This is a genomic window from Candidatus Binatia bacterium, assembly GCA_029243485.1.
In the GTDB taxonomy this organism is placed as follows: domain Bacteria; phylum Desulfobacterota; class Binatia; order UBA12015; family UBA12015; genus VGTG01.
This window is the reverse complement of record JAQWRY010000001.1, coordinates 169,830-225,305: the sequence shown is the minus strand read 5'-3', so window position 1 is coordinate 225,305 and position 55,476 is coordinate 169,830. Positions and strand designations below refer to the sequence as shown.

Annotated in this window: 56 protein-coding genes and 2 pseudogenes (2 of these 58 running past the window's edge); 32 read left to right on the top strand and 26 right to left on the bottom strand. The window is 66.1% G+C overall.

Features of this window, described 5'->3' with window-relative positions:
- Window positions 1-956, top strand: the 3' portion of a protein-coding gene (locus P8R42_01090; GenBank protein MDG2303241.1) for a D-2-hydroxyacid dehydrogenase. The gene continues 112 nt to the left of window position 1, outside the view; only the last 956 of its 1,068 coding nucleotides appear in the window; its start codon lies off the left edge, out of view; its stop codon occupies window positions 954-956.
- A 17-nt stretch (window positions 957-973) separates the two neighbouring features.
- A complete protein-coding gene (locus P8R42_01085) occupies window positions 974-1,387 on the top strand; it encodes an SRPBCC family protein (protein ID MDG2303240.1) in 414 nt (137 codons plus the stop codon).
- A gap of 60 nt (window positions 1,388-1,447) precedes the next feature.
- On the opposite strand, the gene P8R42_01080 is transcribed toward P8R42_01085, so the two are convergent.
- Genes P8R42_01080 through P8R42_01070 form a run of 3 tightly spaced genes read right to left on the bottom strand, consistent with a single transcriptional unit; the run spans window position 1,448 to window position 3,656 of the window.
- Entirely contained in the window at window positions 1,448-2,161 is a 714-nt protein-coding gene (locus tag P8R42_01080) for an aquaporin family protein (GenBank protein ID MDG2303239.1), read from the bottom strand.
- Between the two features lie 3 nt (window positions 2,162-2,164).
- Window positions 2,165-3,163, bottom strand: a complete 999-nt coding sequence (locus P8R42_01075) for a glutathione S-transferase family protein (protein MDG2303238.1) — start codon at window positions 3,161-3,163, stop codon at window positions 2,165-2,167.
- Entirely contained in the window at window positions 3,072-3,656 is a 585-nt protein-coding gene (locus tag P8R42_01070; protein MDG2303237.1) for a DDE-type integrase/transposase/recombinase, read from the bottom strand. Before P8R42_01070 ends, P8R42_01075 begins: the two co-directional genes overlap by 92 nt.
- A 122-nt stretch (window positions 3,657-3,778) precedes the next feature.
- Between P8R42_01070 and P8R42_01065 the strand changes: the two genes are divergently transcribed.
- Both P8R42_01065 and P8R42_01060 read left to right on the top strand, forming a co-directional pair.
- Window positions 3,779-5,512, top strand: a complete 1,734-nt coding sequence (locus P8R42_01065) for a hypothetical protein (protein ID MDG2303236.1) — start codon at window positions 3,779-3,781, stop codon at window positions 5,510-5,512.
- Window positions 5,513-5,936: 424 nt separating this feature from the next.
- Window positions 5,937-7,001 carry a dihydrodipicolinate reductase gene (locus tag P8R42_01060; protein ID MDG2303235.1) on the top strand — a complete coding sequence of 355 codons (1,065 nt, stop codon included), beginning with the start codon at window positions 5,937-5,939 and terminating at the stop codon, window positions 6,999-7,001.
- A 310-nt stretch (window positions 7,002-7,311) separates the two neighbouring features.
- On the opposite strand, the pseudogene P8R42_01055 reads toward P8R42_01060, so the two are convergent.
- The 3 genes and pseudogenes from P8R42_01055 to P8R42_01045 form a co-directional block, all read right to left on the bottom strand.
- A pseudogene (locus P8R42_01055) lies at window positions 7,312-7,449 on the bottom strand (aldo/keto reductase).
- A 29-nt stretch (window positions 7,450-7,478) separates the two neighbouring features.
- Window positions 7,479-8,918, bottom strand: a complete 1,440-nt coding sequence (locus P8R42_01050; GenBank protein MDG2303234.1) for a divalent metal cation transporter — start codon at window positions 8,916-8,918, stop codon at window positions 7,479-7,481.
- 64 nt (window positions 8,919-8,982) lie between these two features.
- A complete protein-coding gene (locus P8R42_01045) occupies window positions 8,983-9,279 on the bottom strand; it encodes a hypothetical protein (GenBank protein ID MDG2303233.1) in 297 nt (98 codons plus the stop codon).
- On the opposite strand from P8R42_01045, the gene P8R42_01040 reads away from it, so the two are divergent.
- Window positions 9,265-9,567 carry a hypothetical protein gene (locus P8R42_01040; GenBank protein ID MDG2303232.1) on the top strand — a complete coding sequence of 101 codons (303 nt, stop codon included), beginning with the start codon at window positions 9,265-9,267 and terminating at the stop codon, window positions 9,565-9,567. The genes P8R42_01045 and P8R42_01040 overlap by 15 nt on opposite strands.
- A gap of 9 nt (window positions 9,568-9,576) precedes the next feature.
- On the top strand, window positions 9,577-10,419 hold the full coding sequence (locus P8R42_01035; GenBank protein ID MDG2303231.1) for an SDR family oxidoreductase: 843 nt from the start codon (window positions 9,577-9,579) through the stop codon (window positions 10,417-10,419).
- Here P8R42_01035 and P8R42_01030 read toward each other — a convergent pair.
- Window positions 10,416-11,879 (bottom strand): VCBS repeat-containing protein, encoded by a 1,464-nt coding sequence (locus P8R42_01030; protein MDG2303230.1) that lies wholly within the window; start codon window positions 11,877-11,879, stop codon window positions 10,416-10,418. The genes P8R42_01035 and P8R42_01030 overlap by 4 nt on opposite strands.
- A 70-nt stretch (window positions 11,880-11,949) precedes the next feature.
- On the opposite strand from P8R42_01030, the gene P8R42_01025 reads away from it, so the two are divergent.
- The 5 genes and pseudogenes from P8R42_01025 (at window position 11,950) to P8R42_01005 (ending at window position 15,316) form a co-directional block, all read left to right on the top strand.
- On the top strand, window positions 11,950-12,756 hold the full coding sequence (locus P8R42_01025; GenBank protein ID MDG2303229.1) for a fused MFS/spermidine synthase: 807 nt from the start codon (window positions 11,950-11,952) through the stop codon (window positions 12,754-12,756).
- A gap of 11 nt (window positions 12,757-12,767) precedes the next feature.
- A complete protein-coding gene (locus P8R42_01020; protein ID MDG2303228.1) occupies window positions 12,768-13,505 on the top strand; it encodes an EamA family transporter in 738 nt (245 codons plus the stop codon).
- A 296-nt stretch (window positions 13,506-13,801) separates the two neighbouring features.
- Window positions 13,802-14,866 (top strand): dihydrodipicolinate reductase, encoded by a 1,065-nt coding sequence (locus P8R42_01015; GenBank protein ID MDG2303227.1) that lies wholly within the window; start codon window positions 13,802-13,804, stop codon window positions 14,864-14,866.
- Window positions 14,867-14,929: 63 nt separating this feature from the next.
- Entirely contained in the window at window positions 14,930-15,133 is a 204-nt protein-coding gene (locus P8R42_01010) for a hypothetical protein (protein MDG2303226.1), read from the top strand.
- Window positions 15,134-15,151: 18 nt separating this feature from the next.
- Window positions 15,152-15,316, top strand: a pseudogene (locus P8R42_01005) (hypothetical protein).
- A gap of 9 nt (window positions 15,317-15,325) precedes the next feature.
- On the opposite strand, the gene htpX reads toward P8R42_01005, so the two are convergent.
- Window positions 15,326-16,204 carry a protease HtpX gene (gene htpX / locus P8R42_01000; GenBank protein MDG2303225.1) on the bottom strand — a complete coding sequence of 293 codons (879 nt, stop codon included), beginning with the start codon at window positions 16,202-16,204 and terminating at the stop codon, window positions 15,326-15,328.
- 137 nt (window positions 16,205-16,341) lie between these two features.
- Here htpX and P8R42_00995 point away from each other — a divergent pair, with 137 nt between their 5' ends.
- The 4 genes from P8R42_00995 to P8R42_00980 are packed head-to-tail and all read left to right on the top strand — an operon-like array spanning window position 16,342 to window position 21,103.
- Window positions 16,342-17,673, top strand: a complete 1,332-nt coding sequence (locus P8R42_00995; GenBank protein ID MDG2303224.1) for an alkaline phosphatase family protein — start codon at window positions 16,342-16,344, stop codon at window positions 17,671-17,673.
- A 48-nt stretch (window positions 17,674-17,721) separates the two neighbouring features.
- Complete coding sequence (locus P8R42_00990) at window positions 17,722-18,546, top strand: sensor domain-containing diguanylate cyclase (protein ID MDG2303223.1); 825 nt, start codon at window positions 17,722-17,724, stop codon at window positions 18,544-18,546.
- The gene (locus P8R42_00985) at window positions 18,543-19,733 is read left to right on the top strand and encodes an SGNH/GDSL hydrolase family protein (GenBank protein ID MDG2303222.1); all 1,191 of its coding nucleotides are present in this window, start codon (window positions 18,543-18,545) and stop codon (window positions 19,731-19,733) included. The genes P8R42_00990 and P8R42_00985 overlap by 4 nt, the downstream gene beginning before the upstream one ends.
- The gene (locus P8R42_00980; protein ID MDG2303221.1) at window positions 19,730-21,103 is read left to right on the top strand and encodes a sulfatase; all 1,374 of its coding nucleotides are present in this window, start codon (window positions 19,730-19,732) and stop codon (window positions 21,101-21,103) included. Before P8R42_00985 ends, P8R42_00980 begins: the two co-directional genes overlap by 4 nt.
- Before the next feature lie 549 nt (window positions 21,104-21,652).
- Here the strand turns inward: P8R42_00980 and P8R42_00975 are convergent.
- On the bottom strand, window positions 21,653-22,288 hold the full coding sequence (locus tag P8R42_00975) for a glutathione S-transferase N-terminal domain-containing protein (protein MDG2303220.1): 636 nt from the start codon (window positions 22,286-22,288) through the stop codon (window positions 21,653-21,655).
- 25 nt (window positions 22,289-22,313) lie between these two features.
- Window positions 22,314-22,436 (bottom strand): hypothetical protein, encoded by a 123-nt coding sequence (locus P8R42_00970; protein ID MDG2303219.1) that lies wholly within the window; start codon window positions 22,434-22,436, stop codon window positions 22,314-22,316.
- A 389-nt stretch (window positions 22,437-22,825) separates the two neighbouring features.
- Here P8R42_00970 and P8R42_00965 point away from each other — a divergent pair, with 389 nt between their 5' ends.
- Window positions 22,826-23,395 carry a DUF4136 domain-containing protein gene (locus P8R42_00965; protein ID MDG2303218.1) on the top strand — a complete coding sequence of 190 codons (570 nt, stop codon included), beginning with the start codon at window positions 22,826-22,828 and terminating at the stop codon, window positions 23,393-23,395.
- Here P8R42_00965 and P8R42_00960 read toward each other — a convergent pair.
- From P8R42_00960 to P8R42_00945, 4 genes are all read right to left on the bottom strand, one after another.
- Window positions 23,379-23,804: a hypothetical protein gene (locus P8R42_00960; protein ID MDG2303217.1), complete on the bottom strand. Its 426-nt coding sequence runs from the start codon at window positions 23,802-23,804 to the stop codon at window positions 23,379-23,381. The two genes, P8R42_00965 and P8R42_00960, sit on opposite strands and share 17 nt — an antisense overlap.
- Window positions 23,805-23,952: 148 nt before the next feature.
- Window positions 23,953-24,852, bottom strand: coding sequence for a TIGR03619 family F420-dependent LLM class oxidoreductase (locus P8R42_00955; protein MDG2303216.1), 900 nt, complete (start codon window positions 24,850-24,852; stop codon window positions 23,953-23,955).
- Between the two features lie 22 nt (window positions 24,853-24,874).
- Complete coding sequence (locus tag P8R42_00950) at window positions 24,875-25,534, bottom strand: nitroreductase family protein (GenBank protein MDG2303215.1); 660 nt, start codon at window positions 25,532-25,534, stop codon at window positions 24,875-24,877.
- 49 nt (window positions 25,535-25,583) lie between these two features.
- Window positions 25,584-26,204: a DUF502 domain-containing protein gene (locus tag P8R42_00945; protein MDG2303214.1), complete on the bottom strand. Its 621-nt coding sequence runs from the start codon at window positions 26,202-26,204 to the stop codon at window positions 25,584-25,586.
- A gap of 101 nt (window positions 26,205-26,305) precedes the next feature.
- On the opposite strand from P8R42_00945, the gene P8R42_00940 reads away from it, so the two are divergent.
- The 3 genes from P8R42_00940 to P8R42_00930 all read left to right on the top strand — a co-directional run bounded on the left by P8R42_00940 (window position 26,306) and on the right by P8R42_00930 (window position 29,297).
- Entirely contained in the window at window positions 26,306-26,869 is a 564-nt protein-coding gene (locus tag P8R42_00940; protein MDG2303213.1) for a hypothetical protein, read from the top strand.
- A gap of 80 nt (window positions 26,870-26,949) precedes the next feature.
- Entirely contained in the window at window positions 26,950-28,254 is a 1,305-nt protein-coding gene (locus P8R42_00935; GenBank protein MDG2303212.1) for an acyl-CoA dehydrogenase family protein, read from the top strand.
- Between the two features lie 53 nt (window positions 28,255-28,307).
- Complete coding sequence (locus P8R42_00930; protein ID MDG2303211.1) at window positions 28,308-29,297, top strand: phosphotransferase family protein; 990 nt, start codon at window positions 28,308-28,310, stop codon at window positions 29,295-29,297.
- On the opposite strand, the gene P8R42_00925 is transcribed toward P8R42_00930, so the two are convergent.
- A complete protein-coding gene (locus P8R42_00925) occupies window positions 29,294-30,046 on the bottom strand; it encodes a lysophospholipid acyltransferase family protein (protein MDG2303210.1) in 753 nt (250 codons plus the stop codon). The genes P8R42_00930 and P8R42_00925 overlap by 4 nt on opposite strands.
- An 84-nt stretch (window positions 30,047-30,130) precedes the next feature.
- Between P8R42_00925 and P8R42_00920 the strand changes: the two genes are divergently transcribed.
- Window positions 30,131-30,520, top strand: a complete 390-nt coding sequence (locus tag P8R42_00920) for a nuclear transport factor 2 family protein (protein MDG2303209.1) — start codon at window positions 30,131-30,133, stop codon at window positions 30,518-30,520.
- A gap of 4 nt (window positions 30,521-30,524) precedes the next feature.
- Here P8R42_00920 and P8R42_00915 read toward each other — a convergent pair whose 3' ends face one another.
- Both P8R42_00915 and P8R42_00910 read right to left on the bottom strand, forming a co-directional pair.
- Window positions 30,525-30,773, bottom strand: coding sequence for a hypothetical protein (locus P8R42_00915; GenBank protein ID MDG2303208.1), 249 nt, complete (start codon window positions 30,771-30,773; stop codon window positions 30,525-30,527).
- Between the two features lie 198 nt (window positions 30,774-30,971).
- Complete coding sequence (locus P8R42_00910; GenBank protein ID MDG2303207.1) at window positions 30,972-31,823, bottom strand: SDR family NAD(P)-dependent oxidoreductase; 852 nt, start codon at window positions 31,821-31,823, stop codon at window positions 30,972-30,974.
- 102 nt (window positions 31,824-31,925) lie between these two features.
- Here P8R42_00910 and P8R42_00905 point away from each other — a divergent pair, with 102 nt between their 5' ends.
- From P8R42_00905 to P8R42_00885, 5 genes are read left to right on the top strand one after another with little or no spacing between them, the layout of a single operon-like run.
- A complete protein-coding gene (locus tag P8R42_00905; protein ID MDG2303206.1) occupies window positions 31,926-32,777 on the top strand; it encodes a sugar phosphate isomerase/epimerase in 852 nt (283 codons plus the stop codon).
- Window positions 32,774-33,553, top strand: a complete 780-nt coding sequence (locus tag P8R42_00900; GenBank protein ID MDG2303205.1) for a glucose 1-dehydrogenase — start codon at window positions 32,774-32,776, stop codon at window positions 33,551-33,553. Before P8R42_00905 ends, P8R42_00900 begins: the two co-directional genes overlap by 4 nt.
- A 43-nt stretch (window positions 33,554-33,596) precedes the next feature.
- Window positions 33,597-34,751 (top strand): lipid-transfer protein, encoded by a 1,155-nt coding sequence (locus tag P8R42_00895; protein MDG2303204.1) that lies wholly within the window; start codon window positions 33,597-33,599, stop codon window positions 34,749-34,751.
- Entirely contained in the window at window positions 34,748-35,155 is a 408-nt protein-coding gene (locus P8R42_00890) for an OB-fold domain-containing protein (GenBank protein ID MDG2303203.1), read from the top strand. The genes P8R42_00895 and P8R42_00890 overlap by 4 nt, the downstream gene beginning before the upstream one ends.
- 8 nt (window positions 35,156-35,163) lie before the next feature.
- Window positions 35,164-35,784, top strand: coding sequence for a cysteine hydrolase (locus P8R42_00885; protein ID MDG2303202.1), 621 nt, complete (start codon window positions 35,164-35,166; stop codon window positions 35,782-35,784).
- Here P8R42_00885 and P8R42_00880 read toward each other — a convergent pair.
- The 3 genes from P8R42_00880 to P8R42_00870 all read right to left on the bottom strand — a co-directional run bounded on the left by P8R42_00880 (window position 35,725) and on the right by P8R42_00870 (window position 40,514).
- The gene (locus P8R42_00880; GenBank protein MDG2303201.1) at window positions 35,725-38,031 is read right to left on the bottom strand and encodes a DUF3604 domain-containing protein; all 2,307 of its coding nucleotides are present in this window, start codon (window positions 38,029-38,031) and stop codon (window positions 35,725-35,727) included. The two genes, P8R42_00885 and P8R42_00880, sit on opposite strands and share 60 nt — an antisense overlap.
- A 38-nt stretch (window positions 38,032-38,069) precedes the next feature.
- The gene (locus P8R42_00875) at window positions 38,070-39,557 is read right to left on the bottom strand and encodes a wax ester/triacylglycerol synthase family O-acyltransferase (GenBank protein ID MDG2303200.1); all 1,488 of its coding nucleotides are present in this window, start codon (window positions 39,555-39,557) and stop codon (window positions 38,070-38,072) included.
- A gap of 75 nt (window positions 39,558-39,632) precedes the next feature.
- The gene (locus tag P8R42_00870; protein ID MDG2303199.1) at window positions 39,633-40,514 is read right to left on the bottom strand and encodes a haloalkane dehalogenase; all 882 of its coding nucleotides are present in this window, start codon (window positions 40,512-40,514) and stop codon (window positions 39,633-39,635) included.
- A 107-nt stretch (window positions 40,515-40,621) separates the two neighbouring features.
- On the opposite strand from P8R42_00870, the gene P8R42_00865 reads away from it, so the two are divergent.
- Together P8R42_00865 and P8R42_00860 are read left to right on the top strand one after the other, a co-directional pair.
- Window positions 40,622-42,001 carry a sigma-54 dependent transcriptional regulator gene (locus P8R42_00865; protein MDG2303198.1) on the top strand — a complete coding sequence of 460 codons (1,380 nt, stop codon included), beginning with the start codon at window positions 40,622-40,624 and terminating at the stop codon, window positions 41,999-42,001.
- Window positions 42,002-42,052: 51 nt separating this feature from the next.
- Window positions 42,053-43,303 (top strand): glycosyltransferase family 39 protein, encoded by a 1,251-nt coding sequence (locus tag P8R42_00860; GenBank protein ID MDG2303197.1) that lies wholly within the window; start codon window positions 42,053-42,055, stop codon window positions 43,301-43,303.
- Between the two features lie 9 nt (window positions 43,304-43,312).
- Here P8R42_00860 and P8R42_00855 read toward each other — a convergent pair whose 3' ends face one another.
- Together P8R42_00855 and P8R42_00850 are read right to left on the bottom strand one after the other, a co-directional pair.
- Entirely contained in the window at window positions 43,313-43,969 is a 657-nt protein-coding gene (locus P8R42_00855; protein ID MDG2303196.1) for a CoA pyrophosphatase, read from the bottom strand.
- A gap of 69 nt (window positions 43,970-44,038) precedes the next feature.
- On the bottom strand, window positions 44,039-45,061 hold the full coding sequence (locus tag P8R42_00850) for a medium chain dehydrogenase/reductase family protein (protein ID MDG2303195.1): 1,023 nt from the start codon (window positions 45,059-45,061) through the stop codon (window positions 44,039-44,041).
- An 81-nt stretch (window positions 45,062-45,142) separates the two neighbouring features.
- Between P8R42_00850 and P8R42_00845 the strand changes: the two genes are divergently transcribed.
- Genes P8R42_00845 through P8R42_00830 form a run of 4 tightly spaced genes read left to right on the top strand, consistent with a single transcriptional unit; the run spans window position 45,143 to window position 51,241 of the window.
- On the top strand, window positions 45,143-46,408 hold the full coding sequence (locus tag P8R42_00845) for a CaiB/BaiF CoA-transferase family protein (GenBank protein MDG2303194.1): 1,266 nt from the start codon (window positions 45,143-45,145) through the stop codon (window positions 46,406-46,408).
- A 48-nt stretch (window positions 46,409-46,456) separates the two neighbouring features.
- A complete protein-coding gene (locus P8R42_00840; protein MDG2303193.1) occupies window positions 46,457-46,999 on the top strand; it encodes an O-acetyl-ADP-ribose deacetylase in 543 nt (180 codons plus the stop codon).
- Window positions 46,999-49,908, top strand: coding sequence for a PEP/pyruvate-binding domain-containing protein (locus P8R42_00835; GenBank protein ID MDG2303192.1), 2,910 nt, complete (start codon window positions 46,999-47,001; stop codon window positions 49,906-49,908). The genes P8R42_00840 and P8R42_00835 overlap by 1 nt, the downstream gene beginning before the upstream one ends.
- A gap of 37 nt (window positions 49,909-49,945) precedes the next feature.
- Complete coding sequence (locus tag P8R42_00830) at window positions 49,946-51,241, top strand: serine hydrolase (GenBank protein MDG2303191.1); 1,296 nt, start codon at window positions 49,946-49,948, stop codon at window positions 51,239-51,241.
- A gap of 302 nt (window positions 51,242-51,543) precedes the next feature.
- On the opposite strand, the gene P8R42_00825 is transcribed toward P8R42_00830, so the two are convergent.
- From P8R42_00825 to P8R42_00810, 4 genes are read right to left on the bottom strand one after another with little or no spacing between them, the layout of a single operon-like run.
- Window positions 51,544-52,491: a serine hydrolase gene (locus P8R42_00825; protein MDG2303190.1), complete on the bottom strand. Its 948-nt coding sequence runs from the start codon at window positions 52,489-52,491 to the stop codon at window positions 51,544-51,546.
- Complete coding sequence (locus P8R42_00820) at window positions 52,481-53,887, bottom strand: hypothetical protein (GenBank protein ID MDG2303189.1); 1,407 nt, start codon at window positions 53,885-53,887, stop codon at window positions 52,481-52,483. The genes P8R42_00825 and P8R42_00820 overlap by 11 nt, the downstream gene beginning before the upstream one ends.
- A complete protein-coding gene (locus P8R42_00815; protein MDG2303188.1) occupies window positions 53,884-54,126 on the bottom strand; it encodes a hypothetical protein in 243 nt (80 codons plus the stop codon). The genes P8R42_00820 and P8R42_00815 overlap by 4 nt, the downstream gene beginning before the upstream one ends.
- Complete coding sequence (locus P8R42_00810) at window positions 54,123-54,887, bottom strand: hypothetical protein (protein ID MDG2303187.1); 765 nt, start codon at window positions 54,885-54,887, stop codon at window positions 54,123-54,125. Before P8R42_00810 ends, P8R42_00815 begins: the two co-directional genes overlap by 4 nt.
- Window positions 54,888-55,161: 274 nt before the next feature.
- Between P8R42_00810 and P8R42_00805 the strand changes: the two genes are divergently transcribed.
- Window positions 55,162-55,476, top strand: partial view of an FdhF/YdeP family oxidoreductase gene (locus tag P8R42_00805; protein ID MDG2303186.1) — the start only. It continues 1,959 nt past the right edge of the window; the window shows 315 of its 2,274 coding nt (coding positions 1-315); it begins with the start codon at window positions 55,162-55,164; its stop codon lies off the right edge, out of view.

Below are 55,476 nucleotides of genomic sequence, written 5' to 3'. Positions count from 1 at the left end.
CGCTTCCGGTCGACCCTGCATCGGACTGGATCTCGCCGCCACCCGCCGAGCCGCACGACGAGCCCCCTGCGTGGGGCGCGACCGTCGCGGTCGAGAGGGCGGAAGCTCTCGCGCGAGCTGAGGTGCTGATCGGGCTGCACACGCCGAGCGATCTCATGCGCCGCGCGCCGCGACTGAAATGGATTCACTCGGTCGGTGCGGGTGTCGACGGGTGGGTCGCGGCGGGGGTTTCGGCCGATCGGGTCTTCGTCACGAACTCGTCCGGGCTCGGGGCGCGGTCGATCGCCGAGTTCGTTCTCGGTCGGCTGCTTCAAATCTGGAAGAACCTGCGGGGCCTGGAGGCCGCGCAGCGCGAGCACGAGTGGGTCGGCGCCCATGGTAGGACCTTCGGCGGTACGACAATGGGAATCGTCGGCCTCGGTGCGATCGGGGAGGAGGTGGCGATCCGTGCGCGTGCGTTCGGGGTCCGCGTGCTCGCGCTGAAGCGATCGTATCGACCCGGCATGACGTCACCTGTCGCCGACGAATTGTTCGGCCCGGGAGACCTGCACGCGATGGTCGCGCGCTGCGACACGGTCGTCGTCGCGGCACCGCACACGCCTGAGACCGAGGGCCTGATCGATGCGGAGGCACTCGCGGCGATGCCTCAGGGCTCCGTGCTCGTCAACGTCGCGCGAGGACCTCTGGTCGATTCGGCGGCGTTGCTGGAGGCGATGCGCAGCGGTCACCTGGGCGCCGCGGTTCTCGACGTCTTCGACGAGGAGCCGCTGCCCGCGTCGAGTCCATTCTGGGACCTTCCCAACACGTACGTCTCTCCGCACGGGGCGGTGGCGGTCGATCGGTACATGGAGGACCTTTTCGAGCTCTTTGCGGAGAATCTGCGGCGGTACGCGACCGGCGAGCCGATGAGGAACCGCGTGGACATGGATGCCCTCGGCTTCCGCCGGGGGGCATGAATCGCTAGGGAGTCCTCATGGCACAGACCACCGTCAAGGCAGAGATCGCGGTTTCGGCAGACAAGCTTTGGGCGCTCGTGCGCGACTTCGGCAACGTCCCCTGGATTCCGGGTGGGGACGAGGCGACCGTCGAAGGGGAGGGCGTCGGCATGGTGCGCGTCCTCATGGGCGGCGCGTTGCGAGAGCGTCTCGAGAGCATCGACGAAGGCGGGAAGCAGATCGGCTACACGATCGATGAGGGTCTGCCGGTTCCCGCGAAGGACTACCACGCCACGATGGTCGTCTCGGCCGCCGGAGCGGAGAGCGCCCAGCTGGTGTGGAGCTGCACCTACGAGCCCGATGGCGCGAGCGAAGCGGAAGTCGGCGCGCAGTTCGAGGGGCTCTACGACGCGATGATTGGCTGGATCAAAGAGAACCTCGGCGTGGCCTGAGCGGCGAGGTCGCTGGTCCTCGATGTCGCGCCGAGATCCGCGATCGAGCGGCGGGCGGGGCTAGCTCCCGTCGTCCATTGCGCGGCCGATCACTCGTGGGGCGACGGTTTCCAGGTCGGGCACGAGCCAGCGGAAGAGCAGTGTCGCTGCGACCGCGCCGAGGAGCTGCGCGCCGATGAAGGACGGCGTGTCGGTGAGGCGGATCCCGGCGAAGCTGTCCGAAAGAGAACGGGCGAGTGTGACGGCCGGGTTGGCGAACGACGTCGACGACGTGAACCAGAAAGCGGCGGTGATGTAGGCGCCGACGGCGAACGGTACCGCCGTCGACCGAAGTCGCGAACAGCCCCAGATGATCGACAGCAGACCGAAGGTCGCGACGAACTCACTCAGCAGCTGATGCGGCCCCGCACGGATCTTGCTCGCGAACGTCACGATCGGAAGCTCGAACATCGCGTTCGCGACGAGCACACCCAGCACGCCGCCCACGATCTGGACGAGCACGTACGCGCCCATCTCGCTCGCGGGCAGTCCGCCCTCGATCCCGGCGGCGAGCGTCACGGCCGGGTTTAGGTGCGCGCCGGAGATCGGGCCGAACGTGAGGATGAGGGTCACGAGCACGGCGCCCGTGGACACCGTGTTCGCCAGCAACGCCAGGGCTTCGTTCCCGCCCGCCAGTCGCTCGGCCATGATCCCAGAGCCGACGATCGCGCAGAGAAGGAAGCCGGTGCCGACGCCTTCGGCGACGAGGCGCCGTGAAAGATCGAAAGTGCGCATGCGTCAGGCGAGGGAGCCGAGGCAGCCGGAGCGCTCGAGGATCGCGCGCAGCTCGTCATCGCCGTTGACTTCCGCGTACTTCCGCCGCATCTCCTTGAGCGACTTCGCGTGGTACTTCTGCGGGCCGCCGACGGTCTGCGACCACTTCTTGCCGTCGAGATCGACCGTCATGTCGTCGGCGCCGGAGCCGATCGCCTCGGCGATCGCGGAGGCCCAGACGAGGAAGATCCGCACCTCTTGTTGCAGAATCGGTTCGAGCGTCGGAGCGAGAGTGTCCCAACTCTCGAAGTCCCCCTCGGCTTTCGGGTCGAGCATGCGATCGATCCAGGCGCGGACCGCCGGTTTTTGGTTCAGGATCTTGCCGCACGTCGGGTCTGTCCACGCATTGTAGACCTGGCCCCACAGTCCGAAGTCGGCGAAGGACGGTCGGCCGCCGAAGAGGTAGGGCCGACCCACGAGATGCTTCTCGAGCAGTTCGGCGCCGTTTGTGAAGGACGCTTCGATGATGGGCGCCGTGTGCTCGTTCGAGCCGACGACGCCCACGCGACCGACCATGCGCTCCTGAATCTGGCCGGCCATGGCGGCCCGGTCGGCTTCGGGCGCGTCGGGCATCATCGCGTCGACGAGGCGTGTCGCGGCCGACCGCTGGTCCGCTTCATCGGCCCAGCGGTAGTGGAACATCCACTTGTTGCCCCACTCGTCGCCGAATTCCTCGAGCAGCTCCGACAGGAACTTGAGGGCGGCCCCGGGCGGGTGCGTGGACGGTTCCGGGAACTTCGCCTCCATCGCCTCGAGAATCGGGGTCGAGTCTTGCAAGCCTTCGTCTTCGGGGGTCGCGACGGCGGGGATGATCGGCAGTCGCGCATACTTCTGGTACTCCGCCATCGTGTTCCCACTTCGGACGATCCACTCATGTGGGATGCCCTTGTAGCGGTAGTACGACCGGGTTTTGACGGAGTAGGGGGAGAGCTCTGCGCCGAAGATGCGGTACGTGTCTGCCATGTCGCGGGTTTCTCGCAGTTGGGAGTCCGACCGTCCAGCGGATGGGGCCGCGGGAATGCAGCCGTATCAGGCGCCCCACTGATTCCTCGGCGGTAGAGTAGGCTTGCGGCGGATGGTACCGCGCTCCTCGTGTGTGCTCCATCCCGTGGCGACCGAGGTAGGTCGCCAGCTCACCGGAGACGTAACAGGGGCTGTTGTCGCTCAGCAGTCGAAGTCGATGCACGACCGCCACTTCGTCGACGCCCCCCTTCGCTCGCGCCAGGTCCAGCCTTTGGATCACGTCCGATGCCTTCATCGTCGTGCCGATTGTCCACACCAGGAGGTAGCGCGAGTCCTCGTCGAGCACGATCGACAGGTAGTGCCAGCCCCAGCTCACGACGCGCAGGGATTGCCCACGCTGGTGTCGCCCGACGGGAGCCGACGCGATGACGTTGTCGCGGGGCTTGGTGCCGCCCGGGACGATCGCGACCTGAATCCGCTGAAGTAACCGCAAGATTCGAGCTGCGCCTGCGGCCTTCTCTGTCTTTCGCGGCGCGGCGCCACTGGGCGCTCCGAGCGTCTGTTCGGTTAATTTCCCAATGTGTCCCACGCGTCATCTGTGCTAAATCTTAGATGGTGAGGGCTCGCTTCTGGACCTACAATCTCTCGGTCGTTTCGCTCGCCGTCGTCGCCCTGATCGGCGCGGGGTGTGGCAGCAGTGGCTCGTCTTCCGACGGCCGGGGAGCCACGTCGACGCCGGTCGAGATGCCGCCGGATTCGGAACCCGAGCCGCCCGGCCCGACCGATCCCGAGCCGCCCGTCGACGGTTGCGACACGACGTTCACGGGTACGTTCGACGCGATTCAGCAGACCATCTTCGAGCCGCACGGTTGTACGGCCGAGGCGTGTCACGGGAGTGCTGCGTCGGGTGGTCTCGATCTCTCCGCGGACGTCTCATACGCGAATCTCCTCGAAGTTAGTTCGACCGGCAGCGCCTTCCCGCGCATCAGGCCCGGCGACAACGACCGGAGCTACCTCTGGCTGAAGCTCGCCGCGAAGACGACGCCCGAGGCCGTAGCGGTCGGTGGCTCAACGATGCCTATTGGGAGCACGGCTCTCTCCATGAACGAGTTGGAGTTGGTCCGTGTGTGGATCAAGGCCGGTGCTCCGGTGGACGGCACGGTCGACGAGACGCAGGATCTCGTCGACGGCTGCTTGCCCGACCCCGAGCCCATCATCATCCGGCCGCTCGATCCGCCGTCGGCCGAAGAGGGGCTACAGCTGGTCATGCCGCAGTATGAGCTCGGAGCCGGTACCGAGCGTGAGATCTGCTTGGCGCAGTACTACGACCTGACGGATGAGGTTCCCGCGGAGTTCCAGAACGCAGCCGGTAGCCACTTCCGCATCTCCGCGTCTGATCTTCGGCAGGACCCGCAGTCGCACCATTTGATCCTCTACGGGCTCGCAGCTGCCCACTCGAGCAGCTTCGGGGAGTTCTTCTGCGCCGGCGGCGAACGCCACGGAGAGCCCTGTGAGGCGACGGACATCGGCGGTTGCGGTGAAGGCGCGGCGTGCGCGAGCGCGCCGGTCAATACGGTTGCGTGCATCGGGGTCGGCGAGTTCGATGCCAGTCGGCGCGAGCAGTTGATGGTCGCCCAGCAATCCAACGAGGTTCAGGAGCTGGCCGATGGTGTCTTCGCCGAGATCCCGCTCAAGGGATATTGGCTGTGGAACTCGCACGCGTTCAACGTGACGACCCAGTCTACGATGATGCATGCCCGCCTGAACTACACGTACGCGACCGAGCAGCGTGTCCCGATCAGCCGCCTATTCGCCGCACAAAACATCTTCGGGCAGAGCACGCCGCCGTACGGCACCGAGACGTTGTGCCAGACGATCACGCTCCCGGAAGGGGCGCGGTTGTTCAATTTGATCTCGCACACCCACAAGCGCGGGAAGCGATTCTGGGTAGAGATGGCCGACGGGACTCAGATCTACGAGAACTTCGTCTACAACGATCCGACCAACCAGTACTACAAACCGGCCCTCGCATTCGACTCTCCGGATGCGGCGGACCGGGAGATCACGTTCTGCGCGTACTATGAGAACGGTCTCGACGCGGACGGCGAGATGGATCCGATCGGCGTGAAGCGCCGCTCGAATACGCCGGCAAACGCGGCAGGCATCTGCCAGCCGGTGGCGTGTACGGCGGGTGACGTCGGTGCCAGTTGCTCCGGCTCGGCCGACGGTGCCTCGTGCGACAGCTCTCCGGGCGCGGGCGACGGCGTTTGTGACGCCTGTGTCCTGGGCGGTGGCGTGAGTACCGAGGATGAGATGTTGCTGCTGATGGGAGCGTACTACGTCGAGTAGCCGGGTCGTTCTCTGAGGGGCCCGGCTCGCTCGAGAGCGAACTCCCTGTAGCTCGGCCGGCCCGACGCCGAGGCGTGGGCTGATGTGCACGATCGGGGACGGGAGCACCGGCCCAAGAAAGATACGATGCGGAGGCCCCTGGCCCAGACCCGCGCCCGGCCGAGATCAGGGGAAGCTCCCGTGTCCCCCCTGCAAACGCCGCGATGCATCTTCCCCTAACCGCAAGAGTCACCTGGCAACCGAACCCTCCGAAGATGGGGCCGGGGACCGTCGGGCCCGAGAGCGGAAGCATCGCCCACAACAGCATGCACCGGACCTCGGTCTGCACTACATCCTCTGCGTCTGTGGGAGCTATCCGTCGCGCAACGGAGGATGACGCGGCTCGGCATCGACGCCGTTGGCCTCCTGCGGTAGACGGGTTCCTGTGACGTTCAAGGTAATCCAGTGGGCGACCGGCGGCGTAGGCTGCGCCGGAATTCAGGGTATCCTCTCACATCCCGAGCTCGATCTGGTCGGGGCCTGGGTGCATAGCGACGCGAAGGTCGGTCGGGACGCGGGAGAACTCGCGGGCGAGGCTCCGGTCGGCGTGGCCGCCACGAACGACATCGACGCCTTGCTCGCGACGGATGCGGACTGCGTTTTCTACTCGCCGATCATGGGCGAGAAGAAGACGGTTCTGCGCATCCTCGAGTCCGGCAAGAACATCGTGACGCCGCTGAACTGGTTCTACCGCGGCGAGCGCGATTGGTCGGACGTCGAGTCCGCCTGTCAGAAGGGCGGCGTCACGCTTCACGGCACGGGGATTCACCCCGGCGGCATCACGGAGCGCTTTCCGCTCATGGTCTCCGCGTTGTCGCGCGCGATCACTCACGTGCGCGCCGAGGAGTGGTCGGACCTGCGGTCGTACGGTGCTCCGTTCGTCGTGGGCGAGATCATGCTTTTCGGCAAGACGCCGGAAGAAGCCCGTAAGAGCTCGATGCCGGCAATGCTCGCAGACGGCTTCATTCAATCGATGGACATGGTCGCCGACGCGCTGGGTTTCGATCTCGATGCAGAGAAGACGACGTCCCACGAGATCGGTATCGCGACGAAGCCGCTCGATTCGCCGATCGGCGTGATCGAGCCGGGGCTCGTCGCCGCGCAGCGCTTCACGTGGCAGGCGTCCGTTCGCGGGGAGCCGGTGATCACGGTGCGCACGAACTGGTTCATGGGCGAGGAGGGCTTCGATACCGGCTGGACGTTCGGTCCCGAGGGTGAGCGGTTCGAGGTCGAGGTCACGGGCGACCCCTCGGGCAAGGCGACGTTCCACGGCTGGCATCCCGAAACCCCCGAGGAGGGGCTCGAGCGCAACCCGGGCATCGTCGCGACGGCGACGCACGGGATCAGCGCGATTCCGGCGGTGTGTCGCGCGGAGCCCGGTATCAAGAGCTATCTCGATCTTCCGCTCGTCTCGGGCAAGGCAGCGCCCGGCTTGTCCCGCAGGCTCTGACCGGAGAAGGAGCCGTGCCCGCGCCGTTCGAAGCGACGCTCGACAGTCTTCGGCAGCGCGTGGTTCCAGACTGCTGCCACGACGCGAAGCTTGGGGTCTCCATGCATTGAACCTGTCGTCCGTGCCGACCTTGGCGCCGCGCGAGCAAGGGATCAACGCGAGTCACTTCCGTTCAGACCTCGAGGCGAGGACGGCATCGCGTGTGAGGGCGAGCCGCCGGCGATCGGTTTCGTCGATCGGTGTGACGTTGGCGAACGTCTCGACGTGTGCGCACGCGCCGCCGTTGTCCGCATTCGAGTCGTGCGCCGTCAGGACCGGCGAGGGGCCCGCTGTTGAACACTCCCGCGGCGATGACGGAGACGCCGCGTTCCGCGCAGGCGGGGAGGGGTCCGCCGAGGGCCGTCTCTTCGAGTAGCGTGTAGCGGCTGGCCAGGAGAACACAGTCGACGCAGGACTCCGTCGGTCCGCCCTTGGTCATCAGGCGCCTGGGCCGCCGAGCAGCGTCTGGAGATAGCCGGGGCCCTTCGAGACGAGGTACCAGCCGTAGAAGGCCGCGAGGAACAGCGTGGTGAGAGACATGGCCGCGAGCCACAAGTTGGCCGTGGTCCCGCTCGGCGTGTCGTTCCCCAGGTAGTTGCGGTTCCGCTGCAAGCGGATGAAGCCGAGGTACGCCAGGGGGAGGAAGAGGCCGCAGACGATGTTGGTCGGCACAGCGACCCACACGGCGATGTCACTCCAGTAAAGGCATCCGAGGATGCCCGGCGCCGGGATGAGTGTCGCGAGCTTGTACTTCGTTCCGCCGAACTCCCAGCCAAAGACCTCGGCGCACACGAATCCCGAAACGAGCATGTGTAGGGTCATGCTGCTGAGCGCCATCCCGAGGATGCCGAGACCGAACACGACGCGGCCAATCTCGGGGCCGATGACCGCGCCCAGCGTCTGCGCGGCCTGCACGGGCGAAAGGCGGGTGCCGTCGTAGCCCGGATCGAGGAGGATCGTGTTCGCGGCGGCGATCGTGATGAGGCTCGCGGCGATCGTGTACGGAACCAACATCCCGGCCCCGAGGTCGAACCGCGCGAGTCCGCGATGTTCCCGCGTCCAGCCGCGTGCGAGCAGGCTGTAGGGATAGAGGAAGAGCATGTTGATGCCGACCGCGGCCGCGAATGTACTCGCCACGAGCGTGGCCGCGGCGACGCCGTTGCGGTCCGCAGGAAACTCGAAGGCCGTGAATCCGCGCACGAGCGCGCCGACGTCGGAGATGCCCGTTCGCGCGACGACCAGGCCGAACGAGAGGATGACGCCCCACACGATGTACTTGAGGATTCGCTCGTAGATGCGGACGAGTCGGTACGACGTGCCGTACATCAGACTGAGGCCGATCGCCCAGACGAGGATCAACACGCCGGCGCAGAGTGGTCGGACGCCGGAGACGCCGGCGACGTCGGCCAGGTCCACGACCACCGCGGAGGCGAGCGCGTAGTGGGAGAAGTGCCAGATGACCGAAGAGAAGAGGGCGCCGAGGGCCCACACCGCAGCAAACGGCGTCCCGGCGTATCGCCGCATGGCCTCGAGGGGCCGCATCCCGGTCGAGAGGGTCTGGTGAGCGACCGCCGAGAGCATCACCACACCGAAGAGCATTGCCACGGGCGCGACCCACAGGAGTGCGTAGCCGAACACGGCTCCCGAGAAGAGTGCCGCGGTCGCCGTGCCGCCGCCCAGGGTCATCGCGCTCTGCATGTAACCGGGCCCCACCATGGAACCGTAGACACGCAGGCGCTGGCCGAGGGGCGCCGCGTCGGCGGCCGCGAGGCGGGCGCGCTCGTTTTCGAGTTGCGCGGGGTCGGGCGGATGGGCCAGCCGGAGACCGGCGCGTACCGCGTCGAGGTCTTCCCCTTGGAGTCTGCCGGAATCGCTCATCGGCTCGTAGCCATGTCGCTAAACCAGACCGGAGGCAATCGCGGTGGCCGCCGCTGCCGACCCGTCACTGCATCTCGGCCAACCGGCGCCCGAGGAAGCCTGCCAATCGCTCGATTCTGCCGTCCCGGATCCGCACGTAGTTTGTGAATATCGATTGGCTGCCGTTGGAGAACAGGAGGTTGACCGTGTGGCGGACGTACGTCACGCCGGAAGGGGTGGCGTAGCGATAGACCTGGTCGGCGAGCAGGACTTCGTAGCCGCCGAAGAGGTCCTGGTTACGGGCCATCTCGTTTCCGAGGGCCGCGCGTCCGGAAATGTCTGTGAGGGCATCCGTGAAGCGAACCTCGTGGCCCTTCTCCATGAATCGCCCGGTGGACAGGAGATCCGCGAGACCACCCGTGCCGTCGCCGCCGACGTTTCATCCGGTGCCATCGACGCCATGCGAGCCTTCATTGCCGTTGCGCTTTGTCGCGCGGACCGTGCGGGCGAGATCGATCTCGCCCGTGCGGGACTCACCGCACCACGTGCGGCCGAGATGGTCCTGCTGTCGGTCCACGGTCTTCAGGGCGACGCGCCGGCTCCGAAGCTGTTCCGTCGGAACCTAGCCGGCCTTGTGAATTCGGTGGCCGGAGCGATCCCGACGGGATAGGCAACGCCGATGCGGAATGTACTGATCACCGGGGCGTCATCGGGCATTGGGCGGGAGACGGCGCTGCTCCTCGCGGAACATGGGCAGCGGGTGTTCGCGGGCGTTCGCAGTGACGCCGCCGCAAAGGCATTACGCAGCGCGACGACGGGAGATCTCTGCCCCGTACACCTCGACGTCACCGACGCGGCCTCGATTTCGGCGGCGTCGGTCCAGATACGCGAGGCGCTGGGCGAGGGACGTCTTCAGGGCCTCGTGAACAACGCGGGGATGACGATCACGGCGCCGCTCGAGTTCGTCGATCTCGACGCCTTGCGCCGCCAGTTCGAGGTGAACGTGTTCGGGGTCGCCGCGGTGACGAAGGCCTTCCTGCCGCTGCTCGAACGGCCGGATGGACGCGTGGTCAACGTGAGTTCGGGAGCGGGGAAGATCGTCTCGCCATTGATCGGTCCGTACTGCGCTTCGAAGTATGCTCTGGAAGCGATGTCCGACGCGCTGCGAATCGAGATCCGCGGACAAGGCCTCTTCGTTTCGGTTGTCGAGCCGGGTGCGATCGATACACCCATCCACGAGAAGAACGACGCGCAGCTTCAAGGAATGCTGGAGGCGTTACCGGCGCAAGGGCGGGCGCGCTACGAGCCGGCGCTGGCCAGGCTCCGCAGGATGAACGAGTCGATGGCGAAGCAGGGGGTCCCGGCCGCCCGCGTCGCGCGGACGATCGCGAAGGCACTAAGCGCGCGGCGTCCGAAGACGCGCTACCCGGTCTCGGCGGAGGCGCATCTTCTGGCTTGGATCGGGCCTTTTCTCGGCGATCGCGCGCGGGATGCGATCTTTGGGCGAATGGTGGGTCTCTAGCGCCGCGCCGGCCGGCCGAGGAGGAGCGTGAGTCGGTGGCGCGCTCCCTCGCCGTCGAGCCCCTCGTAGCGAAGGATGAGGTCGTCGGCGTCGTCGCCGTTCAGATCGGCGCGCCGCACGAGCTGGCCATCCTTTGGGAGGCGCACCTCGACCTCCTGCGCGTCGTCCGAGAACAGCGTCGGGCTGCCGTCGTAGCGATAGACCTGCAGCACGTCCTCGTCTTCGCGGACGATGAGGTCCTTGCCTCCATCGCCGTTGACATCGGCAAGCACGAGGACCGGGATGCTTGCGCTGCCCTCGGACAGATCGAACTCGATGCGAGCATCGCGGGTTTCGTCGGGTTCCTCGGCATACCCGTTCTCTGTGAGACGGAAAAACCGAACGTCGAAGTCGACGGTGCCCGTCAGAAGCGCGGAGACGATCGTCCCGATGCCAACATCGATGCTCCCCGCCGTGAGATCGAGCCGGTCGTCGCCGTCGATGTCCAGGGCGCGCACACCGCCCAGAGGAGCGTCGCCGCGGATGACCGTTGTCGGTTTCGTCGGGTAGGTGAGGCCCTGCGGACCCCGCCGGCCGAGGTGAAGCTCGTGGGCAGTCTCGCGCTCCAAGACACCAGTGCGACGGGTGGACTCGATCAGAAGATCGACGAGGCCGTCTGCGTCGAAGTCCTCGATCGCGATGACCCGCCGCGTGGTGAGGTCGGACTGGTCCAGGTTGCCAAGCTGGTCTTCTCGTAGCTCGGGGCCCACTCCCAAACCGAGGGGGCGGACCACGGCTACGCCCGAAAAGCCGGTTCCGGTGCCGTGGAAGATGTGCAACGCGTCGTCTGAGATCAGGAAGACGTCTTCGGTGCCGTCGAGGTCGAGATCCGCGAGCCGCACATCGGCGGGGCGATAGGCGGGGCCAGCTTCGTGCGACGTTCGCGGCGCGATCGGAAGGCGGCTCGTGCCGGCGCGCATGGCGTCGAAATCGGGGAGGAGGAGAAGCGGCGGCTTTCGATCCCCGCCGTCTCGCATGAAGTCGACAGGCAGGAGGCGGCCCGGAACCGGCCGCCGGTAGATCGATTGCACCTGCGTGATTTCGCGGAGCGATCCGTCCGCGGGTTCGAAGCGCAATACTGCGCGGGGTGTGAGGAAGTACAGGGCCTGCGGACCGTCTGGGCCGAGGTCGGCGGTGTCGAAGGCGACGACGTCCGCCGGAAGCTCGAGCCGCGCCGGAGTCATGCCCGGCGCACCGCCCTTGCTGGGCGGGAAAAGCTCGACCCGGACGCTCTCGTCGTCGGGGCTCGTGACCACGAGAAGGTGGCGCCCGTTTCCTTCACCCAGGCGGAGAGCAACGGTGTCCTGCACGATCGGATGTTCCGTGCGCAGTTCGGTTCGCTCGAAGGGAGGCTCGGTCTCCGCCAGCGCGGGACGGCCGATGAGCAGCAGTGCGAGGAGGAAGGCGGAAACGAAGGGCATGAGGTGACCGATTTGTACCGCGATCGGCGGCGGGCTGCGACTCCGTCGCGGAGGTGGTAGCTCCGAGCGAGTGCGTGTTGCCGCAGACCAAGGGGAGGGCCTCTCGGGGACGATCGTCCACCGTGCGCATGGGGCCTTCGGCGAACTTCTGGTCATCGACGACGGGCCGCGTCGACATTTGCGATTCGGGGGCATGCAAGGCGTCGATCAAACTGTGATCGAGCGCAGGAGGCCGGCCGTGCTCCCGACCGTGTACCTTCGGGTCGCTACCGTTGGTCCGGTGCTTGCCGCGCGGCTCGAACGCATCCTTCTGGTGGGTCTCGGTGGAGGCGCGTACGCACGCTTCCTGCGCCGCCACTTCCCTCGCGCGACCGTCGACGTCGTGGAGATCGATCCGATCGTCCTTCAGCTCGCTTGCGACTACTTCGGTTTTCGCGAGACGGCGGACCTGCGGGTCTTCGTCGAGGACGCGTGTGAGTTCGTTCGCGACGCGGCGGCAGACGAGGCGTGGCGGTACGACTTCGTGTTCCTCGACGCGTATCACGGCCAGAAGATCCCGGCTCCGCTCGCTCGCCAGTCCTTCTTTCGCGACGCTGCCAGCCTCTTGACCGACGGCGGCGTCGCGGTTGCCAACATCGGGTTGCCCGAGCGGTGGGCGGAGGATCGCGTGATCCGTCGCTTCGCGGCCGGGTTTGCCGGCGGGTGCTTCGAGTTGTCGGTTCCCGAAGAGGACAACCGCATCGCCGTCGGAGTTGTAGATCGAATGCCGACCGCGCGCCGAATGCTCGCGCGCGCGCGAGAGATCGATGCCGCCGGAAACCTCCCGTTCGAGTTGGTGCCGTTTCTGCGGGATCGTCGCTCCTGGGCGGACGGCTAAGAGAGGCGCAGGTGGAGCGGCATCAGACGACCGGGCGTGTCGGAATGGGCTTCGGCCTCGCGTGCACCACGATGCTTCTGTGGGGCGCCCTGCCGATCGCACTCAAGGTCATCCTCGCAGAGATGGCCCCGAGCACGATCACGTTCTACCGGTTCCTCGGTTCGGCCTTCGTGGTGGGTGCGGTTCTCGGTGTGCGGGGCCGGCTGCCGTCGCTGCGAACGCTCGATCGGCCGGTGCGGTGGATGCTCCTGGCGGCCGGGACGTTTCTCTGCGTCGATTATCTGCTGTACTTGATGTCCCTCGATCGGACGACGCCGGCGGATGCGCAGGTCCTGATTCAGCTCGGGCCGCTGCTCCTGGCGATGGGAGGGCTTCTGTTCTTCCGCGAGAAGTTCGGGCTTGGTCAGTGGGTGGGCTTCGCGACCCTCCTCGCCGGGCTCGGAGTCTTTTTTCGCAGCCAACTCGGCGCCGTCGCAGCCGATCTGGCGGGGCACGATCAGTACCTCGTCGGGAATCTTCTGATGGTGGGGGCGGCGACGTTCTGGGCCTTCTATGGTCTGGTGCAGAAGCAGCTTCTTCGTTCGCTGGCGTCCGAGCAGATCATGTTTTGCATCTACGTCGGCTGCGCGGTGCTCTTCTTCCCGCTGTCTGCGCCGGTCCGTCCGACGCCGATTGAGTTCACGGGAGAACGGCGCCCGCATCCATCTCGGCAGCGAAGTAGAAGAGCCGGCGGTACATGGTCTGGATGACCTCCATCGCTCGGCCGTTCGTCTCGGGCATCGAGGCTCGGAACGATCGTAGCTCAACTCGACCCGACCGACCGTGGACCAAAAGCCGTGGTCGGCACCGATGGGGTTGACCTCGATGCCCGCCACGGCGGCATTCCGGAGTCGTCCGCCTTTCCGCAATCCCGTCGTGAACCAATCCAGAGTGAGCTCCCCGAGCTGGGTAGGCGTCTTCGTCGCCTCCGATGGTCACAGATGAGCACCGCTGGGTTGAGCGGGCCCGTCTTGAGCTCGCGGGCTCACCGACCTATCGTCCGGTCATGTCACACAAGGTAGTGGTCTGGGGGACGGGAAACGTCGGCGTGCCGGCGTTGCGAACGGTGGTGTCGAATCCGGCATTGGAACTGGTGGCCGTGCTGGTCTCGAATCCCGAGAAGGTGGGCCGGGATGCCGGTGAGCTCGTGGGCCTGCCGCCGTTGGGCATTCGGGCGACCGATGACATCGAGGCGGTCCTTGGTTCCGGCGCCGATGCGGTTGCGTATTGTGCCTCCGGCGACTTCCGGCCGGATGAGGCGCTAGCCGACTTCGAGCGCTGCCTGCGCGCGGGGCTCAACGTCGTGTCGACGTCGGTGTACCCGCTGTACGATCCGACCTCGGCGCCCGAGCAGATTCGCTCTCGCATGGAAGCGGCCTGCACCGAGGGGGGGGCGTCGTGCTTCGTTTCGGGGATCGATCCGGGCTTCATCAACGACGTGCTCCCGCTCGCGCTCTCGGGGCTATGCGAGGAGATCCACGAGATTCGTGCTTACGAGATCTTCAATTACGCCTATTACGACCAGCCCGACGCGGTCCGGAACCTCGTCGGCTTCGGTATGCCAATGGAGCAGACACCGCCCATGATCCTGCCCGGCGTACCCACGATGGTGTGGGGTGGTGTGATTCGGCTGGTGGCGCGCGGTCTGGGTGTCGAACTCGACGACATTCGCGAAGAGGTCGAGCGCCTGCCGCTCGATCGCACGGTCGAAAACCAGTTGGGCGTCTTCGAGAAGGGAACGCAGGGGGCTTTCCGGTTCGAGGTGCAGGGATTGGTCGGCGGAAAGCCCAAAATCGTCGTCGATCACACGACCCGCATCGACGATGCGATGGCGCCGCACTGGCCGAAGCCGCACGAGGGCTCCGGCGCGCACGGAATCAAGATCACCGGCCGACCCAACATCCATCTCGAGATCGAATCGGAAGACGAGAATCACGACCGTGCGGCGGGCGGGAATACGACGGCCGCGGCCCGCGTGGTGAACGCGATCCCGTTCGTCTGCGAGGCGGCGCCCGGCCTGCTCGACGCGCTCTCGGTTCCGCTACAGGTCGGCCGGGGCCTGCTGCGCTGACTCGCGCCTACGAAGAAAAGGGGGGACCTGAAGCTCAACGGCATCGCGCACGTCGAGCTCATCGTGTCCGACATGGGGCGGTCCAAGGCCTTGTATCAGCCGCTACTCGGTCTTTTCGAGATGATGACCCTCATCGACGGGGACGACTTCTACTACGGCATCGGCAGTCGCACGGGACTCGCGATCACCCCGGCGGCCGCGGAGCACGCCGGGGAAGAATTCCACCAGCGTCGTCCCGGACTGGACCACATCTGCTTTCGCGCGTGAGAGCAGGAAGATGTCGATGAGGTGCACCGCTTCGTCGTGGGTCTCGGCGCAAAGATCGTTCATCCGCCGCAGGCGGATGCGTTCGCACCGGGATACTACTCGATCCTCTTCGAGGACCCGGACGGCATCCGACTCGAAGTGAATTTCGTGCAGGGCCGGGGGCACCTCGACCACAAGGCCTGAAGCCCGATCTCAGGAGGCGTTGCGCAGGGCGGCGATTCGATCGTCGAGCGGCGGGTGGGTGCGAAACAGGTCGCTCCACTTCGAGGCACCGCCCGCAACGCCGAAGGCCGCCATCTGTTCCGGGAGCCCTACGGGCTCGGATGGCCCCTTCAAGGCTTCGAGTGCGCCGATCATGCTGTCGCGCCCGGCGAGACTGGCTCCGCCGGCGTCGGCGCGGAACTCGCGCCTGCGCGAGAACCACCGGACGATGATGCTCGCGAGGATCCCGAAGAGGATCTGCGCGACGATGACCGTGACGAAGTAGCCGATTCCGACACCGTCGCGTTCGTTGCGAAACACCGCCTTGTCGATCGCGTAACCGACGACGCGCGCGAGGAACATCACGAACGTGTTGAGCACGCCCTGGATCAGGGTGAGCGTCACCATGTCGCCGTTGGAGACGTGCGAGATCTCGTGGCCGAGGACGGCCGTGATCTCCTCTTTGTTCATGTTTTGCAGAAGTCCGGTGCTCACGGCCACGAGTGCGTTATTCTTGCTGGCGCCCGTGGCGAAGGCATTGGGCTCGGGGGAGTTGAACACCGCGACCTCGGGCATGCCGATGTTGGCCTGGCGTGCGAGCGTCTGAACGGTGGCGATGAGCCACTGCGAGCTCTGGTCCTTCGGGTCGGTGATGACCTGCGCCCCGACGGAGCGCTTGGCGATCCACTTCGACATGGCGAGCGAGATGAACGATCCACCCATGCCGAAGACGGCACAGAAGAGCAGGAGTTGGCCCATGTCGAGGCCGTTCTGCGCAAGGTAGCCCTCGAAGCCGAACAGGCTCAGCACGGTGCTTAAGACCACGAGGATCGCGATGTTCGTTGCAAGGAAGAGGAAGATTCGCGTCATGCACGCAAATTTACCTGGTTCGGAGATTTCGTGCGAGCGGGTCCCGGCAGGTCCCTCGTCGGTCGTGGAAAGCCGGTGCCCCGGAGACGACGCGCGCGGCCTTGAGTCCCGCTGTGGATTGGGCGACTAATCCGGCCATGCTCCGCGCCATTGGATGTGTGGTTCTCGGTTTGGTCGTCGTCCTCGCGGCCGTCCTGCTCGTCACGAGCCCGGAACATCCAGGAGTGGAGCAGTGGCCGCCGCACGGGAAGGTCCCGGCGGAGCTCGTGACCGAGGCGAGAGGTTCGACCGCGAAGCGGACCGTCGTCGTATTGTTGTTCGACGGCCTTGCGCCGGCGCTGGTGCGGGCCACAGAGACCCCGACCCTGGATCGGCTCGAGCGAGAGGGCGCCTGGACCCACTCGATGATCCCGCCGTTCCCGAGCATCTCGCTCATCGGGGGCTTCACCATCAGCACCGGCTGCTGGCCGGAGCGTCATGGGATCGTGACGAATCGGTTCTTCGATCCCGATCTCGGTTTCTACGATCACTCCGCCGATGCGGATTGGGTGCTCGAGTGCGAGCAGCTTCACGAGGCGGCGGAGCGCCAGGGTGTTCGTACGGCCACTCTGGGCTGGTACGGCCAGGTTTCCAACGAGTTCGGCAAGCTTGCTCGAATCGTGGATTGGGTCGATGACTTCAAAGACTATCCCGACGACGCGGGCCGAGCGGAGCAGGTTGCCGCGCTCCTGCGGCTTCCCGAGGACGAGCGGCCCCAGCTGATCCTCGCCTACTTCAAGGGTCCCGACGGGAAGGCGCACTTTCTCGGCATGGAAGATCCCGAGACCCTCGCGGAGGTGCGCGTGACGGACGCCGCGGTCGGCACGGTCGTCGAGGCGATCGAGTCGGCGGGGATCGCAGAGGAGACCGCGCTCGTCGTCACGACAGACCACGGCATGATGCCGGTCAGCCACATTCTGAGCCCGGAGTTCATTTTGCGGGAGGCGGGTGTCGAGGCGCGCATGCTCGCGACGGGGTCGACCGCCTTTGTCTATCTGGACGACCCGTCGCAGATCGACGAGGCCGCTCGGAAGCTGTCCGGGCACGAGGAGTTCGAGGTCCTGCGGCGCGACCGGCCGCCGCCGTACTCGCATCTGGGACAAGGCCCTCGTGTCGGCGACCTCATCTTGTCGGCGAAGCCGGGCTTCGCCATGGAGGACCGCGGGCAGTTCCCCTGGTGGTTGCGGTGGCTCGCGTGGACGGGTCCCATGGCCATCGATGCGTCCGGTGCGCTTCATGCATCGCACGGCCATCCGCCGCATCACCCGGAAGTCCACGGCGTCTTCTATGCCTGGGGCGACGGGGTCGCGCAGGCACCGGTCGACCACGTCGACGCGATCGACATCCATCCCACGGTGACGCACCTGCTCGGGATCGAGCCGGGGCAGCCCGTCGACGGGGCGGTGGCGACCGAGGTCGTTCACGACTGACCCCGTCGTATGCGGCTCTCGGCGCAATCTGCGATGATCGAAGGCGCGATGAGTGACCGCCGACGCCCCGATTTCGCAACCTTCGTTCGGCTGGCGTGGCTGCTGCGCTCGTCGCTCGATCTCTACGTGGTGCTCGGCGAGATCCTGAGCGGCCTCGACCGGCTTCTTCAGCCCACGAACTGGTCTCTTTTGCTGGGGGAGGATGCGGGAAACGCGCTCGTCTTGCGGTTGGTGAGTGCCGAGGGCCAGGTGCTCGGCGTCATCGAACTGGTGAACGAGCTCGACGAACGCGAGTTCTCGGGCGAGGACTTTCGCATCCTGGAGGCGCACGCCGACTTCGCGGCCATCGCGATTCGCAACGCCAAGGCGCATGGGATCTTTCTCGAATCGAGTGGAAACGATCCGCTCTCCGGACTTCGGAACTCCCGCTACTTCCCGTCGTGCGTGGAGGGCGCGGTGCGGCGCGGGAAACGGTTCGCGCTAGCCTTCTTCGACCTGGACCGGTTCAAGACGTTGGTGGATGAGCATGGTCACCTCAGTGGAAGCGAGGTCCTCGCCGAGGTCGGCGAGGTTCTGCGCGAGACGCTCACCGCAGAGGAGATCGGATGTCGTTTCGGGGGCGACGAGGCCGCTTTCCTTCCGCCCGAAGCGGACGGTCCGCCCGCCGCCAGCCGCAGCGCGGAGCTCGCAGCCACGATTCGTGGTCGTGTGTTCCTAGAGGACCGGGGGATCGCCGCCCGCCTCGATGTGTCGTTCGGATGGGTGGCGCTTCCGACGGATGCGCAAGAGGCGGATGCTCTTCTGCGCCTGGCGGACACGCGCATGTACGAGGCCAAGCGATCGTCGCGGCGCGGCCGTGAGGTGTCCTCGTGAAGTCGTGGCTTTCGGGCGCGTGTACCGCGCTTCTCCTCGCGTCGGCTTCTTTCGCGGCGCCGGCGCCCGCGCCTGCGCCCCGGGTCGAGGTGCGCGCCGGGTTGGGGAACGTCCGCGCGAAGCTCGATGCGGGCGAGCCGGTCACGATCGCGTTCGTGGGGGGGTCGATCACGGCGCTCGGGGGCTGGGGCGATGGTGTCGTTGGACGCCTGCAGGAGCGCTACGGTAAAGAGGCGATCTTCTCGGTCAATGCCGGGCTGTCGGCGACGGGGAGTGGCGTGGCGGCGTTCCGGCTGGATCGCGAGATCCTTCCTCACGAACCGGATCTCGTCGTGATCGAGTTCGCCGTGAACGACGCCGGGACGACGCCCAAGAAGACGATCCGGGCCGTCGAAGGCATCGTCCGCAAGATCTGGTCGGCGGATCCCCGGACGGACATCTTGTTCGTGTACCTCTTCGAGCCGAGCTTCGAGGCGGCGTACGGGCGGGGCAAACGGCCGCGTCCCGTGCGCTCCCACGAAAAGGTGGCGGCATTTCACGGCATTCCTTCGATCGATGCGGGGGTCGTCATCAACCAGCTGCACCGCGCCGGGGCCCTTCGTTTGAAGGGGCCGCGGAAGCCGGAGGCGGGCGCGCCTCCGGCGTTCGCTCGCGACGGGATTCACCCGTACGCGCGCGGGCATCGCATCTACGCGCGCGCCGTCTCCCAGGGGTTGGACTCGATCCTGGCGGGACCGGGGGCGCGGGACCACGCGGGCGAGCTGGACCGTCCGATCGTGCGGAACCACTGGCAGGCGGCGCGCAAGGTGCCTCTTGCGGAATGGATGATGAGCGGGGAGTGGCGGCGCGTGACTCCCGAGGGGGCCACGCGCCGGGGTATTACGGTGTGGGAGTCGGCCGAGGCAGGGGCCACGGTGGAGTTCGGTTTCAAAGGCGAGATCCTCAAGATCTACGAGCTGCGCAACGCCGAGGTCGGGGGCCTCGAGATCAGAATCGGCGATGAGGTTCTGGAGCCGAAGTCGTATCGCGCGCCCAATGCCGGCCCGCCGCTTCGGGTCCTGCACGTACGGCATCCGTTCGACCCCGAAACCGTTCAACGGGTCTCGATTCGGGTGGTCCCCGTGGAAGGCGAGGTGCATCCGGTGCGGTTGAGTGATCTCCTCGTTTTGGGTGAGGTGGTTCGATGAGAAGGATCGTGCTCGTCACGCTCGCGTTGTGCCTGGGTTGCGAACGTCCGGCGTCGAATGATGTCCCCGCGGTTGCCCCTGCGGCCGCGGCGCCGCCCAGCGTTCTCCTCGTTAGCTTCGACACGACACGGCCCGATGCCTTGGGCGTGTACGGGAGCGACGGCGGTCACACGCCGACCATGGATGAGGTGGCCCGGGCGGGGACGGTCTTCGAGAACGTGATCGCGCCGATGGGCGCGACGTTCCCTTCGCATGCGTCGATGCTGACGGGCCTCAATCCACGCCAGCACGGGGTTCGCGCGAATCACGACAAGCTGCAGGAAGGCACGGTAACCCTCGCCGAGACGCTCCGCACCGCGGGCTACGACACGGCGGCCTTTGTGAGCTTCGGGTCGATGGTCAGCCGGGGCGGACTGCATCAGGGCTTCGACGACCTGAGTGATCCGGCGACCGGTGGGTCGACCGGTGGCATCCGAGATGGGGACGAGATCACCAAGCTCGCGGTCGAGTGGTTGGCTGGCCCGCGCGAGCGCCCGTTCTTTCTTTGGCTGCACTATTTCGAGGCGCACGCGCCGTACCGGGTAACCCCCTACGCACGGGAGCGGCTCGCGGACTACGCTGGCCCTCTTGCCGAGGGGGCGGACGTGAACGTCTTCTACTCGCTCGGGAAGAAAATCCCCTGGTCCGCGGAAGAACGGCTCGCGGTTCGGGTGCTCTACGACGGGGAGGTGCGCGAACTCGATCGGCTCATCGCTCCGGTATTGGAGGAGTTGGCGGCGACTGGTCTCGCTGACGAAACGATCGTCGTCCTGACGGCGGATCATGGCCAGGCGCTTGGAGAGAACGGCGTTGTCGGCCATGGCCTCTCGCTCGATGAGATCGTCCTGCGTGTTCCGCTCATTATCCGGGACCCGCGGAACACGGACGCGCCGCGGCGGGTCGAGGGCCGGGTCGGCGTCGTCGATCTCGCACCGACGCTTCTCGAACTCGTCGGGCAATCAGCTCCCGAGGACATCGATGGGCGCTCGCTCGCGGGCGCGCTGAGAGGCGAGCCGCTCGAAGATCGCCTGTACTTCGCCGAGATGAACGAGCCCTTGTGGGACAAGGACCCGACGGAGATCCGTCGCCGTGACGTCGCTGTGTACGAAGGCGACGTAAAGGCGGTGCACGACCGCAAAGGGTCGCGCGCGTTCGATCTCGCAGCGGATCCGCTGGCGCAATCGCCGCTTCCCGCAGAGAGCCGGCCCCAACGGGTCGCGGAACTCGAAGCTCTCGCCGAGGCGTACCATGTCGGCCGACGCGATCACTCGGGGCAGGTAAAGGATCCTGCCGTTGCCGAGGAGCTGCGCGCACTCGGTTACCTGGAGTAACCCGGGCCCCGAATACGACTACGGCGGCGTCCAGGAAGGACGCCGCCGGTAGCGATCAGAGGAGGGGGTTTGCCGACGGCGGGGGGGGGGGCGCGTCGTCGGCGGAAGTCATCGGCTCCGTTGTGGGCGGGTGGGGAGCAGCTGACGCGGGGGAGGTTGAGCGGGTAGTCCCTCAAGAGGTGGGTGCGGGGTCCGGGGGAGGTGTGGTGGGCCGGGGGAGGAGCTTGGTGTCGTCGGTGTGGGGTGGAAGAGGCGGTGCTGTGAGTCCGTCGTCAGGTTGGGAAGGCGGGGGCCTTCCCCAAGAGGTTGCGGCGGGTTGGGGGGACGTTCTGGTTTGGGGTGTCGCGTGTCGTTCGGAGGTGCGTGCGGAGGTCTCTTGGAGGTTCGTGGGTGCGTCCGTGGTTGCGCTGACCCACTACTCCATGAACCGTGCCAGGGGCTGCGGATGGGCCGAGGCCCGGATTTCGGACGGTTTCCGCAGGCGTCGCGCGAGGGGGTGTTTCAGAAGGGAACGGCCGGAACAGGCTGCCATTCCCGATCTGGAACGGCCTACGCAGGCGCTGTGGGCACGGCCATGCCGCGCTGCACGGCCTCGCGCGCGCCCAGGCGATCGAGCCATGCCTTCACGTTCGTCATCGCTCCGGCCTTCTCAGGCATCATCGTGACGAACGGTCCCCACGCGGCCGACACCCACGGATAGGTGGCGATGTCGGCGATGGAATACTGGCCGGCGAGGTACTCGTGGCCCTCGAGGCCGGTGTTGAGTACGCCGACGATGCGTACGCCTTCGTTTATGAAGCGATCAATCGCATACTGGATCGGCTCGGAGTGCGTGGCGAAGTGGTTCGCCTGTCCAAGGATCGGACCCACGTGGCTCATTTGGTACATCAGCCACTGCAGCACTTCGGCGCGCTCGGCGCCTTCCTGCGGGAGGAACGTCCCCGTCTTCTCGGCGAGGTAGATTAGGATCGCGCCGGATTCGAACAGCCGGACCGGGTCTCCCTTCACATCGGGGTCGACGATCGCCGGGATCTTCTGGTTCGGGTTCAAGGCCGTGAACTCGTCGCCTCGCTGATCGCCGTTTTGGAGGTCGACCGGGATCACCTTGTAGTCGAGTCCCGTTTCTTCGAGGAAGATCGAGGCCTGTTGGCCGTTGGGGGTCGTCCACGTATAGAGCTCGATCACGGAGCTTTCCCTACTGCGAAAAGCTCTAGGCGTCCAGAAGGACTCGGGCGACTACGAGGTCGAGCGTGTCGAGGCCTTCTCGGTATCGCTCGAAGACCTCTGCCCGTTCGCCCTTCGCCGAGGGCCCATCAATTGTGCGATCGCCCATCCCTCGTCGGCACGCGTACGGCCTTCCTCGAACTGTCCGAGCGCCCATGCGTCGAGGTGGAACGGAGGAAAGCGGATCTGGACTGGCATGGGTCTCTCCCGTTGCATTTTGGCGCGATGCGGCCTGGAATTGAACCGGATTTGAACCTTTCGCAGCGCCGCCTGAGCCAGGCTACCGATACTGGACCTGATGGCATGTGCTCTCTCGCAATGATCGCTCGCCCGGCTTTTCCGCCGCTGTCCGTGCGTCCGGGGGCGGGAACCGCCCCTAGTGCGGCCGAACCGGACGGGAGCTTCCTATCGCCGGCCGCCTCCGCTAAGCAGGGCGACGACGAAGCCGAGAGGCCTCGCGCGAGGGCCCGCGGCGTGGTCCAAAGAGGAGTGATGGGTATGAAGCTTCGTTCATTCGCGACCGCGCTGGCGGTCTTGCTCACGATGGCGGCCTGTTCGCCGAGCATCACCATCCAATCGGACTTCAACCCCGAGGTGGACTTCTCGAAGCTTCGCAGCTTTGCGTGGCTCCCGATCATGCCGGCGCCCACTGGTGATCGGCGGGCCGACAGTTCGATCCTCGCGGGTCGAGTCCGGCGTGCGACGATCGCCGATCTGAAGGGGAAGGGCTTCAAGGAAGTTCTTCCGACGGCCCAGCCGGACTTTTACGTCGCGTACCAAGCGGCCGTCGACGACAAGCTCAGCGTACGTTCGACGCCGACGCACTACGGCTACAATGGCTGGTGGGGCCCCTCGATGATGGGCACCCAGACGACCGTGCATCAGTACGAGCTGGGCACCCTGATCATCGACATCGTCGATCGCGAACGCGACGACCTGGTCTGGCGTGGCTCAGGGCAGGCCAAAATGCAGAAGCAGGACACCCGCACCTCGGCGGAGCGCGACAAGGACATGACGAAAGCCGTTCAGGAGATCCTGAAGAACTTCCCGCCTACTGCCAGCCGATGACCTGATAACCTTCGTCGGTGAGGCAGCGGTTCACGAATCCCTGCTGCGCGGGAGTGAGTTGCGTGCTCTTGAAGGCGGACCGAAGAAGCGCGGTGACCGCACCACCCGCAGCACCCGCGGCGGCACCACCGCCCGCATTTCCGAATGCTGCACCGCCTGCCGCGCCGGCGGCGGCGCCGATGGCCGCACCCGCGCCGCCGCCGATCGCCGTCTCCTTCGCGACCTGGCCGGCGGTGACCCCTTCGACGTAGCCCTCGGCCTTTTTGATGCAGACGTCGATGTCTCTCTTCGCCGTTTTCTGACCCACGACTTGTAGGTGCTCGTTCGGGTAGACGACCGGGCGGGGCACCGAGCAGCCGAAGGCGGTCAGGGTAGCGAGGACAGCGAGTGTAACCTTGTGGGAGCGCATGGGATCTTCGTAACTCGCTCCGGCGATTCTGGTCAATCCGGTGCTGCGGCCGCGCGGAGCGCCGATCGGATGGTTCGGTCGTCTCGGGACGAGACGACGTCGCGCGAGCCACGCAAGGCACCCGTTAACCGGTGGAGGTCTTGACCGGTTACGTCACGGTCCGCGGGGTGAGTCCGGCGCGGGAGGCGAACGACTCGAGGAGGTCGATCGCTTCGTCCGGAGTCGAGGCCCAGAAGCGCGACGCCATGTTCATCACGGTTACACCGATCTTCTCGAGCTTGGGCACGAAGTCGATCATCTCGTCGAGGGTGCGCGCGCCGCCGCTCGTTGCGACGCCGATGGTGGCCGGGTCGCGGCCGGCGTCCTCCGCGAGCCGCCGGATCTGTTCGATCTTTTTCTCGAGTGTGGGCAGATCGCGCGGCGCGGCGAGCCAGCCGTCACCGCGCGTCGCTGCGCGGCGGAGTGCGGCCGCGCTGTCGCCGCCGATCCAGATGGGCGGGTGCGGCGCCTGGATTGGTTTCGGAAAGAACGCGGCATCCCGAACCTGGTGGAAGCGCCCTTCGAAGTCAGCTGTCTCTGTCGTCCAGAGGTGCTTCATCAGGTCAATCGCCTCGTCCGTTCGCGCGCCGCGCTCTTTGAACGGGACGCCGAGGAGTTCGAACTCTTCGCGCAGCCATCCGCCGGCAACGCCGAGGAGAACGCGTCCGCCGGAGAGGACGTCGAGCGTCGCGAGCGACTTCGCCAGCGTGACGGGGTGATGGTACGGCAGGACGAGCACGGCCGAACCGAGCCGAACGTGCGTGGTCGCGGCGGCCACCCACGAGAGCGTAGCGACCGGATCGAGCACGGGATCATTGATGTCGTACGGGAAGCTGTCGCCATAAGGGTACGGTGTTTCGACGGAGCGCGGGAAGATCACGTGCTCCGCCGTCCATACGATGTCGTAACCGAGTCGGTCCGCTGCCTGAGCGACGTCGCGCAAGCGTTCGGCGACGCCGGGAGCGCGGGCCTGCGGGCCGAAGTGGGGAAGGGCGACGCCGAATTCCATGGAGAACTCCGAGTGGGACCGCCTACTCGAAGGCGTTGCCCCATTCGTCGGCGAACGCGAGCTTCGCGACCGGCCGCCGCGAGACCGGCCCGTGGCCGCGGAGCACTGGATAGCCGATCGGGATCACCGCGGCGGTGCCCCAGGGTTCGGGGATCTTCAGCAGTTCGCGGACCTCGTCCTCGCAGCTGCAGAGCAGGGTGGTCAGGACACAGCCGAGGCCTTCTGCTCGGCAGGCGAGCAGCAGGTTCTCAACGGACGGATAGACAGATGCCCCACCCACGACCGACGGACGGTCGAGCTTGGCATCGGTGATCGCCATGTCCTGTGGGTTGAAGCAGAACACGACGAACACGGGCGTCGCGGCGAAGTGATCGGCCAGATAATCTCCGGCGGAGATCATCTTCTCCTGCTTTGCCTTCGCGGCTTCGGGGATGTCGGTGAGGAGGCTTCGGTGGAACTTCGCGTACGCCGACCAGGTAGGGGCATACAACTCGGCGAGCCTCTGCTTGGCGGCGGGTTTTCGCACCACGATCATCCGCCAGGGCTGTCGGTTGCCCCCGGTGGGAGCGAACCGGGCGGCGTCGAGAACACGACCCAGGACGTCGTCGGGGACCGGATCGGGCCGCAGGCGGCGTACCGCGCGCAGCGTGCGCATTGCCTCGTAAAGATCGATGTCGGCCATGAGGGTGGATCAGACCTAACGCCTTCGGCCGTCGGCGTTCAAGAGATGCTCACTTCGGGGGCGAATGGAGCGGCGGGCCGGCGCTGTCGACCAGCGCGCTCGAGCCGATTCCCCAGCGCATGATGCAGTTCACCGCCGTTCCGAGGGGGACCTCCAGGCGGCGGACCCGCTCGGCGGGCGCGTAGTACAGGGTGCCAAGGCTCGGGGTGGGGCTGATCGGCACGAGCACCGTGAAGGCCCCGTCGGCCAGTTCTTCCACGATGAAGGCGAACGCGAACACGCCCGAGCCGTGGAGATCGACTGCGGCCGGCGCGAATCGGGTGGTGTCGTCGTCGCCCGCGAAGCTCGCGGACAGTCCGCGCAGAACGTTGTAGCCGGGGATTCGGTCGAGCACGCGCTCGTCGAGCCACCGGGTTCCTCGCGCGCCGATCTGGGTCTGGAGAAGGGCGCCGACCCCAAAGCAGAACCCAAGGACGAGGACCAGAGCGAGGACGTGCGCGAGTTCGATCCCGCCGATGGTCTCGACCGGCAGGTTCTCCGCAATCGGCGTGATCACGACACCGACGGCATTGAGCGATTCGGCGACGATGAAGATGACGCCCACCACGGGGACCAGGCCGAAGAAGCCGCCGATCACTGTCGTCTTCACGAATTCCAAAAGGTTTCTCATGTGTCCGGATCTCCCGTGGCGCTTCGGAACCTTGCAAGCGGGCTGGCCTGCGTGCAAGCGTCCTGGATTCAAGCGGTACTGACACCGCAGAAGGAGAGCCCGTGGAAGGCAGTTCCTGGAAGCGCTGCAACACCTGCAAGAACGACATCGGCTTCTCGGCCGACTACTACGTCTGCAGCGTCTCGACTTGCCACCGCAAGGGTACGGACTTCACGTTCTGCACGGTCGAGTGCTGGGAGGCCCACGTGCCGCTCTTCCGGCACCGGGATTCCTGGGCGGAAGAGCGGCGGTCGCCGGACCGAACGAGCGCGGGTCGCGGCGGACCCGCGGCGGCCGTGCCTGCGGCGCCGCAGACGGCGCCCCCGGCTCCGGCCGTGGCCACGCCGGCGCCACCGAGATCTCTGCAGGCGAGTCCGCCTCCTCCGGCCGCATTGGCGGGCGACGAGTTGCCGCCGCTGGAGCTGCACGACCGCAGTGAAATCCCCGAAGACATCCTTGTCGTTGCGTCCAAGCTCAAGGCCTACATTCGCGCCCGGTCGGGCATGAACACCTCGGATGGTGTCTTGCCCGAGTTCTCCCGGCTCCTGCGTGACCTCGCCGACGATGCCATCGCCCGCGCTCACGAGGCTGGCCGGAAGACGGTGATGGATCGCGACCTCCCTTGACTGTCCGCGGGGGGCCGTGAAAGCCTGCGTGAGAACGCAGTTCTCGCGTTCGTAACCACAGCTCTTTTTTCGGAGGACGGATGGCCTGGGATTTCGAGACCGACCCCGAGTTTCAAGCGAAACTCGATTGGATGGACACGTTCGTACGGGAGAAGGTCGAGCCGATCGACCTCGCCTTCCCGGGAAGCGTCGCGCCGTTCGACCGCAAGAACCCCACTTACAAGAAGATCACCGACCCGCTGAAGGCCGAGGTGCGCGAGCAGAAGCTCTGGGCTTGTCATCTCGGTGCGGACCTCGGCGGCCCCGGATACGGCCAGGTGAAACTCGGTTTGATGAACGAGATTCTGGGACGTTCGGGCTGGGCGCCGAATGTGTTCGGGTGCCAGGCGCCGGACTCCGGCAATGCCGAGATTCTCGCGCACTACGGGACCGAGGCGCAGAAGAAGCAGTACCTCCAACCACTGCTTGATGGCGAGATCGTCTCGTGTTTCTCGATGACCGAGCCCCATGCCGGTGCCGATCCGAAAGAGTTCAAGTGTCGGGCGGAGCAGCAGGGCGATGAATGGGTGATCAACGGCGAGAAGTACTTCTCGTCGCACGCGGACTTCGCCGACTTCATCATCGCGATGGTCATTACGGACCCGGACGTACCTGTCTATCAGGGAGCGTCGATGGTGTTGATCCCCGCCGGAACGCCGGGCGTCGAGATCGTCCGGAACGTGGGTGTCATGGGTGAGCCGCTGGGAGAGGGGCATCATCCGCACCTTCGCTACAACAACGTCCGCGTGCCGGCGGAGAATATCCTCGGCGGCCCGGGTCAAGCCTTCGCGATCGCACAGACGCGCCTCGGCGGAGGCCGAATACATCACGCGATGCGGACCGTCGCCCAGGTGAAGAGTGCGCTCCGGATGATGTGCGAGCGTGCGCTCAGCCGGCGGACGCAAGGCGAGCAACTCGCCCGCAAGCAGATGGTGCAGGAGCGGATCGCGGACTCATTCATCGAGCTGGAGCAGTTCCGCCTGCTCGTGATGTACGCGGCGTGGCACATCGATCAGGGCAACAAGAAGGAGGCACGAACCTACATCGCTATGGTGAAGGTTCAGATGGCGAAGGTCCTGCACGACGTCGTGCAGCGTGCACTCCATCTGCATGGGGCCCTGGGCTGCTCGAACGAGATGCCGCTCATGAGGATGTGGGCGGGTGTTCCGATCATGGGGATCGCGGACGGGCCGACCGAGGTGCACAAGGTGACGGTCGCGAAGGCGGTTCTGAAGGAGTACGAGCCCTACGACGGGCTGTGGCCGAACGACTTTCTCCCGACGCGCGTCGAAGAGGCGCGGGCGCAGTTCGCGGAGTTCCTCGAGCACGAGGTCGGCAATCAGTGAGTGAGGAGGAGCGCACCCGGGGGCTGGTCGACCCTGAGAAACTCGCCCGCTGGATGGACGAGCGGGACCTGCCCGGGAAGGGCTCGCCGCTCGAGATAAACTTCATCAGCGGAGGCGCGTCGAACGAGATCTTCGAGATCCGTCGTGGGGAAGCGAGGCTGGCGCTCCGGCGCCCGCCTCGCAAGGTCCCCAAGGGCCGCAACGAGACGATGCTCCGCGAGTATCGGGTTCTCGACGCGCTGAAGGACACCGATGTCCCGCACTCGCGGGTCCTCGGGGTCTGCGACGATCCGTCGTTGTTCGGGGCCTGCTTTTACTTGATGGAGTTCGTCGACGGCTGGTCCTGCATGAATCTCGACGGCTGGCCGGACCCGTTCGATCAGGATCTCGAAGCGCGGAAGGGCCTCGCGTGGGAACTTATCGACGCGATTGCGAAGCTCGGCCAGGTGGACTGGAAAGCGAAAGGGCTCGAAGGGTTCGGAAAGCCCGACGGCTTCCACGAGCGTCAGGTCGATCGCTGGTATGCCCATCTGAAGGCCTTCCAGTTTCGCGAGATCCCGGGGCTCGACAAGGCGGGACAGTGGTTACGCGATCACAAGCCGAAGAGCTACAAGCCTGGCATCATTCACGGCGACTATCAGTTCGCGAACGTGATGTACCGGCACGGGGGCCCCGCCAAGATGGCCGCGGTCGTCGACTGGGAGATGGCGACGGTCGGTGATCCGCTTCTTGATCTTGCGTGGGTCGTGATGGGCTGGCCGAACCCGGACGAGGATCGGTCCGCAACGGCGTACGTCGACTACGCGGGGATGCCCTCACGTGAGGAACTCCTCGAACGGTACACGAGCACGAGCGGACTGCCGGTCGATGAGATCGACTATTATGTGATCCTCGCCCGCTTCAAGATGGCGGTGGTTCTGGAGGGCGGCTACGCCCGGTTCGTAAAGGGTGGAGCGGACAACCCGAAAATGGCGGCTTTCGGCGACGTCGTGCTGGACATGGCGAGCAAGGCGGCCGCACTCACACGGACGACGTCGCTCTAGGCGTCTTCTTCGCGGAAGCGTTTGAGGGTCGCGGCCACCTGGCCTTCGACTCGATCGAGAAGTGCTTTGCGGTCTTCGTCGGGCCGGCGTTCGATGGGATCGCCGAACCAGACCCGCACCCGAATGCCGAAGGGCACCGGCTTGAAGTCGTTCTTCATGATCTGCCACGAGTTGTGGATGCACACCGGCACGATCGGGGCATCAGGCGCCTCGTCGAGGAGCGCGAGCGAGCCCGCGTGCTTGAAGGCGCTAAGAGTGCCGTCGCGGCCGCGGGTGCCTTCGGGGAAGATGATCACGGACGCGCCGTCGGCGACGACGGCACGAGCCAGCTTCCGGATCGCCTTCACAGACGAGTTGCGATCGTTGCGATCGATCAGTGCGTGTCCACCGTGACGCAGATTGTACGAGATGCCGGGAATCCACTTCGCGAGTGATCTTTTCGAGATGTACTTCGGGAAATTCCGGGGGAGGGCCCACGCGAACAGCGGGATGTCGAACATGCTCTGGTGGTTCGACAACATGATGCAGGCGACGCCCGGTTCGATCTTTTCGGACATCTCGAGATTCGGGAAGATTCCCGCGAACCCGTAGACCCGGACCAAGGCGATCTGAAGCCAGATCGCGACGTGTTCCAGGGGCCGCCGGCCGAGCGGGGTGGCGAGGCGAAGGAGGATGTCGAAGCCGATCAGGGTCAGGCCGAAGAATAGCCCGAACAGAATCGTCCCGCCCCAGTCCACCGCCCGCCGCATTAGCCTTGCTTGCCAGACCGAGCGCCAAGGTGCCAGCAGACCCGCGGTGCTCGCAGTTCGGCCGTGTTCCGGTATACTCAGGTCGTGGACGACGGCACGATTGGCGATCTTGCGCGGGCGGCCTGGCGGGCGGTTTCGGAGGCCGACGTGGACGCCCTCCGACGCCTGGTTGCAGACGATGTGGTCTGGCACGCCTCCGGTCGGGGCGCTCGAGCCGGCGATTTTCGCGGCCGAGACGCGATTCTCGATTACCTGGCCGGGATCGGCGACGACTCCGACGAGTTCGAGTCCGAGCTTGACGACGTGTTGGTCGGGGACGAGCGCACGGCGATCCTGTTTCGGGTCTCCGGCCGCCGGGGCGAACGCCTGCTGGAAACGAGCTTCGTGCTCCTGATGCGGTTCGAGGACAACCGCATCGCCGAGCTCTGGTCCGTCGCGCGGGACCAGTACGCGGTCGACGAATTCTGGGCCTGAGGGTTCACCCCACGCCGGCCGCGGGCGGGCGAGCCGTGTCGTCTTCGGTCAGCGGATACGGGACGGCGGCTGCGCGTTCCCGAGTCTCAGGACCGCGCACTTGTTCGAACGCGTTCCGCACCATGACCCCGAGCGTGACGCCGATGAGAGTCGCGGCCAGTCCGAGGAAGGCCAGGGCCGCGTACGGTCCGAAGGCCTCTCCGAGCGTGGTGTCGAAGGCCAAGGTTTCTACGATCGTCTTCCAATCCAACATTACGAACCCTCCTGGCTCGTAGAGGAAGCACGACCGATGCCAAACGGAGGGCGACCCGTGGATTGGGGCGCTAGACGAAGACTCCTGCGATTTCCGGTGCCCCGCGCGCACCGCTCGCCCGTGGGGCCTGCGGGGTGGCGCATAGGTACTGCAGTTCGGGGCCGGCACTGCAGCGTCGATCTGGCACCCGATGTCTGTCTATTTGCCGCGACCTTCGGGTGTCGCGGCGAACGTGAAGTCGTCGAGCATGGAGGCCTGCCGTGCTTCCACCAGGGGTCGAGCCTCCGGGTGTGTGAAGATGTGGAGCCGGTTCGCGCGGATGGCCGCCACGACGATCGGCCCTACCTGCTCCTGGGGCATCATCATCGCCTCGATCTCCGGGGGGGGGCCGCCGGGTTCGTTCATGGGCCCGCCGAAGCGCTCGGGTCGGTTGCGCGCCGTCGTCGCTCCGAGGTTCGACTTCACCATGCCGGGGCAAAGGACCGACACGCCGATGCGTTCCGACTCGAGTTCACCGCGGAGCATCTCGCTGTAGGCGACGATCGCGTGCTTGGTGGCCGTGTAGACCCCGAGATGTGCCGGCATCAATGACCCGGCCGGGAGCGCCAGGACGCCGGCCAGCGACGCCGTGTTGACGATGTGTGTTTCAGCACCATGGGCGCGGAGGTGGGGAAGGAACGCCGTCACGCCGCGCACGATGCTGAGGAAGTTGAATTCGATTCCCCAGGCCCAATCGCGGTCGCTACACTCCGTGAGGGGTCGGTCGATTACGACGCCCACGTTGTTCGACAGCACGTGGACGGCCCCGTGCGCTTGTACCGAGGCCCCGGCGAGGGCCGCCAAGGACTCGGGTTGCGTGCCGTCGACCCGATGCGCGAGCCCCCGAACCCCGCAGGCCAGCACTTCTGTCGCGACGGCCTCGGCATTTGCCTCTTCGATGTCCCCGACCACGACATCCATGCCCGCAGCGGCGAAGCCAAGCGCGATCCCGCGGCCGATTCCACTGCCTCCGCCGATGACCACCGCTTGTTTGCCCTCGAGTTCCCGCATCGATCGTTCTCCTTGGCTGTCGTTGCCCCGCGCACTGGGCTTGACTAAATCGAGTCTCGAACCTCGTCGGCCTATCGTCAAGCCGACTCGCCCGGAGACCGCATGGAATCGACTGAACTCATCCTCTGTCCGCTCACGCTTCGACGTGATCTCTTCGAGTGCAGCGCCGAGCAGTACCGGGGGTTGCTCGATGTAGCGGTGAAGCGCGGCTACAGCGGCGTCAGTCTGGGGCTGATCGATACCGGCACCGCCGAGGCGGCCGGAATCTCCCTCGACGAGTTCCTCGCGCAGTTCGAGGAGCGTGGTCTCTCGACTCCGGTCGTGGACGCGATCTCGGGCTGGGGGCAGGGGCAGGGCGAGGACGAGATCGCGGCGCAAGCGAAAGCGGTCCTCGACGTGGCGTCGCGCGCCGGGGCCGAGACCGTCGTCGCGATCTCCATGGAGGCGACGATCCCATCGGTCGACGTCGCGGCCCAGGGATTCGCGCGAGTCTGCAAGTTCGCGGCGGATCGGGGACTCAAGGCGGCCATCGAGTTCTTTCCCTGGGGCGGCATCCCGGACATCTCGACGGTGTGGGAGGTCGTTCAGGCGGCCGGAGCGGACAACGGCGGCATCGTCTTTGACACCTGGCACTGGGGGCGCGACCCGAAGGGGGAGGACCACGACACGCTTCGGAAGATCCCGGGGGACCGCATCCACATCGTGCAGATCGACGATGCCGGCCCCGAGCCGGAAGCCGATCTGATGCAGGAGACTCTCCGCGCGCGCCGGTTGCCGGGAGACGGAGTCGTGAACATCGTCGGCGCTCTCGAGATCATTCGGGAGATTGGCGCAAAGCCGATCATGGCTCCGGAGGTGTTCAGCCAAGACCTCTTCGCCCTCGGCGCGGATGAGATGGCCCGTCAGGTCGCCGACGCGACGCGCACGGTTCTCACGAAGGCGGGTTGGTCGTGAGCGCTCCGGGGCTGGATCCTCTCGCGGCGTTTCGACTCGATGACCGAGTGGCGGTCGTCACCGGCGCCTCGAGCGGCTTCGGTGCGCGGTTCGCCCGCATTCTGGCGGCGGCGGGTGCCAAGGTGATCGTGACGGCCCGCCGGGCCGATCGCCTCGAGCAGCTCGTGAGCGAGATCGACGGTGCGACCGCGATTCCTTGTGATCTCACCGTGCCGTCCGAAGCGGAACGGCTCGCGCAGGAGGCACTGGCTCTTCACGGGCACGTGGACGTCTTGATCAACAACGCCGGAGCCACTGATGGCCCCGCCCGGGCGCAGTCCGAAAGCCTGGACGAGTTTCGCCGCGTCGTGGACATCAACCTCAACGCGGTGTTCCACCTCTCTCGCCTGCTCGCGCCGTCGATGATCGAACGCGGCCGCGGAGTCGTCGTGAACGTGGCCTCGGTGCACGGCTTCGTCGCGAGCGCGCCCAACACGCAGGCTGCCTACGTTGCCTCCAAGGGCGCTGTGGTGGCGCTCACGAAGGAGCTGGCGCTGCAATGGGCGAAGAAGGGCGTGCGGGTGAACGCGATCGCGCCCGGCTATTTCGAAACCGAGATCACCGCGGACATGTTCGCGGATGAACGCTCTCTGAGTTGGATCCAGCGCAACACGCCGCTTGGGCGTCCCGGTGAGATCCACGAGCTCGACGGGGCGCTTCTCTTCCTGGCGAGCGATGCCAGCAGCTACGTCACCGGAACCACGTTCCTGGTCGACGGGGGCTGGACAGCCCGGTAGGCGACGGATGTCCGAAGCTAGCATTAGGGATAGAGCGGCCGTCGTGGGGATCGGGCAGACCCGGTTTGCGAAGTCGCTCGGCTTTTCCGAGACGGAGATGGCCGTCGAGGCGATCTGGCGTGCGTGCGAAGACGCGGGGATCTCGCCCTCGGAGGTCGATGGTCTCGTACGGTACGACATCGAGCAGACGGACGAGGAGCAGCTGCTCGGCCTGCTGGGGAATCCGGACATCGGCTACTTCGCAGGGACCCCCTTCGGTGGTGGCGGGTCGGCTTCGGTGTTGGTTCTCGCCGCCTCGGCGATCGCGGCGGGCCTGGCACGCCACGTGCTCGTCTTCCGGTCGCGCGCTCGCGGGAAGGCGTCGAGCTACGGTAGGGGCCGACACCAAGGCGGGCGCTACTGGGAAAAGCTCGGTGCCGATCTGGCGGGGTTGAATCAGTGGCATGTGCCGCAGGGCCTGGTCAGCGCCTTTCAGGAAATGGCGATGATCAGTCAGCGGCATCGGATCGAGTACGGCACGACAGATGACCAGTACGCCGATGTTGCCATCGCCTTTCGGGAGCACGCGATTCGGAACCCGGCCGCCGTGATGCGGACGGCGATGACGCGGGCGGATCACCACGCCTCTCGGATGATCGCGGAGCCGTTGCGGCTCTTCGACTGCAACATCGAGACGGATGGCGCGGTCGCCATGATCGTGACCTCGGTGCAGCGCGCCCGGGACCTGAGACAACCGCCCGCAGTGATCCGGGCGGGGGCGATGGCGGCCGGGTCGCATCACATCCGGCTGTCGACCCTTTTCGGTCGGGCGCCGGACGAGGAATCGGCCTCGCGCGTGGGGCGACGACTCTTCGAGATGGCCGAGTGCGAGCCGGGCGACATCGATGTCGCGTTCTTTTACGATTTCTTCACCTCCCTCGTGATTCTCGGTCTCGAGCAGTACGGCTTCGCCCCTCGCGGAGAAGGCGGTCGGTTCGTCGAAAACGGCGGCCTTGCGTGGCCGAACGGACGCCTGGTCTGCAACACAAACGGTGGGCAGCTCTCCGAAGCGTTCATCCACGGCTTCAACAACACGGTGGAGGCCGTCCGTCAGATTCGCGGCACGTCGACGTCTCAGGTGAAGGACTGTGAGCTCGCCTTCGTCGCCGGAGGGAATACGGACCCGACCGGCGCGGTCGTTCTGCGGAGGGACCGATGAGTGTGCCGTGGCCGCTTCCCGTGATCAGCGCAGATAACGCAGGCTTTTACGAGGCGGCGCGCGCGGGCGAGCTTCGTTTTCAGCGGTGTGGGGCGTGCGGGCAGTTCCGCCACTATCCGCGACCGGTCTGTTCCGCGTGCCTGTCCCGCGACTTCGCGTGGGAGCTCTCGACGGGCCGCGGTGTGATCTACACGTGGACCATCGTGCACGGGCCGACGCTGCCAGCCTTCGAGGCGAAGCTCCCCTACAACGTCGTGGACGTGTTGCTGGAAGAGAACGTCCACTTTGTGAGTGAGGTCCTGGACTGCGCGCCGGAAGAGATCCGGGCGGGTCTCCCTGTCCGCGCGGTGTTCGAATCGGTGAATGAGGACATCACTCTCGTCAAGTTCCGTCGGATCGAGTAGGACGGGGCATGCCGATCGATCTTGGAGCCCTCGTTCGCCCGGAGCACACGGTCGTGCTCCTTCAGGAGTGCCAGGAAGGCGTGATCGGACCGCAGTCCGTCCTGCCGGAGCTCGCGAAGTCGGCGCAGGAGGGACTCCTTCCGAGTGTCGGCAAGCTCACGACCGCCGCACGGGCCGTGGGAGTCCGTGTCGTGCACTGCCTCGCGGTGCCGCGCGAGGACGGGTGGGGGCGGCACCGGAACGCGCCGTTGTTCCTGGCCACGCATCGCTCGGAGAACCGTTTGGCCGAGGGCTCGCCGGGCGTCGAGGTGGCGCAGGGGATCGAAGTCGGGCCCGACGACCTCGTGGTGAAGCGCATGCAGGGGCTCACGCCGTTCGGCTACTCGGAACTCGACCCCACGCTGCGGAACGAAGGCATCCGGACGATCATCGCGTGTGGAGTCTCGCTCAACGTCGCGATTCTCGCACTCACGTTCGAGGCGGTCTCGGCCGGGTACTCCGTCGTGATCCCGCGGGATGCGGTAGCGGGGGTTCCGGCGGAGTACGGCCAGGCCGTTCTGGACAACACGCTACGCGCCGTCGCTACCCTGACGAACACCGATGATCTGGTCTCTGTCTGGGATCGGTAGAGCATCGGTTACGTGCGCCGGCGCGGCCGCCGGCCCCTGATCGACGAAGATCGGTGAGGACCAGGCGCGCTCTTCGCTCTCCGAGAGACAGTCGTCCGTCCACGGCTTGCTGAAGCACGGACTCACTTCCACGCACCTGCCCTTCGCGTCGCGGGTGCAGCCCAGTGGGTCGGCATCGACGACCTGACTCGGCGCCTCGATCGCGCGAACGTAGTACAGGGTGTCGCGACCGGACGAGCGGAACTCATCGTCGGTGAATGTGACCTCGCAGCCGTCGGCTCCGCCGGTGCATGGGAGAACCTTCCACGGATCCTCGATGAGGTCGTCGACGTTCTCGTTCGGACTCGTCTGCGGCTGGATGCGCACGACCTCGATCCGGGTGATTGGGCGGCGCACGTCGGAGGGGTAGTAGCACTCGCCCTGGCAGAGTCGGGCGAGGCGCGCCTCGTTCATCGATTCGCGGGACTCGATCGGGCAGCCCGCCTTCGGCTCGAAAGAGCCTACGGCGCGAGCGCGGAACAGCGGGGTGTCCGTCATCTCGACCGCACTCCCCATCGGCGTCGTCTCGCCGTTCGGGCCGTTCATGAGGTCGAACCACAGAAGGATGCGTGGCCCGCTCGTTCCGTAGATCTCGCGGCGCTGCATCGCGTCCCAGATCGCTTTGCGGTCGCGGCCGTCCGCGTGCACGGCGGCGAGGCCTCCGGTCAGGAAGAATGATGCCCCACGTTCGGTCTCGAAGTTCGCGAACGGCGTGATGATGTTCGATAGCTCGACGCGTTCGGACTTTGGCAGCGGGTCGCGCGTGTCGCGCTGGCCGAGCTGTGTGTCGACGAAGTTGCCGAAGCGCGCCTCGGTGAACTCCTTGCGTGAGAATTCCTTGTAGCCGGTGCCCGGGCGCGCGGAGTGGTTGTCGCTCGCCGCGATGAAGCCGAAGCGGAAGCGGTCGTTCTCCTGGTCGGGGCGTCCAAGCGCCATCATGTACTGCACGGAGCTCTTGGGGCGGTAGTTGAAGGAGGGTTGGAAGCAGTCGCGGCACTGGCCCGCGTCCCCCCAGTCAGAGAGCTTGGTTCCCGGTACCGTCGAGAACCCGCCGTTGAAGGCCGCGTCGATGAAGTTCTGACGTGCCTCCGCCGCCCGCTCGGCGCATTCGCCGGCGGGAATCTTCTCGGCGACGCAGCGCTCCTGGATGATCTGGCCGGCGCGCCAGCACGACGGCATGAAGTTCTTCGCCGGGGCCGGACAGCTCCAGCTGCCGTCGGGCGCCAGGATGGCTTCCCGCAAGGGACGGTACTCCTCGGAATTGCCGTGACCCGAGAAGACTTCCACGACGCTCTGCCACTTGGGGTCGTGCTGGTCCGGGGTGAGCTGCTTGTCCCACGACGAGCCGAGTGGCGTGTAGAAGCCCCACGTCGTCCCATGGGGGATGACCATGGCTTCCTTGTCCCAGTCGTCGAGCTTGGCGAAGAGGTCGGCGGGCGTCGGCGCGATCTCGCGGCAATCCATCGGCATGTCTCGGACGGGGACGCCCTGCGGGCAATCTTGGAGCTCGAGGGTCTCGGCCATGTAGGTCGCGAAGTCGGGACCGCCGGTCTCGGCTTCATAGACGGCGAAGCCGCCGAGGAGGACCGGGTTCGGAGCTATCTCTGCGGCCTCGGGCAGGCCCGGCGGGATGCCGGCACTGATGGGGCGTGAGGGGATCTGGTCGTCGGCGAGGTCGCGCAGGATCACGTTCTTGTGTCCCCAGTGCGTCTCGGGTGTGGTGCCGACCTGCGTCCATTCCCAGCCCAGGTAGGAGACGAGATCGGGGTTCGACCCGTCGCCCGCCACGTTGTTGCACTGCCGGACGGATTCGACTGTCTCTTCCCACCGGCGCGGCGTCAGCGTGACGGCGTGATCGTTGATGGACCAGAAGTCGAGCCCGGCGCAGTGGCGCGCGAAGTCGCAGGCGTCCGCGACCGGATGAGCGCCGTCGCCGCCCGCCATGGGTAGGCTCATCTGAAACGCGTCGAAGGAGAACGTCGTGTGGACGTGCAGATCACCGAACAGGATCTGCTTTGGGTCCTGGACGCCGACGTCGGTCGCGGCCTTCTCGATCGCGTTTTCCCGCTTCTCGACGAGCTCTGCCGGGATGGCCGGAGACTGGGGAGAGCCCGCGTGCCACTGCTCGGTGATCCAGCCTCTTCCGGCTGCGTAGAGAAAGAGGCAGATGACGAGGAGGGTACCGACGAGCCACTTCAGGATGTTCATGCCATTGGTCTAGCCAAAGGGCAGTTGGATTCTCCACTTCAGCCGCTGGTCGTGGCTCCCTTCGCATCCGGGGTGCTCCCGCCCGCGGCGACGGGCGCGTTGGCGTCCGGAGCCTTGACGTCTCGCAGGCGGACCCCGTTCTGGATCTCCGCGAAGGACTCCCCGATGAGCCTTACGAAGGAAGACAGGTCGGGGATCATCTCGTAGTCCGCGTTGAAGCCCCAGCAGACCTTGCCGTCGTAGCTCATGAGAGCGACGCCGAGGCCCATGTTGTCGAGGAGCGGGACGACCGGGAACATCGCTTCGAGCTTCGCGCCCAGCATGTAGAGCGGGAACTGGGGCCCCGGGACGTTGGTCACGATCATGTTGATCGGGCCGGACGCGGCCTGGGCGCCGAGGGAGAGGAGGCTCGACGGGGCCCACTCGGCGGCGGCCATCATCATCTCGACGCCGAGCGCCTGCTTGGAGCGCTTGAGCTCCTGGGTCGTCTCGTGGATTGCCTCGATTCGCCGGATCGGATCCGGTTCGCCGATGGGCAAACGGATGATCCACGATGAGACGTTGTTGCCCATCTTGCCCTTGTCTTCGTCCTTTCGGACGCTGACCGGCGCGGACGTGCGAAAATCGAGTTCAGCCGGGTCGACGCGTCGGCGCAGCAGGTAGTTGCGCACGGCGCCCGAGACGGTGGCGAGGACGATGTCGTTCACCGTGCAGCCGAGTGCGCGGCGGACCGCCTTGATGTCGTTGAGAGGCATCGTCATCCAATCGAAACGACGATGCGGTCCGACGGGTCCGTTGATTGGAGTTTCGGAGGCGCCGCGCATCGCCCAGCCGGCGAGTTCCTGCAGAGCGCGCAGACGGATCCCCACCTCGGTGCGCAGGTCTTCGGTTTCGGTGGCGAACCGGCGCACGCCGCGGATCAGTTCGAGCGGTGCCTTCACGCGGTCGAGCATCTCGTCGCGCAGGAGCTCGTACGTCGAGGGAACGGGACGCGGGATGTACGGAACCGGCTCGTCGACCTGTCGGTCGGGGGTCGGCGACATGAGGATCATGCTGAGGTCGACCCCGGACGCGCCGTCGATCATGCAGTGGTGAATCTTCGTGATGACGGCGAAACGATTGTCCTGCATCCCCTCGACGACCCAGATTTCCCAAAGCGGGCGGCCGCGGTCGAGAGGCTGGGACATGATGCGCTGCGAGAGCCGCGCGAGCTGATCCATCTCACCCGGCCGCGGGAGACTCGTGTGCCGAATGTGGTAGTCGAGGTTGAAGTGCCGGTCGTCGACCCAGACGGCGCGGTTCTCGATCGGAATCCACTTCAGCTTCTGCCGGTAGCGAGGCACGAGATGGAGGATGGCCTCCGTGGCGCGCTTGTACTTCTGGAAGTCGATGCCGCCCTGTCCGGTCGCGAGATCTCCGGCGTCGTAAATCTGGGTCGCGGCGACGTGCATGTGCACGTTGCGCGTCTCGAACGCCAGGAAGCTCTGGTCCTGGGCGGACAACCTTTCATACGCGTATCTCGGCATCGGTAACTCCTGTTGGTCCGGCGTCTTCTCGAATCTGCTCTGAGCCGAGCCGTCGGGGTCAAGCTCTTTAGGTGGCTAGAGGCCTTTTCTCCAGTCGGAGATGGCTTGGCCGATCTCGTCGGGGGAGTCTTCCTGGACGAAGTGAATGCCGTTGACCGTCGTCTCCTGGGTGTTCGGCCAGGAGCGGCAGAAGTCGGCCGCGTCGCCGCGCAGGATGGCGCCGGGCTCCGCGTTGATGAACAGCTTCGGTACGTCGGACGACAGCAGCCACTCGCCATAGCTCCGGACGATCTCGACCACGTCGGCGGGCTCCCCCGCGAGAGGGATCTGCCGCGGCCAAGTGAGGGTGGGGCGGCGATCCTCGCCTCCCCGCGCGAAGGGGCGGCGATACTCGTTCATCTCTTCGTCGGAGAGCTTCCGCAAAATCGAGGTCGGAAGGACCATCTCGATGAAGGCGTTCTGCTCGAGAATCATCTTCTCGCCGGCGTCGGATCGGAATTGCTGGAACGGCGGTGTCGCCGCTTGCGGCCACTGCTCCCAGGTGAGGGGCATCACGATCGCCTCCATAAAGGCGATCCCGGAAACGGCGTCGCGGTGCCGGTTCGCCCAGTCGAAGCCGAGGCTCGACCCCCAGTCGTGAATGACGAGCGTGAGGTTCTCGGTGACGCCCAGCTGCTCGAGGAGCGCGTCGAGGTACTGACGATGCTCGACGAAGCGGTAGGTGCCCGCATCGCTCGGCACGAGCTTCTCGGAGTCGCCCATCCCGATCAGGTCGGGCGCTATCAGCCGGCCCTGACCCTCGAGATGCGGCATGACGTTCCGCCAGAGGTACGACGAGGTCGGATTCCCGTGCAGAAAGACGATCGGATCGCCTTCGCCCTCGTCGATGTAGGCCATCTGCTTGCCGAGGACTTCGGTCTTCTTCTTGACGTACCGGGACTCGGGCGAGATGGGCATTGGACTCATGGATAACGGGCGGTTCGGCGCAGGTAAACATTCCCGCGGATCCGGCCGAAAACAACTTCGATGGTTGTGCTGGGGCGGTGCGTGGGGGGAATGCCGTTATGAGCGGGCTCGTGCTCTTGGTGGAGGACGATCGCGCCATTCGCGTTCTCCCGCAGAGATGGCTCGAGGACTCCGGCTACACGGTGGAGGCCCTCGACACCGGCGAGGATTGCCTGCAGGCGGTGGGGAAATGCCTCCCGGATGCAATCTTGTTGGACGTGAATCTGCCCGGCGTGAGTGGGCTGGACGTGCTGGCGGCGATCAAGGACTCCCAGCACTTCCTCCCGGTCATCATGATGACCTCGGAATCGGCCGTCGAGACGGTAGTGAGCGCCATGCAACTCGGCGCCTACGACTACCTGGTGAAGCCGCTGGACCGCACGAAGCTCGTCACGACCCTGAAGAACGCGGTCGAGAAGCACCGGATGAGCGTGCGACTCGCCCAGCTCGAGAACGGTGCGAATGGCGTAGCGGGGATGGTGGGCTCGTCGCCGGTCATGAAGAGCCTGTTCGCGCGCATTGCGCGCGTGGGTGCGAGCGACGTGACGGTCCTCGTCAACGGCGAGAGCGGCACGGGCAAGGAACTCGCGGCGCGAGCCATCCACGAACAGAGCCGCAGGTCGACCGGACCCTTCGTAGCGCTCAACTGCGCGGCGATCCCGGAGACGCTCCAGGAAGATGAGCTGTTCGGGCACGAGAAGGGCGCCTTCACGGGCGCCGATCAACAGCGCGCCGGCAAGTTTGAGCTCGCGGATCGGGGGACACTGTTTCTCGACGAGATCGGCGAACTCAGCCCGACGGTACAGGCGAAGCTGCTGCGAGCAGTTCAGGAGCGCACGTTCCAGCGAGTCGGCGGGACGCGCGAGATCACGTCGAACTTCCGGCTCCTCGGAGCGACGAACCGTGACTTGAGAGCCGAAGTTGCTGCCGGAAATTTCCGCGAGGATCTCTTCTACCGCATCGCCGTATTCGAGTTGCAGCTGCCGCCTTTGCGGGATCGTAGGGAGGACATCCCGGGGCTCGCCCTCAAGTTTCTGCGGGACTTCGGTTTTGCGAGTGGCGACCGTCGCGTCGGCTTCTCGGGCGAGGCGATGGAAGCGCTGATGGACTACGCGTGGCCCGGCAACGTTCGCGAGCTTCAGAACGCCGTACAGCGCTCCGCGGTCGAGTGCGTCACCGGGACGATCACGCCGGCCGAGTTGTCACCCGAGATTCGCGGCACGAACAGCCTGCTCGAAGAAGCGAACGCGATGGCGAACGGGAATGGCCATTCGCTGCTCACCGCTCAGAGTCCGCTGATGCGTCTCGACGAGCTGGAACGGCTCGCGATCGAGAACGCCCTGAAGCACACGAATGGCAACGTCTCCGCGGTCGTCCGCCATCTCGGCATCGGGCGCACGACGTTGTACCGCAAGCTCAAGAAGTACGGCCTGCAGTAGGCGGGGCCGGCTCCCTTGGCGTGATCGCCTCTGTGGTGATAGCCGACCCCCATGCGCGGTCGAGACCTGCTTCTTCTTGCCGCGCTGGCGTTCTCTCTGCGGGCTTTCGCAATCTGGGCGGTACCGCTGGCTGCCCAGGCCGAACGCATCGAGTGCGCTCCCGACGAGGCCGGCCACTTCTGGGTCGCGAACGAATGGGCGCACGGTCGCGCGCCGACTTGGCCGGAGAGTAGCTGGACGATCAAGGGCTCCTTTCCCCCCACCCAGTATGCGGCGCAGGCGGCGACGGTCGCGCTCACGCGGGTCGGGCTCGACCCGGATTGGCTGTACCGGTTTCCGATTCAGGTCGATGCGGTCCGGGGCTATCCGATGGCGCGATTCGGCAGCGCGTTGCTCGGCGTGGCGACGGTTCTCCTGCTGGCCTGTGCCGCCTGGATCTGGACCGGATCGTCTGCCGCCGGCCGCGCGGTGGGTCTCATGGCCGCCGTATATCCGCAGCTGATCTTCATCGGGTCGTACAGCAACGGCGATGCGATGACCGTCTTCGCGGGCGCGGTGGTGGCGTGGGGGCTGGCGCGCTGGGTGCGGGCGGGAGAGGGCGAACACGGTCTCGCGTGGGTCGGCATCGGCTCTGCGTTGGTTCTCATGGGCAAGCCGACCGGCTTCGGGATCCTTCCGGCTACCGGATTCTGGCTCTTCTGGGCGTGGTGGCGGGGGAGAATCGGTGTGCGGGCGATCTGCGTGGCGACGTTGTCGGGCCTTGTCGTGTGCGGTCCGCTGCTCGCGTGGAACGCATGGCGAAATGGGGGCGACCCGCTGGGTCTGTGGCTGTACGGCGACTACGTCAAAACGGCGTATGAGGCGCGCGCAGGTGATGTGATTCCGAACGCCGAGGGCACTTTCGCGTACCTCTTCCCGGCTTCCGCGTTCGGTGTGTTCCGCAACGTGGACCTTCCACTGCCGATGCCGCTGCTCGCTGCGGCGCTCGTCCTGCTGGTCGTCGGTCTCGTGCGTGCAACGTCGAGCCTGACCGGCGCGGAGCCCGCGACGCGTCGCGGTGCCGCGTGGTTGGCGGCTTCGGTCGTGATCACCGTCTCGTTGGCGGCGTGGAATGCCTGGTTCGTCGACTTCCAACCACAGGGTCGATACGCGCTGCTCTGCGCGATATTGCTGACGGCGGTTGCGGTCTGTGGTCCGCAGGGCGCGAGATTCGAGCGCGGGTGGCTCCGTCTCTACCTGGGTTTCCTCGCAGTCTGCGCGCTCTGGACGGAGTGGATTCTCTACGCCAACCCGTGTGCGTGAGTCCGGACGCTAGGAAGGCTGCTCGCGTTCGAGGAAGTCGGCGAGGCACTGGTAGAGGTGCATGAGGACGCACACCGTTGGCCCGGTGATCGGTTTGGGGCCCGCGGAGACGTGGTAATGTGCACGAGGGTGGTCGGGATCGTGTTGTACGAGACGGTAAGCATCGGGGCGAAAGGCGTCGCTCGCGTCGAGGTACACGACCTCATCCACTTCGGACGGGTCCGGTCGAAGCTCGTACGGCGGATGCAGGACCGCCACTACTGGCGTGATCTCATGGCCGCTATGGCTGTAGTACCGGCCGAGAGTTCCGAGTGGTTCGACGGCTTCGGCAGCGATCCCGATTTCCTCGCGGGTCTCGCGTAGCGCCGTCGCGGTGGGGTTCGGGTCGCTCGGTTCGCGGGTGCCGCCGGGGAAACAGATCTGGCCCGGCGCGGAGATCGAATGCTGCCGGCGCGTCATCAAGAGCTGCGGTTTCGGCGCGTCCGTCAGCGGAATCAGAACCGACGCCGCACGTGCGCTGCGGTAGAGGGACGGCGAGACCGGCTCCTCGTGATGAAAGTTCCGGATCAGCACATCGGATTCGGGGCCGACGGAGGCGAAGTAGCGTCGCACCGTCCCGGCGTCGACCTCGATGGCGGCAGGGGAGAAGAGAGGAAGAGAACTCACGTCTGGCTTCGTACGGGTTGCGGGCCTCGCTGTCGCGTTGCGGCGCCGCCCTCGTTCCGCGGCTTGCGCTCAAGGCTCCAACAGCACCTTGCCCTGATTCTTCCGATCTTGAATGTAGTGGTGCGCGGCGGCTGCCTCGCTGAAGGGAAACGTTTTAGAGATGACGGGCTTCACGACGCCGTCGTTCCAGAGTCCGACGATCGACTCCATCCACGGGCGCAGCCGTTCGACCTCGTGCCACATGCGACCGAGGTTCACGCCGAAGACGCCTTTGTTCGCGTTCATGAGTGCCGGCGGATGGAACTTCAGCCACGGCATCTGCAGAACCGCCTTCAGGAAGCCGAGGCGGTTCGGGTCCTTGCCGGTCGTGCCGGCAGAGACACCGAACATGCCGAGCCGTCCCGTCGGAGAGAGGGAGTCGTAGCTCTGTGCGAAGGACGGGCCTCCGACGGCGTCAAGGGCCAGCTCGACGCCCTTGCCGTTTGTGATCTCTTGTACCCGTTTCGCGAAGTCCTCCGTGCGGTAGTCGATGCAGTGGTCGACGCCGGTGCCACGGATGAAGTCGTGCTTTCCCGCCGAGGCGGTGCCAATCACCGTGGCTCCGATGTTCTTGGCGAGTTGGGTGACAGCAACACCGACGCCGCCCCCGGCGGAGTGGATGAGGACGGTTTCGCCGGCTTTGAGTCCGCCCATCGCCACGACGAGCTGCCAAGCAGTGATGTAGTTGACCGGGATCGCAGCTCCGGTTTTCGCGTCCATCCCATCCGGGCGATCGAAGACCTGCGCGACCGGCGTACAGACGACGTCGCAATAGCCACCGAAGTGCGTGAGGGCGAGGACTTCGCGGCCTTCGAAGCTCCCGTCGACGCCGGACCCCACGGCGTCGACCGTCCCCGCGACCTCGTAGCCGACGACCACGGGCATCGGGGGACAGTCCTGGTAGGTCCCGAGCCGCGCGGCGATGTCGGCGAAGTTGATCCCGGTCGCGGCCACCCGGATGCGGACCTCGCCCGGCGCGGGTGACGGGTCGGGCGCCTCGCGCACTTCGAGCACTTCGGGGGCGCCGGCCTTGGGGATCCAGATCTGTCGCATGAGGCGGTGTCCCCCACCGAGATTACGTCGTCAAGGCGCCCCTGCGTTGCCCGTCGCGAGCGGCCGTGATTCCCTCCGGGGATGGCGGACGGAAGCGGTGCAGGGGCTCCCCTCGCGGGCGTGCGGGTGATCGAGAGTGCGTTGCTCGGTCCCGGCGGCGTCGCGATGCATCTCGCGGACTTGGGCGCGGAGGTGATCAAGGTCGAGCCGCCTGGCGGGGACTACGTGCGAAAGATGGCGTTTCCGATCGTGGACGGAATCTCGATCCTTCATTGGCACCTCAATCGCGGGAAGCAGAGCCTCACGCTAGATCTGCGCAAGCCCGAGGGTGTGGACGTGTATCTCGACCTCGTGCGCGGGGCGGACGCCGTCGTTGAAGGCATGCGCCCCGGTGCGCTGGAGCGTCGCGGCCTCGGCTGGGACCGGCTTCGTGAAACGAATCCGGCGCTCGTCTACTGCGCGATCAGCGGATACGGTCTCACCGGTCCTTACCGCGACATGCCGAGCCACGGGATCGCGTACGACGCGTGGGCGGGCGTCGCACGGCCCGGGACGCGCGAAGACGGCCTGCCGGAGATCCCGGCCTATACGACGATCGGGATCCACGCCGGACCGTTGTTCGCGGCGTTCGGGATCGTCTCTGCAATCCTGCGCGCGCGTGCAACGGGTGAGGGCAGTCGGTTCGAGGTGGCGCAGAGCGATGCGGCTGCGGCTTTCAACTGGAACGGCATCGAGGGCAACAAGGCCTACGAGCGACCCGCGGCCGAAGTCACGGGCAACGACGGAGACGGGCGGGGGCCGCGCCGACCGCTGGGTGAGAACAGCATGAAGGATGCCGTTCGGTATCAGTACTATCCGTCCAAGGACGGTACGGTGCTGTTCATGGCCTCCGAGCGCGAGTTCTGGAAGAACTTCGCGCACGGCGTCGGCAAGCCGGAGCTCTACGCGCGGCGACCGGGTGCGAAGTTCGGCGACCACGCGCGGGGCGACCTCGAGCTTCGACGGGAGCTCGCCGCGATCTTCGAGACTCGCACGACCCGGGAATGGGTCGAGTTTGGGCGCGAGTTCAACACCCCGATTGCGCCGGTGAACGACACCACGTCGATCGCGCAGGATCCGCAATTCCAGCACCGGCTCGGGTTCGATGGCCACGCGGAGCGCGGGACGGATCTCATGCCGACCCCTCTGAAGTTCCCGGACGAGACGCTCCCAGTTCTGGCCAAGGCGGCTGTGGAGCCCGGGCGCGACAACGAGCGGGTTCTGCGCGACGTCCTGGGCTACGACGACGAGAAGGTTGAGGCCCTCGAAAAGGCGGGCGTTCTGGGCACTTTGCGGCCCGTCTCCTAGACATCTGCCACCCCACGGGGCAGACATACGCTCGGGTCACCGGCCGCCGTGGATCACTTCGCTCTCACCGAAACCTGCACGCTCGTGCTGCAAGAAGGAGACCTCACTCGGGTCTCGGTCGATGCCATCGTGAACGCGGCGAACGAGCAGATGCTGGGCGGGGGCGGCGTAGACAGTGCGATCCACCGCGCTGCCGGCCCGGAGCTCCTCGACGCCTGCCGCGAGGCCCCGGAAGCTGGCCCTGGGGTCCGTTGCCCGACCGGCGAGGCCCGGCTTACTCCCGGGTTCGACCTCCCGGCGCGGTACGTCATTCATACCGTCGGGCCCGTGTACGTTTCGGCGGCCACATCGGCGCCGCTTCTACGAAATGCCTATCGGGCGTCGCTCGCGCTGGCGCACGAGAACGGGCTCGAGTCCGTGGCCTTTCCGGCCATCTCTTGCGGGGTGTTCGGTTACCCGCTGGGGGAGGCCGCCCCACTGTCGATCACCACGTGCCGCGAAAGCGTCGGCACGTTGAGCGAGATCCACTTCGTCTTGTTCGGAGAGGCGACCTACCGTGCCTGGTCGGTTGCCGCCAAGGAGATTTGTTGATGCGATTCGTTGCACTCGTCGTGCTGGCTTTGGCTTTGGCCTTGCCGGGCACCGCTACCGCGCTTCCCGATGAGGCGACCCTGCGCGTGTGGGTCGAGGAGATGAAGGGGGCGCCGCGTGGTCCCTTCGAAGGACTACGTTGGTTTTGCGAGGACGGCACGGTGCGGCCGGCCCGCGCCGGATGTAGCGGCCACGGAGGCGGCGTTCAGCACGGCCTTTGGAACTCGAAGGCGAAGCAGCTACGAGACGGCGGCTTCAAGATTGCGAACGTCTTCGCCGAGCTCGACGGTGCCCCGTTCGTCGGCCCGGCACCGGATCTGCGTACCTTGAAGCAGCTTCTGTTGGAGCGCTTCCTGCGTGAGGCAGACGACGGCTGGGTCATGCGCGCGACGCTCACGTATCGCGGAGCCCTCCAGGCCGAGGACGAAGAAGCCGGCGGGGAGCGGATCCTCGCCGCCGTCCTGGCCGACCCGCAGTGGGCGCGCGACGATCGCTGGTATCTTATGCGGGAGACCGTGCGGCTCGTGCCGCGCGAGATCGCGCCCGGGGACGTGACGGCACAGCAGGTCCGGGCCGACGCGATGCGCATCGCGCGCGCGGACTCCGGCTTCAAGAACCTGCGGGTCAAGATTCACGGATCGCCCGACTCGGGCGATGCGGGGCGTGTTCGGGAATACGCGGCCAGCAATGGGCGCGGCTCGCTCCAGGGGAGCTACTCGCAGCTCGCCACCGACATCGACACGCTCTACGCGGCGAACAACGCCGGAAACGCCGTCCGGGCGGCAGCGGCCCGGCTCCCGGGCGGGATGCTGCGGGATCAGTTGATCCAACGCGCGACGGGGCTCGACGGGGCCGACCCTTCCTCGCGCCTCGAGAACGGGGCCGATCTGCTGGGTGTCCTTCGTGAGCGTGCGGGGGAGTGGCGTGGCCCCGCGGCGCGTCGTGCCCTGGTCGAGGCGAGCCTCGCACTCGAAGACGGGGTTTACACGGCCGGCAACGAATTGGCTCTGCAGGCGCCGAATGCCACGCGGCGGCAGCGCCTCGAGTGGCTCTGGTACTTGACCAGTGGCCTCTACGGCTCGGGGCTGATCTCGCCGGGCCAGGCCGTGAGCCTTCGCAACTCGATCGTACGCGTGTCGCGCGGCGGCGCACCCACGATCGACAAGTATCGTGAGGAAGTGAAGTACCTCGGTCGCGGTCCCGAGTGGGCCGGACGAACAGTCGCGTTCAACTTCGGCGAAGCGGTGCAGCACTTCTCGCGGCTCGATACGATCGCCAATCTGTATCCGCAGGACCGGCTTCGCGGCGGTCCGATGCTCTTCTACGGCGTTGTCACCGACTCGCTCACGAACGATGCGAACGCCGGTGCGGGTGTCGAGCACAAGGTGTTCGGGCAGACCGTCGGGTCGGGACTGCGGGCGTTGAATCCGGGGATCGCGCGTGGGGTTCTTCGTGTCCCCGGCGCCGCTGAGGAGGCCGGGGACTTCGATTCGAAGGGGATCTATCTTCTCCCGGAGACGATCGCGGAGCTACCTCCGGTCGGCGGTATTCTGACCGAAGGCGAGGGCAACTCCCTTTCGCACGTGCAGTTGCTCGCGCGAAATCTCGGGATTCCCAATGTCGTCGTCGGCCACGAGATGCTCTCGCGCGTGCGTGCGAAGCAGGGGCAGCGCGTCGTGCTCGCGGTGAGTCCCGGAGGCGTCGTGGAGCTGGCAAACGATGGGCCTCAATGGGACCCGATCTTCGGACAGATGGAGGCGGGCCACACGCTGGTCATCCGACCGGATCTGAACAAGCTCGATCTCAATACGACCGGTGTCGTGCCGATGTCCTCGCTGCGCGCGGCGGATTCGGGGCGCGTGGCCGGCCCGAAGAGCGCCAACCTGGGTGAGCTGCGCAATGCCTTCGGTAAGGCGGTACCGGATGGCGTCGTGATTCCGTTCGGGGAGTTCCGAAAGCTCCTCGATCGGCCGATCGAGACCGGCGGTCCTTCGGTCTGGGATTGGATGAAGAAGCAGTACGAGATGCTCGGCTCGACGTCCGAGGGGCCGGAGAAGAAGCGCGCGACCAAGGCGTTCCTCGCGCGGCTGCGGGCCTGGATCGAGAACGTCGAGTTCTCGTCCGACTTCCAGAGTCGCCTCCGAACCGCACTGCACAAGCACTTCGGGGCGGACGGAACGTACGGCGTCTTCGTGCGAAGCGACACCAACGTCGAGGACCTCGATGGGTTCACGGGTGCGGGCCTCAATCTCACGGTGCCGAATGTCGTCGGCTTCACGAACATTGAGAAGGCGATCAAAGACGTGATGGCATCCCCGTTCACCGACCGTGCGTACGCTTGGCGTCAATCCCACATGACGCAGCCCGAGTACGTATTCCCGGCCGTGCTGATTCAGCTCGGCTTCCCGTCGGAGAAGTCCGGCGTGATGGTGACCACGGACGTGCAGGGCAACCGGGATGGTTGGCTTTCCATCGCGGTCAACGAGGGCGTCGGTGGAGCGGTCGACGGTCAGGCGGCGGAGTCGCTGCTGGTGAACCCGGCGACCGGAGAAACGCGACTGCTCGCGAACGCGACCGCGCCGTATCGGCGGGTTCTGAACCGTTCGGGTGGCGTCACGAAGGTGCCGACGCAGGGAGGCAAGCGCGTCCTGCAGCCGAACGAGATCCAGGCTCTGATCCAGCTCTCGAGGGATGCCCCGCAACGCTTCCCGGCTCTGCGGGGGGATCTCGGAGAGCCGATGCCGGCGGACATCGAGTTCGGGTTCCGCGGCGGGAAACTCGCGGTGCTTCAGATCCGGCCCTTCGTCGAGTCGAAGGGCGCAAAAGAGAGCACCTACCTAAAGGGGCTCGATGCCCGCACGGGCGGGCCGGATCTCGTGGGTACGGTTCCGCTCGACCGGGTCCACTGAGCGGATGAATTCCAAAACGAGAGACAAGGAGTCCGGCATGCGCCGAATCACCCGACGAACCATCTGTGTTTCCGCGGCCGTTGCTTCCGCGACGGCTCTTCTGGCCGGCGGGGTCGGCGCGTATCCCCTAGATGGCTACCCGAACAGCGGCATTACCCGTATCGAAGGCTTCCGCCTCGCCCAGAGGAACTCGGGCGGGAAGGTGCTCCCGCCGGGGGGCGACCTGACTACGGACAAGATCGTCCTGTCGTTGCAGCACAAACCGAATTTCCAGATTCCCGCGCCGGATCCGCAGCTGAATCAGATGCTCCGCGACGAGCTTGGGAGCGACGTGGGCGGCTACGGCGTCGCCCTGCTCGACGTGAGCGATCCCGATCGCCCGCGGTATGCCGAAGTGAACCCGGACGCGATGATGAACGCGGGGAGCGTCGGCAAGGTCCTGCTCGCGCTGGGCATGTTCCAGACACTCGCGGACATCGAGCCGGACATTCGCAAGCGCCGGGACATGCTGAAGGAGACGGTCGTCGTCACTGACGAGTTCATCCGGACCGATTCCCATGAAGTCCCCGTCTTCCATATCGGCGGCAAGAAGGTCCGTCGTCGGCCGATCGCAGAGGGCGAGCAGATGACCCTCTATACGCTCCTCGATCACATGATGTCGCCGAGTTCCAATGCGGCGGCGTCGATGGTGGGACGTGAGGCCGTGCTGATGAAGCACTTCGGCTCGGGGTACCCGAAGTCGCACGAGGCGAGCCGGGCGTACCTGAATTCGGCGGGGAAGGGTCAACTCTCCGGCGAGCTCAAGGCAGTGCTGCAGGAACCTGTCGGCCGCAACGGCCTGAACCGGGGCAAGCTCCGGCAGGGAAGCCTATTCACCCGAGAGGGAAAAAAGCGCCTTCCGGGAACGTCGAGCTACGCGTCCGCGCGCTCCCTGATGGAGTTCCTCGTCGCCATGGAAATGGGCGAGCTCGTCGACCCCTGGTCGAGCAAAGAGATCAAGAAGCTCCTCTACGTGACCGACCGCCGAATCCGCTACGCCTCGTCTCCGGCGCTGCGCAACTCGGCCGTCTACTTCAAGTCCGGCTCACTCTATAAATGCCGCCCGGAGCGCGGTCACGTCTGTGAGAAGTACCACGGCAACGTCTGGAACTTCCTCGCGTCGATCGCCGTCGTCGAGGAGCCCGAACGAAACCCCCCGATGCGCTACATGGTCGTCGTTCTCTCCAACGTCTTGCGCAAGAACGCCGCCGAAGAACACGAACGCCTCGGAACCCGGATCCAGCAAATGATGCAGCAACTCCATCCTCTCCGGACCACACAAGTCGCTCAGTAGACAACGCGTGCGACGAGGCTGACTCCCGCGCCCAACTTTCATCAAGGCCGGGGCCAAGGACGCACCGCGCTCCGTTGATGTGAAGACCTTCCGCCGGAGTAAGACGACTTTGGAAGACCAGCCGCCGCCGAGCGAGAGAACTTCCGAAGGTCCACCCCTTACCAACTGAGTGCCGTTTGGAACGCCAGCCCTGCAGCGACTCCCGTGCCCGGCCGAAATCGGGAGAAAGCTCGGGCAGGCCCCCCGACGAGCCCGCAATAAGCGCAGCGACTAAACGAAATCGCCGAGATTAACCAACGTCCCTACTCTTCGAGGCGGGCGACTTCGGTGGAGGGGGACTCCATGACGAGGGCGTCCATGACGTGGAAGATGCGCTCGAGCCAGCGGCCGCCCTGTTGGTCTTCGCAGAGGCCGACGGCGATGTAGCGGCGGCCATCGCGTTCGACGATGGCGCTGTCGGCGTGCCACTGCTGCCAACTGCCGGACTTGCGGTAGATCTCCGCGTCCGGGTCGATGCGGTCGAGGGCCTTGACGAACTTGTGCTTGATGGCTGAGTCGGCCATCAGCTCCTTCATCTTCGCGCTGGCCTCTTCGTCGACGAGTTCGCCCGTCTCCATCATGTAGTAGAAGCGGGCCACCTGCATGGCCGTCGCACCGTGCGAGAGGTTGTGGAGCGGATCGCGGCGCCAGAGGCCGGCCTTGCCGTAGTCCTTGCCGGCCCAGAGGCCGCCGTTGTGCCTGACGTCGTAGAGGCGGTACTCGTCGGATCGCAGGGTCTCGGCGATGTACTCCTTGCCGACGCGGTCCATCATGACCGTAGCGGCCTTGTTCGAAGAGCGCTGGATCATGAGGTGTAGCAAGCGCTCGTTCTCGGCGGTGAGCTGGAGCTCGCCGGCTTCGATGCGTTCGAAGGCACCCAGAAGGATCGCGATCTTCGGGAGGCTCGCGGCGTAGATCATGACGTCGCCGTTCACGGCGGCGACGCGGGGCGCTTCGGGGTCCGTGATGTCGACCACGGCGACGCCGAGGTTCTTGTTGCGGATCGCGGGCGTGAATCCGAGCGTATCGAGCCGTTGCTCGAGTTGGCGCTGGAAGACCGGGTCGATCGCATCCCACAGCGGCGCTGCGTCCGCTTCGAGGAAGATCTCTCCTCCGCTCAAGTCGTCGGCCGACGCGGGCCGCGTGACGAAGGGAAGGGCGGCCAACGTCGCAACCAAACAAACCAGGAGATGTGCCGACTTAGGCTGCATTTTTCCTCGCACCCGATTCAACGATCCGTCCATGCTCACCCACCACCGCCACTGCCACCCCGAGCCAAAGCAAAACGAGTGCGGCATTCAGAAGGAAGAAGGACCGCGTCGACAGATTCATGAGCTGTACGCCCACGAGGACGGTCAATGCGGCCAGGCCATCCCCGAGACGGACGCAGAACGTCGCGATCGCAGGCTTGGCCTTGAACTTCATTTCGGCAGTCGTAGGCAACCACAACACCTGCGACGCCGTATTATTGATGGAGTAATCCGTCGCGTTTTCTGCGATTTTCATCACCCTCACCACCCCCAATATCGGCAAGAAAGCCATTGCCGTATAACCCACGAGGGCGATGCTAGGAAGTAGGAGAAGGATAGCCCCAAACCCGCCTAGAGCAAGGAGTCGGGACGCCACCAGAGCCTGCAGCAGGAGCGCGGTCACGTTCACCCAGAAAAAGAAGTCCCCGTAGAACGCGGTGGTGCCCTCGCGGACCTCATGCAAGATGAGGGCGGGATCGGTGACCCCGGTGGCCTCGACCGAGGTGGCCAGAGCCTCCTGAACTACTCGGAAGAGCAGGTTTTCTCCATTGGTGTTCACCCAGGCGTTGATCAGGGTGACCGCCGCGACGAGCATCAGATAGTGGTGCGCCCGGATCAGCGCGAAAGCCCCGTCGGAGTTTTCGGACCTCTCCGCGGGCCCCGGTTCCGGTGAGGCCCCCCCGGCTCCGGCCTCGGGATAGCCCTCGCCCAGCGGCCCGAGAATGTCGGCTTGGCGTGTGAGCCAGATCGACAGGGCCAGCGGAATGTTGGCCAGGAGGAGCAGCGTTCCGCTGTCCAGCAGCTCGCTGTAGACCACCTGCTCGACGATGAACGACCCCACGGTGGCCCCGGACGTGGCCCCGATCGCGATCATCGGGAGCAGCCGACGGCCCCGCTCATCTGTGTAGAGATCCGCCGCAAACGCCCAGAACTGGGCCACGACGAAGAGGCCGAACATCCCGACCCAGAGGTAGAACATGATGCCCATGCCAGGAAGGTTCGCGAGGAAGAAGTTCGGCTGCAGGAACCAGAACAGCACCAGGTTCGACATGCAGAACATCGTCGTGCGCGAGATCAGCACGGCGCGCGGGAGCATGGAGGACATCCGGGCGTACACCCCGATCGCCCCGAGAAACAGAATGCTCTGCCCGAAACTGGAGTAGGCCTTCACCTCCATCTTCGACAGACCTTCGATGGCCGAGACGGCGATCCACCCGTCGCGCAGCGGCTTCACGAAGTAGTAGGCGCAGAGGATCAGGAAGACGTTCAGGAAGAGGAGGAGGGCGGTGCGGCCCTCTCCGGGGCGGATCTCGGTGAAGATCCGCAGGAATCGCTCTGGCCGAGAGAGCTCCTTCATGAACGGGACCGGCGACCGACCAAGGGGGAGGTCGTGCGTTGGAGTTCGCTGGCCAGCTCTTCGGTCGATCGGCTGGATTGGATGACGGTGCTTTCCCGCGCCACGTGGCGCCAAAGAGCACGCCTGAGGCCATCGGGCAACACGTTCTCGAGGTATTCGAGCGCGGTTCCGCGCAGGTTCGGGTCCGCCGACGCGAGGACAAACAGCGAGAATCGCAGCGGCGCACGATCGAAGATCACGGCGAGGAGCGTGAAGACGTGCTCGGCGGTGCGCTTAACGCGGCGTCGCTGTGGAGCGTCCAGCAGGACCGAGCTCGCGTGAACGTCCTGTACTTCTTGATTGGCCCAGAGCGTCTCGTCGACCTCGGCCTCGCGTTTGACGAGGGCCAGAATGACGCCGTCGACGCCACGCCCCGGACTTCGGGATGGGCGAGCCACGGGACGATCAGCGCGGCGACGCGGGCGTCGAGATCTTCCCGCGTGAGGGCCTTTCGGACGCGGGCGGGGTCGTTCGAGAGCAGATCTTCGGTAAGTCGGGGCGCCGCGGTCGAGGCGGCGGCCCCGGTTGGCGAAGCGGTCGCGTCGGAGGGGCGAGACTCCGCGAGCCAGCGCGTCGGGTAGCGTTCGGCCTCTTCGAGCAGGGTTTGGCGATCGACCCCCATGCGCGTCTCGGCCATGGTCCGGGCCGTCGTGGCGTCGACGACGTCCTGACTGTCGAGGGTGATCACTCCGCGGCGGAGGCTTTCGGTGAGCTCGCCCACGTCCCCGACGCCCGATGCGTTCGGAAGCCCGATGTGGGACGGGAACGGAACCGAGACGACCGGGTCGCCGGCGAGCGCGCGCTTCACGAACGGGTGCTCAGCGAGGTCGGCCGAGCCGATCTGTTCGGTCAGATAGGCCGCGATGATCCGCCCCGTCGGCGCGAGAACGATGAAGTCTGTCAGCTGACTGTCGAGGTGAGGCGCCAGAAGGCGTCGCAACTCCGCCTGCTCGCTGGACATGAGCAAGTCGTCCGGAGACGCCGTCTTCGGCGCAGAGGAGGGTCTGCAGCTGCTCGGGGAGAAGGCGGTGCAGGTTGTCCTCGATTCGCTGGTAGATGAAGAAGCCGGCGCTCGCGACCACGAGCGCGGTCACGAGCGGCATCCACTTTCCCCGAAGGAAGCTCAGGAGTCGGGACACCGGTTGTATTTACGCCGCCCGCGGGTCAGCGACAAGGCGGGAGGCCGCGCGACTAGACCGATTTCGCGTTGCATGCCAAGGGTTCTGTGGCTGCGCATGTCTGATCACCGACAGAACCCCAAGGGACCGGCTGCGGGAGGCCTGGGCGCCCTCATCTCGACCGCTCAGCGTCTCGGTCGCGACGGCGCGCCCCTCGCGGGGGTCCGGTCCCTAGCCCACGTGAATCAGCCCGACGGCTTCGACTGCCCCGGGTGTGCCTGGCCCGAGCCGAATTCGCCGGCCCGTTTCGAGTTCTGCGAGAACGGGGCGAAGGCCGTTGCGTTCGAGGCGACGGGCAAGCGTGTCGGCCCTGACTTCTTCGCAGCGAACCCGGTGGCGAGCCTGCGAGGGCAGACCGACCACTGGCTGGAG

What these genes read in the sequence shown, in the direction of transcription:
- P8R42_01085 (MDG2303240.1), top strand. Translation starts at nt 974, where the DNA reads ATGGCACAGACCACCGTCAAGGCAGAGATCGCGGTTTCGGCAGACAAG.
- P8R42_01080 (MDG2303239.1), bottom strand. Translation starts at nt 2,161, where the DNA reads ATGCGCACTTTCGATCTTTCACGGCGCCTCGTCGCCGAAGGCGTCGGC.
- P8R42_01075 (MDG2303238.1), bottom strand. Translation starts at nt 3,163, where the DNA reads ATGGCAGACACGTACCGCATCTTCGGCGCAGAGCTCTCCCCCTACTCC.
- P8R42_01050 (MDG2303234.1), bottom strand. Translation starts at nt 8,918, where the DNA reads ATGAGCGATTCCGGCAGACTCCAAGGGGAAGACCTCGACGCGGTACGC.
- P8R42_01045 (MDG2303233.1), bottom strand. Translation starts at nt 9,279, where the DNA reads ATGGAGAAGGGCCACGAGGTTCGCTTCACGGATGCCCTCACAGACATT.
- P8R42_01035 (MDG2303231.1), top strand. Translation starts at nt 9,577, where the DNA reads ATGCGGAATGTACTGATCACCGGGGCGTCATCGGGCATTGGGCGGGAG.
- P8R42_01030 (MDG2303230.1), bottom strand. Translation starts at nt 11,879, where the DNA reads ATGCCCTTCGTTTCCGCCTTCCTCCTCGCACTGCTGCTCATCGGCCGT.
- P8R42_01015 (MDG2303227.1), top strand. Translation starts at nt 13,802, where the DNA reads ATGTCACACAAGGTAGTGGTCTGGGGGACGGGAAACGTCGGCGTGCCG.
- htpX (MDG2303225.1), bottom strand. Translation starts at nt 16,204, where the DNA reads ATGACGCGAATCTTCCTCTTCCTTGCAACGAACATCGCGATCCTCGTG.
- P8R42_00995 (MDG2303224.1), top strand. Translation starts at nt 16,342, where the DNA reads ATGCTCCGCGCCATTGGATGTGTGGTTCTCGGTTTGGTCGTCGTCCTC.
- P8R42_00990 (MDG2303223.1), top strand. Translation starts at nt 17,722, where the DNA reads ATGAGTGACCGCCGACGCCCCGATTTCGCAACCTTCGTTCGGCTGGCG.
- P8R42_00980 (MDG2303221.1), top strand. Translation starts at nt 19,730, where the DNA reads ATGAGAAGGATCGTGCTCGTCACGCTCGCGTTGTGCCTGGGTTGCGAA.
- P8R42_00970 (MDG2303219.1), bottom strand. Translation starts at nt 22,436, where the DNA reads ATGGGCGATCGCACAATTGATGGGCCCTCGGCGAAGGGCGAACGGGCA.
- P8R42_00965 (MDG2303218.1), top strand. Translation starts at nt 22,826, where the DNA reads ATGAAGCTTCGTTCATTCGCGACCGCGCTGGCGGTCTTGCTCACGATG.
- P8R42_00960 (MDG2303217.1), bottom strand. Translation starts at nt 23,804, where the DNA reads ATGCGCTCCCACAAGGTTACACTCGCTGTCCTCGCTACCCTGACCGCC.
- P8R42_00955 (MDG2303216.1), bottom strand. Translation starts at nt 24,852, where the DNA reads ATGGAATTCGGCGTCGCCCTTCCCCACTTCGGCCCGCAGGCCCGCGCT.
- P8R42_00950 (MDG2303215.1), bottom strand. Translation starts at nt 25,534, where the DNA reads ATGGCCGACATCGATCTTTACGAGGCAATGCGCACGCTGCGCGCGGTA.
- P8R42_00945 (MDG2303214.1), bottom strand. Translation starts at nt 26,204, where the DNA reads ATGAGAAACCTTTTGGAATTCGTGAAGACGACAGTGATCGGCGGCTTC.
- P8R42_00935 (MDG2303212.1), top strand. Translation starts at nt 26,950, where the DNA reads ATGGCCTGGGATTTCGAGACCGACCCCGAGTTTCAAGCGAAACTCGAT.
- P8R42_00930 (MDG2303211.1), top strand. Translation starts at nt 28,308, where the DNA reads ATGGACGAGCGGGACCTGCCCGGGAAGGGCTCGCCGCTCGAGATAAAC.
- P8R42_00925 (MDG2303210.1), bottom strand. Translation starts at nt 30,046, where the DNA reads ATGCGGCGGGCGGTGGACTGGGGCGGGACGATTCTGTTCGGGCTATTC.
- P8R42_00915 (MDG2303208.1), bottom strand. Translation starts at nt 30,773, where the DNA reads ATGTTGGATTGGAAGACGATCGTAGAAACCTTGGCCTTCGACACCACG.
- P8R42_00910 (MDG2303207.1), bottom strand. Translation starts at nt 31,823, where the DNA reads ATGCGGGAACTCGAGGGCAAACAAGCGGTGGTCATCGGCGGAGGCAGT.
- P8R42_00905 (MDG2303206.1), top strand. Translation starts at nt 31,926, where the DNA reads ATGGAATCGACTGAACTCATCCTCTGTCCGCTCACGCTTCGACGTGAT.
- P8R42_00890 (MDG2303203.1), top strand. Translation starts at nt 34,748, where the DNA reads ATGAGTGTGCCGTGGCCGCTTCCCGTGATCAGCGCAGATAACGCAGGC.
- P8R42_00885 (MDG2303202.1), top strand. Translation starts at nt 35,164, where the DNA reads ATGCCGATCGATCTTGGAGCCCTCGTTCGCCCGGAGCACACGGTCGTG.
- P8R42_00880 (MDG2303201.1), bottom strand. Translation starts at nt 38,031, where the DNA reads ATGAACATCCTGAAGTGGCTCGTCGGTACCCTCCTCGTCATCTGCCTC.
- P8R42_00875 (MDG2303200.1), bottom strand. Translation starts at nt 39,557, where the DNA reads ATGCCGAGATACGCGTATGAAAGGTTGTCCGCCCAGGACCAGAGCTTC.
- P8R42_00870 (MDG2303199.1), bottom strand. Translation starts at nt 40,514, where the DNA reads ATGCCCATCTCGCCCGAGTCCCGGTACGTCAAGAAGAAGACCGAAGTC.
- P8R42_00865 (MDG2303198.1), top strand. Translation starts at nt 40,622, where the DNA reads ATGAGCGGGCTCGTGCTCTTGGTGGAGGACGATCGCGCCATTCGCGTT.
- P8R42_00860 (MDG2303197.1), top strand. Translation starts at nt 42,053, where the DNA reads ATGCGCGGTCGAGACCTGCTTCTTCTTGCCGCGCTGGCGTTCTCTCTG.
- P8R42_00850 (MDG2303195.1), bottom strand. Translation starts at nt 45,061, where the DNA reads ATGCGACAGATCTGGATCCCCAAGGCCGGCGCCCCCGAAGTGCTCGAA.
- P8R42_00845 (MDG2303194.1), top strand. Translation starts at nt 45,143, where the DNA reads ATGGCGGACGGAAGCGGTGCAGGGGCTCCCCTCGCGGGCGTGCGGGTG.
- P8R42_00835 (MDG2303192.1), top strand. Translation starts at nt 46,999, where the DNA reads ATGCGATTCGTTGCACTCGTCGTGCTGGCTTTGGCTTTGGCCTTGCCG.
- P8R42_00830 (MDG2303191.1), top strand. Translation starts at nt 49,946, where the DNA reads ATGCGCCGAATCACCCGACGAACCATCTGTGTTTCCGCGGCCGTTGCT.
- P8R42_00825 (MDG2303190.1), bottom strand. Translation starts at nt 52,491, where the DNA reads ATGCAGCCTAAGTCGGCACATCTCCTGGTTTGTTTGGTTGCGACGTTG.
- P8R42_00820 (MDG2303189.1), bottom strand. Translation starts at nt 53,887, where the DNA reads ATGAAGGAGCTCTCTCGGCCAGAGCGATTCCTGCGGATCTTCACCGAG.
- P8R42_00810 (MDG2303187.1), bottom strand. Translation starts at nt 54,887, where the DNA reads ATGTCCAGCGAGCAGGCGGAGTTGCGACGCCTTCTGGCGCCTCACCTC.